This is a genomic window from Nonomuraea sp. LPB2021202275-12-8 (assembly GCF_037044575.1).
Classification (GTDB): domain Bacteria; phylum Actinomycetota; class Actinomycetes; order Streptosporangiales; family Streptosporangiaceae; genus Nonomuraea.
The window spans coordinates 1-54,410 of record NZ_JBAHWD010000033.1; the positions used below are offsets into that span (position 1 = coordinate 1).

At 70.3% G+C, this 54,410-nt stretch carries 61 protein-coding genes (1 of these 61 running past the window's edge); 32 read left to right on the forward strand and 29 right to left on the reverse strand.

The genetic code is table 11. The annotated features are described in order from the left end of the window. Window positions 1-117: 117 nt before the first annotated feature. On the reverse strand, window positions 118-546 hold the full coding sequence (locus V5E28_RS38595) for a hypothetical protein (RefSeq protein WP_336214515.1): 429 nt from the start codon (window positions 544-546) through the stop codon (window positions 118-120). Between the two features lie 241 nt (window positions 547-787). Beyond that, on the reverse strand, window positions 788-2,053 hold the full coding sequence (locus tag V5E28_RS38600; RefSeq protein ID WP_336214517.1) for an IS110 family transposase: 1,266 nt from the start codon (window positions 2,051-2,053) through the stop codon (window positions 788-790). A gap of 567 nt (window positions 2,054-2,620) precedes the next feature. On the opposite strand from V5E28_RS38600, the gene V5E28_RS38605 reads away from it, so the two are divergent. The 6 genes from V5E28_RS38605 to V5E28_RS38630 all read left to right on the forward strand — a co-directional run bounded on the left by V5E28_RS38605 (window position 2,621) and on the right by V5E28_RS38630 (window position 7,388). After that, a complete protein-coding gene (locus V5E28_RS38605; protein WP_336214518.1) occupies window positions 2,621-2,881 on the forward strand; it encodes a type II toxin-antitoxin system Phd/YefM family antitoxin in 261 nt (86 codons plus the stop codon). Then, window positions 2,866-3,273, forward strand: a complete 408-nt coding sequence (locus tag V5E28_RS38610; RefSeq protein WP_336214519.1) for a PIN domain-containing protein — start codon at window positions 2,866-2,868, stop codon at window positions 3,271-3,273. The genes V5E28_RS38605 and V5E28_RS38610 overlap by 16 nt, the downstream gene beginning before the upstream one ends. A 315-nt stretch (window positions 3,274-3,588) precedes the next feature. Continuing rightward, a complete protein-coding gene (locus V5E28_RS38615) occupies window positions 3,589-4,425 on the forward strand; it encodes an alpha/beta fold hydrolase (RefSeq protein WP_336214521.1) in 837 nt (278 codons plus the stop codon). Between the two features lie 126 nt (window positions 4,426-4,551). Then, a complete protein-coding gene (locus V5E28_RS38620) occupies window positions 4,552-5,286 on the forward strand; it encodes a helix-turn-helix domain-containing protein (protein ID WP_336214522.1) in 735 nt (244 codons plus the stop codon). A gap of 390 nt (window positions 5,287-5,676) precedes the next feature. Next, complete coding sequence (locus tag V5E28_RS38625) at window positions 5,677-6,189, forward strand: SigE family RNA polymerase sigma factor (protein ID WP_336214524.1); 513 nt, start codon at window positions 5,677-5,679, stop codon at window positions 6,187-6,189. After that, window positions 6,186-7,388: a hypothetical protein gene (locus V5E28_RS38630; RefSeq protein WP_336214526.1), complete on the forward strand. Its 1,203-nt coding sequence runs from the start codon at window positions 6,186-6,188 to the stop codon at window positions 7,386-7,388. Before V5E28_RS38625 ends, V5E28_RS38630 begins: the two co-directional genes overlap by 4 nt. A gap of 38 nt (window positions 7,389-7,426) precedes the next feature. Here the strand turns inward: V5E28_RS38630 and V5E28_RS38635 are convergent, their stop codons facing one another. Next, the gene (locus V5E28_RS38635; protein ID WP_336214528.1) at window positions 7,427-7,597 is read right to left on the reverse strand and encodes a hypothetical protein; all 171 of its coding nucleotides are present in this window, start codon (window positions 7,595-7,597) and stop codon (window positions 7,427-7,429) included. Window positions 7,598-8,231: 634 nt separating this feature from the next. On the opposite strand from V5E28_RS38635, the gene V5E28_RS38640 reads away from it, so the two are divergent. After that, window positions 8,232-9,338 carry a hypothetical protein gene (locus V5E28_RS38640; protein ID WP_336214529.1) on the forward strand — a complete coding sequence of 369 codons (1,107 nt, stop codon included), beginning with the start codon at window positions 8,232-8,234 and terminating at the stop codon, window positions 9,336-9,338. A 69-nt stretch (window positions 9,339-9,407) separates the two neighbouring features. Here V5E28_RS38640 and V5E28_RS38645 read toward each other — a convergent pair whose 3' ends face one another. After that, window positions 9,408-11,405, reverse strand: a complete 1,998-nt coding sequence (locus V5E28_RS38645) for a serine/threonine-protein kinase (protein WP_336214531.1) — start codon at window positions 11,403-11,405, stop codon at window positions 9,408-9,410. Between the two features lie 449 nt (window positions 11,406-11,854). On the opposite strand from V5E28_RS38645, the gene V5E28_RS38650 reads away from it, so the two are divergent. The 8 genes from V5E28_RS38650 to V5E28_RS38685 all read left to right on the forward strand — a co-directional run bounded on the left by V5E28_RS38650 (window position 11,855) and on the right by V5E28_RS38685 (window position 15,782). Further along, window positions 11,855-12,283 (forward strand): MmcQ/YjbR family DNA-binding protein, encoded by a 429-nt coding sequence (locus tag V5E28_RS38650; protein WP_336214533.1) that lies wholly within the window; start codon window positions 11,855-11,857, stop codon window positions 12,281-12,283. A 19-nt stretch (window positions 12,284-12,302) separates the two neighbouring features. After that, window positions 12,303-12,449, forward strand: a complete 147-nt coding sequence (locus V5E28_RS38655) for a hypothetical protein (RefSeq protein ID WP_336214535.1) — start codon at window positions 12,303-12,305, stop codon at window positions 12,447-12,449. Between the two features lie 2 nt (window positions 12,450-12,451). Next, a complete protein-coding gene (locus V5E28_RS38660; protein ID WP_336214536.1) occupies window positions 12,452-12,643 on the forward strand; it encodes a hypothetical protein in 192 nt (63 codons plus the stop codon). After that, window positions 12,640-13,296 (forward strand): DUF2306 domain-containing protein, encoded by a 657-nt coding sequence (locus tag V5E28_RS38665; RefSeq protein WP_336214537.1) that lies wholly within the window; start codon window positions 12,640-12,642, stop codon window positions 13,294-13,296. Before V5E28_RS38660 ends, V5E28_RS38665 begins: the two co-directional genes overlap by 4 nt. After that, the gene (locus V5E28_RS38670) at window positions 13,296-13,493 is read left to right on the forward strand and encodes a hypothetical protein (RefSeq protein WP_336214538.1); all 198 of its coding nucleotides are present in this window, start codon (window positions 13,296-13,298) and stop codon (window positions 13,491-13,493) included. Before V5E28_RS38665 ends, V5E28_RS38670 begins: the two co-directional genes overlap by 1 nt. Window positions 13,494-13,627: 134 nt before the next feature. Beyond that, entirely contained in the window at window positions 13,628-14,341 is a 714-nt protein-coding gene (locus tag V5E28_RS38675; protein ID WP_336214540.1) for a maleylpyruvate isomerase family mycothiol-dependent enzyme, read from the forward strand. After that, complete coding sequence (locus V5E28_RS38680; protein ID WP_336214541.1) at window positions 14,338-15,003, forward strand: maleylpyruvate isomerase family mycothiol-dependent enzyme; 666 nt, start codon at window positions 14,338-14,340, stop codon at window positions 15,001-15,003. Before V5E28_RS38675 ends, V5E28_RS38680 begins: the two co-directional genes overlap by 4 nt. Next, window positions 15,000-15,782, forward strand: coding sequence for a class I SAM-dependent methyltransferase (locus V5E28_RS38685; protein ID WP_336214543.1), 783 nt, complete (start codon window positions 15,000-15,002; stop codon window positions 15,780-15,782). Before V5E28_RS38680 ends, V5E28_RS38685 begins: the two co-directional genes overlap by 4 nt. Window positions 15,783-15,923: 141 nt before the next feature. Here V5E28_RS38685 and V5E28_RS38690 read toward each other — a convergent pair whose 3' ends face one another. Continuing rightward, entirely contained in the window at window positions 15,924-16,568 is a 645-nt protein-coding gene (locus tag V5E28_RS38690; protein WP_336214545.1) for a TetR/AcrR family transcriptional regulator, read from the reverse strand. Window positions 16,569-16,665: 97 nt separating this feature from the next. On the opposite strand from V5E28_RS38690, the gene V5E28_RS38695 reads away from it, so the two are divergent. Both V5E28_RS38695 and V5E28_RS38700 read left to right on the forward strand, forming a co-directional pair. After that, window positions 16,666-17,442, forward strand: a complete 777-nt coding sequence (locus V5E28_RS38695; RefSeq protein ID WP_336214547.1) for an alpha/beta fold hydrolase — start codon at window positions 16,666-16,668, stop codon at window positions 17,440-17,442. Window positions 17,443-17,502: 60 nt separating this feature from the next. Further along, the gene (locus tag V5E28_RS38700) at window positions 17,503-18,054 is read left to right on the forward strand and encodes a dihydrofolate reductase family protein (RefSeq protein WP_336214548.1); all 552 of its coding nucleotides are present in this window, start codon (window positions 17,503-17,505) and stop codon (window positions 18,052-18,054) included. Window positions 18,055-18,098: 44 nt separating this feature from the next. Here the strand turns inward: V5E28_RS38700 and V5E28_RS38705 are convergent, their stop codons facing one another. The 4 genes from V5E28_RS38705 to V5E28_RS38720 all read right to left on the reverse strand — a co-directional run bounded on the left by V5E28_RS38705 (window position 18,099) and on the right by V5E28_RS38720 (window position 21,016). Continuing rightward, entirely contained in the window at window positions 18,099-18,512 is a 414-nt protein-coding gene (locus V5E28_RS38705) for a YybH family protein (RefSeq protein WP_336214549.1), read from the reverse strand. A gap of 162 nt (window positions 18,513-18,674) precedes the next feature. Continuing rightward, on the reverse strand, window positions 18,675-19,928 hold the full coding sequence (locus tag V5E28_RS38710; RefSeq protein ID WP_336214551.1) for a serine hydrolase domain-containing protein: 1,254 nt from the start codon (window positions 19,926-19,928) through the stop codon (window positions 18,675-18,677). A gap of 135 nt (window positions 19,929-20,063) precedes the next feature. Further along, the gene (locus V5E28_RS38715; RefSeq protein ID WP_336214553.1) at window positions 20,064-20,210 is read right to left on the reverse strand and encodes a hypothetical protein; all 147 of its coding nucleotides are present in this window, start codon (window positions 20,208-20,210) and stop codon (window positions 20,064-20,066) included. Between the two features lie 137 nt (window positions 20,211-20,347). After that, the gene (locus tag V5E28_RS38720) at window positions 20,348-21,016 is read right to left on the reverse strand and encodes an SDR family oxidoreductase (protein ID WP_336214555.1); all 669 of its coding nucleotides are present in this window, start codon (window positions 21,014-21,016) and stop codon (window positions 20,348-20,350) included. 134 nt (window positions 21,017-21,150) lie between these two features. On the opposite strand from V5E28_RS38720, the gene V5E28_RS38725 reads away from it, so the two are divergent. After that, window positions 21,151-23,868, forward strand: coding sequence for an AAA family ATPase (locus tag V5E28_RS38725; RefSeq protein WP_336214556.1), 2,718 nt, complete (start codon window positions 21,151-21,153; stop codon window positions 23,866-23,868). A gap of 83 nt (window positions 23,869-23,951) precedes the next feature. Next, entirely contained in the window at window positions 23,952-25,709 is a 1,758-nt protein-coding gene (locus V5E28_RS38730) for a DJ-1/PfpI family protein (protein ID WP_336214557.1), read from the forward strand. 18 nt (window positions 25,710-25,727) lie between these two features. On the opposite strand, the gene V5E28_RS38735 is transcribed toward V5E28_RS38730, so the two are convergent. The 3 genes from V5E28_RS38735 to V5E28_RS38745 all read right to left on the reverse strand — a co-directional run bounded on the left by V5E28_RS38735 (window position 25,728) and on the right by V5E28_RS38745 (window position 29,043). Further along, complete coding sequence (locus tag V5E28_RS38735) at window positions 25,728-27,767, reverse strand: cellulose binding domain-containing protein (protein ID WP_336214559.1); 2,040 nt, start codon at window positions 27,765-27,767, stop codon at window positions 25,728-25,730. A gap of 63 nt (window positions 27,768-27,830) precedes the next feature. Next, window positions 27,831-28,511, reverse strand: coding sequence for a hypothetical protein (locus V5E28_RS38740; RefSeq protein WP_336214560.1), 681 nt, complete (start codon window positions 28,509-28,511; stop codon window positions 27,831-27,833). A 43-nt stretch (window positions 28,512-28,554) separates the two neighbouring features. Beyond that, window positions 28,555-29,043: a serine hydrolase domain-containing protein gene (locus V5E28_RS38745; RefSeq protein ID WP_336214561.1), complete on the reverse strand. Its 489-nt coding sequence runs from the start codon at window positions 29,041-29,043 to the stop codon at window positions 28,555-28,557. A gap of 113 nt (window positions 29,044-29,156) precedes the next feature. On the opposite strand from V5E28_RS38745, the gene V5E28_RS38750 reads away from it, so the two are divergent. Together V5E28_RS38750 and V5E28_RS38755 are read left to right on the forward strand one after the other, a co-directional pair. After that, on the forward strand, window positions 29,157-29,747 hold the full coding sequence (locus tag V5E28_RS38750; RefSeq protein WP_336214563.1) for a GNAT family N-acetyltransferase: 591 nt from the start codon (window positions 29,157-29,159) through the stop codon (window positions 29,745-29,747). A 9-nt stretch (window positions 29,748-29,756) separates the two neighbouring features. Continuing rightward, window positions 29,757-30,575 carry a nucleotidyltransferase domain-containing protein gene (locus V5E28_RS38755; protein ID WP_336214564.1) on the forward strand — a complete coding sequence of 273 codons (819 nt, stop codon included), beginning with the start codon at window positions 29,757-29,759 and terminating at the stop codon, window positions 30,573-30,575. A gap of 51 nt (window positions 30,576-30,626) precedes the next feature. On the opposite strand, the gene V5E28_RS38760 is transcribed toward V5E28_RS38755, so the two are convergent. Next, on the reverse strand, window positions 30,627-31,595 hold the full coding sequence (locus tag V5E28_RS38760) for a serine hydrolase domain-containing protein (protein WP_336214565.1): 969 nt from the start codon (window positions 31,593-31,595) through the stop codon (window positions 30,627-30,629). An 84-nt stretch (window positions 31,596-31,679) separates the two neighbouring features. Between V5E28_RS38760 and V5E28_RS38765 the strand changes: the two genes are divergently transcribed. Beyond that, window positions 31,680-32,603: a MerR family transcriptional regulator gene (locus V5E28_RS38765; RefSeq protein WP_336214567.1), complete on the forward strand. Its 924-nt coding sequence runs from the start codon at window positions 31,680-31,682 to the stop codon at window positions 32,601-32,603. Here the strand turns inward: V5E28_RS38765 and V5E28_RS38770 are convergent. The 6 genes from V5E28_RS38770 to V5E28_RS38795 form a co-directional block, all read right to left on the reverse strand. Further along, window positions 32,593-32,796 (reverse strand): hypothetical protein, encoded by a 204-nt coding sequence (locus V5E28_RS38770; RefSeq protein WP_336214569.1) that lies wholly within the window; start codon window positions 32,794-32,796, stop codon window positions 32,593-32,595. The genes V5E28_RS38765 and V5E28_RS38770 overlap by 11 nt on opposite strands. Before the next feature lie 9 nt (window positions 32,797-32,805). Further along, a complete protein-coding gene (locus tag V5E28_RS38775; protein ID WP_336214571.1) occupies window positions 32,806-34,263 on the reverse strand; it encodes an MFS transporter in 1,458 nt (485 codons plus the stop codon). Window positions 34,264-34,337: 74 nt separating this feature from the next. Then, window positions 34,338-34,826 carry a MarR family winged helix-turn-helix transcriptional regulator gene (locus V5E28_RS38780; protein WP_336214572.1) on the reverse strand — a complete coding sequence of 163 codons (489 nt, stop codon included), beginning with the start codon at window positions 34,824-34,826 and terminating at the stop codon, window positions 34,338-34,340. 73 nt (window positions 34,827-34,899) lie between these two features. Further along, window positions 34,900-35,397, reverse strand: coding sequence for a hypothetical protein (locus V5E28_RS38785; protein ID WP_336214573.1), 498 nt, complete (start codon window positions 35,395-35,397; stop codon window positions 34,900-34,902). A gap of 148 nt (window positions 35,398-35,545) precedes the next feature. Then, window positions 35,546-36,700: a CU044_5270 family protein gene (locus V5E28_RS38790; protein ID WP_336214574.1), complete on the reverse strand. Its 1,155-nt coding sequence runs from the start codon at window positions 36,698-36,700 to the stop codon at window positions 35,546-35,548. Then, window positions 36,697-37,218 (reverse strand): RNA polymerase sigma factor, encoded by a 522-nt coding sequence (locus V5E28_RS38795; protein ID WP_336214575.1) that lies wholly within the window; start codon window positions 37,216-37,218, stop codon window positions 36,697-36,699. Before V5E28_RS38795 ends, V5E28_RS38790 begins: the two co-directional genes overlap by 4 nt. Window positions 37,219-37,377: 159 nt before the next feature. Here V5E28_RS38795 and V5E28_RS38800 point away from each other — a divergent pair, with 159 nt between their 5' ends. After that, entirely contained in the window at window positions 37,378-37,677 is a 300-nt protein-coding gene (locus tag V5E28_RS38800; RefSeq protein WP_336214576.1) for a hypothetical protein, read from the forward strand. 44 nt (window positions 37,678-37,721) lie between these two features. Here the strand turns inward: V5E28_RS38800 and V5E28_RS38805 are convergent, their stop codons facing one another. Then, a complete protein-coding gene (locus V5E28_RS38805; protein ID WP_336214578.1) occupies window positions 37,722-37,937 on the reverse strand; it encodes a hypothetical protein in 216 nt (71 codons plus the stop codon). Window positions 37,938-38,008: 71 nt separating this feature from the next. Beyond that, window positions 38,009-39,274: an acyltransferase family protein gene (locus tag V5E28_RS38810; RefSeq protein ID WP_336214579.1), complete on the reverse strand. Its 1,266-nt coding sequence runs from the start codon at window positions 39,272-39,274 to the stop codon at window positions 38,009-38,011. 103 nt (window positions 39,275-39,377) lie between these two features. Here V5E28_RS38810 and V5E28_RS38815 point away from each other — a divergent pair, with 103 nt between their 5' ends. The 3 genes from V5E28_RS38815 to V5E28_RS38825 are packed head-to-tail and all read left to right on the forward strand — an operon-like array spanning window position 39,378 to window position 41,354. Further along, window positions 39,378-39,977: a PadR family transcriptional regulator gene (locus tag V5E28_RS38815; protein WP_336214580.1), complete on the forward strand. Its 600-nt coding sequence runs from the start codon at window positions 39,378-39,380 to the stop codon at window positions 39,975-39,977. Beyond that, on the forward strand, window positions 39,974-40,834 hold the full coding sequence (locus V5E28_RS38820; RefSeq protein ID WP_336214582.1) for an alpha/beta fold hydrolase: 861 nt from the start codon (window positions 39,974-39,976) through the stop codon (window positions 40,832-40,834). Before V5E28_RS38815 ends, V5E28_RS38820 begins: the two co-directional genes overlap by 4 nt. Window positions 40,835-40,886: 52 nt before the next feature. Continuing rightward, window positions 40,887-41,354 (forward strand): anthrone oxygenase family protein, encoded by a 468-nt coding sequence (locus tag V5E28_RS38825; protein ID WP_336214583.1) that lies wholly within the window; start codon window positions 40,887-40,889, stop codon window positions 41,352-41,354. Between the two features lie 29 nt (window positions 41,355-41,383). Here V5E28_RS38825 and lpdA read toward each other — a convergent pair whose 3' ends face one another. After that, entirely contained in the window at window positions 41,384-42,763 is a 1,380-nt protein-coding gene (gene lpdA, locus V5E28_RS38830; RefSeq protein WP_336214585.1) for a dihydrolipoyl dehydrogenase, read from the reverse strand. Window positions 42,764-42,815: 52 nt separating this feature from the next. Further along, on the reverse strand, window positions 42,816-43,190 hold the full coding sequence (locus V5E28_RS38835) for a tautomerase family protein (RefSeq protein ID WP_336214587.1): 375 nt from the start codon (window positions 43,188-43,190) through the stop codon (window positions 42,816-42,818). An 18-nt stretch (window positions 43,191-43,208) separates the two neighbouring features. Between V5E28_RS38835 and V5E28_RS38840 the strand changes: the two genes are divergently transcribed. From V5E28_RS38840 to recD2, 5 genes are all read left to right on the forward strand, one after another. Beyond that, the gene (locus V5E28_RS38840; protein WP_336214588.1) at window positions 43,209-43,859 is read left to right on the forward strand and encodes a response regulator transcription factor; all 651 of its coding nucleotides are present in this window, start codon (window positions 43,209-43,211) and stop codon (window positions 43,857-43,859) included. A 6-nt stretch (window positions 43,860-43,865) separates the two neighbouring features. Next, entirely contained in the window at window positions 43,866-44,918 is a 1,053-nt protein-coding gene (locus tag V5E28_RS38845) for a quinone-dependent dihydroorotate dehydrogenase (RefSeq protein ID WP_336214590.1), read from the forward strand. A 12-nt stretch (window positions 44,919-44,930) separates the two neighbouring features. Further along, a complete protein-coding gene (locus V5E28_RS38850; protein WP_336214592.1) occupies window positions 44,931-45,725 on the forward strand; it encodes a nucleotidyltransferase domain-containing protein in 795 nt (264 codons plus the stop codon). 2 nt (window positions 45,726-45,727) lie between these two features. Continuing rightward, window positions 45,728-46,279, forward strand: coding sequence for a GNAT family N-acetyltransferase (locus tag V5E28_RS38855; protein WP_336214593.1), 552 nt, complete (start codon window positions 45,728-45,730; stop codon window positions 46,277-46,279). 69 nt (window positions 46,280-46,348) lie between these two features. Continuing rightward, window positions 46,349-48,511 (forward strand): SF1B family DNA helicase RecD2, encoded by a 2,163-nt coding sequence (gene recD2 / locus V5E28_RS38860; RefSeq protein WP_336214594.1) that lies wholly within the window; start codon window positions 46,349-46,351, stop codon window positions 48,509-48,511. 106 nt (window positions 48,512-48,617) lie between these two features. On the opposite strand, the gene V5E28_RS38865 is transcribed toward recD2, so the two are convergent. The 4 genes from V5E28_RS38865 to V5E28_RS38880 all read right to left on the reverse strand — a co-directional run bounded on the left by V5E28_RS38865 (window position 48,618) and on the right by V5E28_RS38880 (window position 52,491). Continuing rightward, complete coding sequence (locus V5E28_RS38865; protein WP_336214596.1) at window positions 48,618-50,210, reverse strand: beta-N-acetylhexosaminidase; 1,593 nt, start codon at window positions 50,208-50,210, stop codon at window positions 48,618-48,620. Continuing rightward, window positions 50,207-51,046: an N-acetylmuramoyl-L-alanine amidase gene (locus V5E28_RS38870; RefSeq protein WP_336214597.1), complete on the reverse strand. Its 840-nt coding sequence runs from the start codon at window positions 51,044-51,046 to the stop codon at window positions 50,207-50,209. Before V5E28_RS38870 ends, V5E28_RS38865 begins: the two co-directional genes overlap by 4 nt. Before the next feature lie 65 nt (window positions 51,047-51,111). Further along, the gene (locus V5E28_RS38875) at window positions 51,112-51,360 is read right to left on the reverse strand and encodes a hypothetical protein (protein WP_049572779.1); all 249 of its coding nucleotides are present in this window, start codon (window positions 51,358-51,360) and stop codon (window positions 51,112-51,114) included. A gap of 120 nt (window positions 51,361-51,480) precedes the next feature. After that, window positions 51,481-52,491, reverse strand: coding sequence for a LacI family DNA-binding transcriptional regulator (locus V5E28_RS38880; protein WP_336214601.1), 1,011 nt, complete (start codon window positions 52,489-52,491; stop codon window positions 51,481-51,483). A gap of 185 nt (window positions 52,492-52,676) precedes the next feature. Here V5E28_RS38880 and V5E28_RS38885 point away from each other — a divergent pair, with 185 nt between their 5' ends. After that, a complete protein-coding gene (locus V5E28_RS38885; protein WP_336214602.1) occupies window positions 52,677-53,342 on the forward strand; it encodes a TetR/AcrR family transcriptional regulator in 666 nt (221 codons plus the stop codon). Between the two features lie 130 nt (window positions 53,343-53,472). On the opposite strand, the gene bldC is transcribed toward V5E28_RS38885, so the two are convergent. Beyond that, a complete protein-coding gene (gene bldC, locus V5E28_RS38890; RefSeq protein ID WP_013133571.1) occupies window positions 53,473-53,676 on the reverse strand; it encodes a developmental transcriptional regulator BldC in 204 nt (67 codons plus the stop codon). Between the two features lie 322 nt (window positions 53,677-53,998). Further along, a protein-coding gene (locus V5E28_RS38895) for a hypothetical protein (protein ID WP_336214634.1) crosses the window boundary here: on the reverse strand, window positions 53,999-54,410 show its 3' portion. The gene runs 452 nt beyond the window's last position; 412 of the gene's 864 nt are visible here — the last part of the coding sequence; its start codon lies off the right edge, out of view — the gene reads right to left on this strand; the stop codon is at window positions 53,999-54,001.

Genomic DNA, 54,410 nt, shown 5'->3' on the forward strand with positions numbered 1-54,410 from the left:
TGGGTGGCCGCCGACCAGGGCCGGAAGTTCCTGGTAGATGATCCTGGACAATCTTGGTCTCACTCGTAACGAAGGGGGCCGAGATCCGAACAGGTAGGCCGTGATGGCTTCCCCGCTCTACTTCCCATGCACGATCACCGCTGCTCGCGGCGCGTGAAAGATCAAGCGCAGTATGAAGGTGTCCAGGGTGAACATGTCGGTGCCGTCCCAGTCGAACTGCCCGACCTGCCCCGGTGGGGCATCAGGGTCAGCGGCAACGCAGTCATGACCCTCTTGGTCCTCGTGCCATTCGACGAGGCGGACATCTTCGAACCGGAAGAGCACGACAGGCGTCTTCGACAGTTCGGGTGGAGTCCACTGTGGGTCGTAGACGAACTCCAGCTCCAACGTCGGCGGCCTGCCGGGCTCGTAGGTCAGGCGCCTGAAGTCGGTGTCGTGAAGGTAGACGTGGGCACCCTCTTCAGTCCAGAACTCGTACAGCCCTCCCTTGGACGTGATGCCACGATCCTTGTCCTTCGTCACGCCGGCAAACTCGGTCACTGACATGAGGACATGGTCCTACAGACCAAACGATTGGCAGGTCCCGGCGGAGCGGTGACAGCAGCGCTGACAGCAACGTCCCCACACATGGACTCACTTCGGCGACCGTCCCCCACCCTCTGACCACGATCTCCGCTACCCGACCAAGGTGATTGGTCCGCCTGGCTCGAAAATCGGTGAGTTCGCGGGCAGGCGGCAGCGAACCTCGGCCCGTGATCTGGGGTGAGGCTTGTACGGCGAAGTTTGGTCAGGCGGTTGGTTGCAGGGTGACGGTCTTGCCGGTGAGGCGTTCGAGCTGGCGGATGAGGTCGCGTTCGCGGCGCTGGGTAGCGATGCGGGACTGGTAGAAGTCGGAGCCGAGGTCGTGGTAGCGGGCGTCGGGGTCGGACAGCAGGTGCCAGACGATCGTCAGGACGGAGTTGCCGAGGGCGACGATGGCGCGTTTTCGGCCGCGGCGTTTGGACAGTCGCCGATAACGCTCGCCGAGAAAGGTGTTGGAGCGAGAGGCGACCGCGACGATCTCGGCGAGGGTGGCCGCGAGCCAAGGGTTGCCCTTACCGGTGGAGCCGCCCTTCTTCTTGCCCGCGGAGTTGTTGTCGATCGGGGCGAACTTGGCCCAGGAGACCAGATGGCCGGCGGTGGGGAAGCGACTCATGTCGATGCCGATCTCGGCGATGAGTTCTTGGGCGGCGATGGCGCCGACGCCGATGATCTCATCGAGCTGAGCCACCGCGGCGGCGTAGGGAGCGATCTTGCCCTCGATCCGGCGGGCGACGCTTTCAATCCGAGAGGTGAGGTCGTCGACGCGGTCGGTCATCATCTGGCATAAGAAGCCGTGCTCGTCGGTGAAGTGACCGGTGAGCGCTTCCTGCAGTACGGGAATCTTGGAGCGCATAGGGCCTCGCGCCATCGCTGCCAGCGTCTTGGGATCGCGCTGGCCGTCGATCAGACCTTGGAGCATCTGGCGGCCGGAGACGCCGAACACGTCGCTGATCACGCTGGACAGCTTGATCTGCGCGTCTTCCAACAGCTTCTCCACGCGCTGCTTCTCGCGGGTGCGTTCGCGGACCAGGCTGCGCCGGTAACGGGTCAGATCGCGCAGCTGTCGGATCGGCTTGGGATGCACCAGGCTGGGCCGGCACATACCGCGCTCGACGACCTTGGCCAGCCAGACCGCGTCGAGCTTGTCGGTCTTGGGGCGGCCGGGCACGTTCTTGACGTGCTTGGCGTTCAGCAGCCAGCAGGTGAAGCCCTCGGCCTCGAGCAGGTAGTACACCGGCTTCCAGTAGTCCGAGGTGGCCTCCATCGCCACCAGGGTGACGCTCTGGCAGCGCAGCCAATCGGCCAGCGCAAGCAGGGACGCGGTCAGCGTGGTGTACTCGCGCACCTCTTGACGACGTCGGCCGGGCTTGTCCTCGCTGGGCACGCGTACGCACACCACCAGGCCGCTCTTGCCGATATCGATCGCGGCGACCCGCTCCACGAACTCCACCGGCTCGGTGGTCTCCTGCACCTGTCTCCCTCGTCTCCTCCGTGGCGAGCATGGGTGGTTGCCCGGGGAGCCGGTAGGGGAGATCAAGAGCCGGGCTCTCGTGCTCGAAGCGACAATTCAGGGCCCCTAAGGGTGGCTCCCGGCGTCAGACTGAAAACCGGCCTCGACCAGGCACCAGGCGGACTCGACGTCGGCGGGCAACCACCCCCGATTTTCCCGCCCGCAGGGCGTGCGCGCAGCCACATCAAAGACTGAAAAGCGGAAGGTCGGCGGTTCGACCCCGCCCCTGACCACAGCAACTGACCAGCCAAGATGCCCCGTAGCGATCATCGCTCCGGGGCGTTTTTGCGTCTGCTGCATCGCCAGACGGATGGTCGCCCACAGGGAGCGACAAGCATGAACCAGGAAGCATCAGGCCCCAGGATGCACCTGAGAGCGTGTCAAGTAGACCGGAACCCCTCTCTCAGGGCGCCCATGCTGGCGGCCATGCGAAAGATCGGCTCTAGGAAGGAGGGCCCCAGGTGCCCTTGAGGCAAGGGGGCCTCGGTTCCTCCGGTCCGACCCTCGGGGATCAGATAATCTGATTCTATGAAGGTGATGACTGCCACTGAAGCGTCCCGAAGCTTTGCGACGGTTCTCGATGCGGCCGAGCATGGGGAAACGATCGTAGTGACTCGCGGTGGGAAGCAGATCGCTGTGATCGGCCCCGCGCCGACAGCGCCGGGACGTATGGTCAAGGCGTTTCTGGCAAGCAGAGCGGGGACGTTGGACGCCGATTTCGAAGCTGACGTGGCGGCGGCCCGCGAGGCGATCGACAACGAGATGAGGGGCACGTGGCCCGACGCCTGATCCTTGACACCGGTGTGCTCATTGCCGCCGAGCGAGGCAAGGCATCCGTGGACGCGGTGATAGGAGACGCCGATGATGTGGCGATCTCGGCGATCACTGTGGCCGAGTTGCTCGTCGGCGTGGAACTGGCCGATGCGGCACGACGGCCCGATCGGCAGGCCTTTGTGGACCAAGTCCTCGCGTTGATCCCTGTCGAGGAGTACACGACGGACGTCGCCAGAGTCCACGCTCGTCTTATGGCGCATGTCCGACGAGAGGGCAAGTCGCGAGGCGCGTACGACCTGCTGATTGCGGCTACGGCTGCGGCAACCGCGAGAACGGTGCTGACGATGGATGCGTCTGCTGCGTTCGACGATCTCCCTGGCGTGCGCGCTCAGGTAGTTCCTCGCTGAATGCCGACGGCAACCCTGACGGCAACGTTCATCGCTTCGCGTAGTAGTTGCCTGCAGGTGTACCGCAGCGCGAGGTCGATCACTCCGTCGCGGAGTCGTCGAGTGCTCTGTCTTCCAGGACAAAACGGGAACGGTCCGGACAAGACCCTGTTTGCGAAGATACTCGTTTCGGCCGGCGAGCCTGCGGGACTCATTGTCGACGCCCTTGATCAGGCCGAAGCGGCGTAGTGCGACGTGTGCTTCGTGCACGTCGCGTGTGAGCCCGACGACATTTGTCCAAGACTGATAGCCGGTAGCCCATGCATCGTCTTCTGCATGAGTGAGTACAACCTTGAGCAGTCGCATGGGATGCACGTGGTCCACGACGGCCCGCGGGAGGCGCCGCCGCTGTTGCTCATACACGGATCGGGGTTCTCGGGCGCTTCCTGGAGCCCGGTGGTCCCGGCACTCGCCGGTCACCATCACGTCATCCGGGTCGACCTCCCGGGCTGCGGCCAGTCCCCGCCCGCGCTGTCATACGACGTGCCCGTGCAGGCGGGCCGGGTGGCGGCGGTGCTCGACGACCTCGGCCTTCGTCGCGTCACCACGGTCGGGCACTCCAGCGGCGGCTACATCGCCACCGCGCTTGCCGAACAGCGCCCCGACCTGGTGAGGTCGCTCGCGCTGATCAGCACCGGCCCGAGTCCCGATGCGCTCCTTCCGCAGCCGTTGCTTCTTCGGGTCCTGTTGGCCCCGCCTCTTGGCCCGCTCCTGTGGTCGAGGCGTTCGGACGCGATGATCCGCAAGGGGATAAGCGCGACGTGCGCTCGCCCCGTGGATATCCCAGACGACTTGGTCGCCGATGTACGGGGCACCACGTACCGGACGTTCAGGACGGTGCTGCGCCGCAACACCGCGTACATCGCCCAGCGGAGCGTGTCCGAACGTCTCGCCGTCCTCGAAGTCCCAATGCTGGTGATCTTCGGCGCTGCCGACCGCCGCTGGGAGCCGTCGTCGGCGCACCAGTACGACGCGGTGCCGAACGCGCGGGTCGAGCTGCTGCCCGGCGTCGGGCACATACCCATGTTCGAAGCGCCCGAGACGACCAGCGAACTGCTGCTGGGCTTCACGGCAACGGTTGCTGACAGCACGCCGGTGATCCCTGAGGCCTAGAATGGTCAAGTGCTGTCGACCGGGACGCCACCCGACTGGGCGTGGGTGGACATCGCAGTCCCGCGCCGGTCAGGTCGGCTGCCGGGGGTCAGCATGGCCGGGTTCCGCCAACGTGCCCCCGCACTCGTGGACATCGCCATGGTCGCGTACCCATCCGTCACCCTGATCATCGACCTGAGCGAGGGAGATGGCCTCGTCTACGACACCCATGGCCGGCACGAACGCGGCAGTGTCGTCATCGGGCTCCTCCCCGGCGATCTTCGAGCAACTGGCCGGGGGGTCGGCGAGTGCCTCCAGATCCGGCTGGAGCCGGCCGCGGCAGCTGCGGTGTTCGGCGCAGCGACCGAGCTCAGCGGGTCGGTGGTATCCCTCGAGGATGTCTGGGGCCGCGACGCCGGGCGAGCCGAGGACAGACTGCGCGCCGCCGCGTCGTGGGACGAACGGTTCACGATCGCGATGGAAATCCTCGGCCGACGGCTGGGCGCCCGCCCACCCGTCGATCCGGAAGTCGTCTACACCTGGCGGCGGACGCTCACCAGCCGGGGGCGGGTGCGGGTCGACGGCCTGGCGGACGAGGTCGGCTGGAGCCGCAAGCGCCTGTGGTCCCGCTTCCGGTCCCAGCTGGGCATCACACCCAAACGCGCCGCCCGACTGGTGCGGTTCGACCACGCCGCCCACCTTCTCGCGGCGGGTCACGCCGCCGCCAGCGTTGCCGCCGAGAGCGGCTACGTCGACCAGCCCCACCTCCACCGCGAAGTCAAGGCGTTCGCCGGGCTTACGCCCACGGCCGTAGCCGTCGCGCCGTGGCTCGCGATTGACGACGTTGCGTGGCCGGTCAGGGCAGTTTCGTCCGCGGAATGATGTCGACCGTGGAGGGCCGACTTGAACGTCACGAATTAGTCCGGCATCTCGCGCCACGGTAACGACCGGGGGCCTGTTCCCGCAGGTCACGGTGCTCGACCAAGGAAACGGCGAAGCGTTGGGTTGGTTATGGCGCCAGGAGCCGAAGATGTCAGCCCGGACCGCAGTGCGCTGTCTCATGACCCGAGCATTCATCGAGATACGTGCCACTACGCACATCGTCGAAGCACGCTGCCGCGATCGTGCGGGTGATCGTCAGGATGGCAAGGGGGACGAGCGCTTACCCGCCGAGTCGGCAAGACCTCATGGCCCTCGTCCGCCGCAACCGTGCAACAGTTACCCGGTCGAACCCTTCTTCAAGGTGATGAAGACGATGAAGGGCGAACGTACGTGGAACCAGACCCCCGTTTTGCCGAGTTCGTCGCCGAACGCGGCGACGCGCTGATGCGCTACGGATACGCGCTCGCCGGAAACCGGCACGACGCGGCGGACCTGGTGCAGGAGGCACTCATCAGGTTGCGTGGCGCGTGGTCGCGGGTGCGGCTGAAAGACAACCCGGAGTGGTATGTCCGCACCAGCATGGCCAGGCTGCACATCGCCACCTGGCGGCGGCGGAGCCGTGAGGCCCTCACCTGGGAGCTGCCCGAGCGCGAACACCATGACACGCTGCCGACCGGCGACGAGCAGGAGCTCTGGCAGGCGTTGGCCGGCTTGCCGCGCAGGCAGCGGGCGGTGCTGGTGTTGCGTTACTACGAGCAGCTGACCGACGCCGAGATCGCCGACGTCCTGGGCATCTCCCGGGGCACCGTCCGCAGCCAGGCCTCGCGGGCACTCGACAAGCTCCGTTCCGCCGTACCGCACCCGACCCTGTACGCCCAGAGCGCCCACAAGGAGAAGCCATGACCGACGTCGAGGAGACGCTGACCAGGACGCTCGCCAGTGCCGCCGGGCGGGCGCCGCACGCGCCGGGCACACTGGCCCACCGGGTGGAGAGCCGATATCGCAGGCGTGCTCAGCGCAGGCGGGCGGTCCTCGCGGCGGCGGCTGTCGTGGTCCTGACCGGGAGCGCATCGTACGCGCTGCGCGATGACAACACTTCCGTGGTGCCCGCCGCGAGCGCGACGCAGCCGTCGGTCCCGGTGCGGCCGACGGCGCTGCCCGACCCGGCCGGGACGGTGTGGCCGGAGGCGGTGCGGAAACTGCCGGCCAAGCTGCCGGACGGGCGGCCCTTCGGCGTGATCGGATTTCTCGACGATGGCACGCTGCTGGTGACGACGGCGGCGAGCTTCGATAAGGCCGACGCGATCTACGCCTATGATCTCGACGCCGGCGAGCCCCGCAAGATCGTGGACGTGCCGACGCCGGAGGGCACGGTGATGTTCGCCTCCGGCTTCACGGTCGGCGGGGACCGGGTCGTCTGGTGGACCAAGCTCGACGACGGCAAGGGCCAGATCTGGTCGGCGTCGATCGCCGGCGGCGAGGCTGAGCTCGTGGCGACCCAGCAAGTGGACGGCGGCGGCCACGAGGGCGGCTTCGACGGTCTGGCCGTGGCCGGGGGCAAGATCGTCTTCTCCTTGCTCGTGGGCGGGGTCTTCACCGTTCCCCTCGAGGGCGGACCGGTGGAGCCCGTCCAGGGGGGCGCGGGCATGCACCTGCTGTCGTGGCCGTGGATCGGCGCGGCGGGACCGTACGGCCCGACGGAGCAGCCGAGGTTCGGCACGATCCGCAACGTGGAGACGGGTGAGACCGACACCGCTGTCACCCGTACAGGCGAGAAGCAGATCGCCTGTGGTCTGACCATCTGCACAGGCCAGGCTCTGGGAGGCGAATCCTTCCAGCGGCTGCGCGACGGATCCCAGCAGAAGCCGTATCCCTGCTCGCTCGGACCGGCGGGTGCCGGCCGGTTCTGCACCACCGCTGTGAGTGTCAAGGACAAGGGCATTCTCGGCGTCGTCCTCCACGACCTGACGACCGGGAGGTCCGCGGATCTCGGCATCCAGGCCGACGGCAACCGCATTTCCCTGCCCCAACCCGAACGCGAGATGCTCACGTACACCGTGGGCGACGAGCGCTACCTCATCGACTTCACGAAGATCCGGTAGCGGCCGACAGGCCCTGACCCGCATCCCGTCACCGGCGTTCATCGCAGGGTGAGCGGGGTCTCGGATTCGACGCGGGTCAGCTTCGCCGGGTCGCGGACGTAGTACAGGCCGGCGACGCGGGCGTCCTCGAGGCGGATCGCGAGGACGCCGTCGATCTCGCCGTCGAGGCGTACGACGAGTGCCGGGTCAGGTGAGTCTTTCCAGGTCATGGTGCGCTCGAAGGTGATGCCCGACGGACGTCGCCAGAGTCCACGCCCGTCTTATGGCGCATGTCCGACGAGAGGGCAAGTCGCTGATTGCGGCTACGGCTGCGGCAACCGCGAGAAGGGTGCTGACGATGGATGGGTCTGCTGCGTTCGGCGATCTCCCTGGCGTACGCGCTCAGGTAGTCACTCGGCGATATCCCGATGTGCCTGAGGAGGTGGCGGCGGAGGTTGTTGGCCGTGCCCAGCCCGCTGCGCTCCCCGATCTTCTCGACCGGGAGGTCGGTCGGTTCCAGCAGGATCCGGGACATCACCCGCGCCCTCGGCCCTTCTTGGGCCATGCCCGATAACCTCAGCAGCGCAGTCCTCGCCCGCCTCTTCCCCGACGCCCCGTCGGGGTACGGCCCGTCCGAACACCCTGCTGTGGTGCACGGGCCGTATCGGGCTGCCCGGACGGGCCCGGCGCGGGGAATGGAGGACCGCCGCTTCAGTTTCTTGTCGAGGGTCAGGAACGCAACTATCGTCGAGATCCCGAAAGTGAGGGCTGATGCCTGCTGAGACACCGCCCCAAGAGCCCTGGTTACCCCCTTCTCCTCCTCCGCAGCAGGGCACCAGGGGCCTTCTCATCGCCGCCATAGCCGTGGGCGGCCTGCTCGCGCTCGTGGGAATCGGGCTCATCGTGGTGCTCGTGTTCCGTCCGGTAGTGGGCGCGCCCTCCGCATCGAAGGGGCCCGAATACAGCACCAAGCCTGCCGATGTTCTGCGCGCGGCGGCCCAACGCCTGGAAGGTGCCAAGGCCGTGCGCGAGGACTTTCTTCCGGGGACGGAGAACGCCAAGGAGAAAGGCACTCTTGAGTGGGTCATGCCCGGCCTCGCCATCGGCAGCGTCACCAAGAACGGTGGCACGGCTGACATATTGCAATACGGCACCGGCGCCTTCTACAAAGGTGATGAGGAATACTGGCGGCAGTCCCTTGATGAGGACGACATCCCCGCCTGGGCCGAGCTGAAAGCCGGTCGCTGGCTTTCGGCGAGTTCCGACATGACAGCCCTGCCCGGCTTCTCGCCTGCCGACATCGCACTCATACTGCGCAGCGCGGCGGACCGCCAGGACACGGCCTTCGAGGAGCGCTGGCTCGACGGCGCCCCCGCGATCTTCCTGAAGGCGACAAGCAGGGAGGACGGAGAAGAGATCGGCGACCAGTACTGGGTGTACCGCGACCAGACCGGGCCAATCGTCCGGGTCGACTCCAACCGGCTCGGGGGCGGCGAATACCGCCGTACCTATCAGCATATTTATCGCGCACTCCCGCAGGACGCGCTCTCAACCGTCCACAACCGGGCGAAAGGGGTTGTCGAGGAGCTGCGGGAGGCCATCGATACCGATTCCACCCAGTTCGCGGCGGGTTCGTTCTCCTGGGGGCGCTGCGACGCCTCCTCCTGCCACATGAAAGTGTCCTTGCCGTCGTACCCGGACCGCGAGGGCCGGCACGTCATCGCCGGGGTGCTCGCCGTCGCGGGGAGATCCGAGATCGTGGACGAATGCGAGGCCATCAAGACCGTCACCCTCGGCAAGCACGCCGCGAAATTCACCATCGGCTGCACCGTGCGCTCGGCGGCCTGGCGGTCTCGGTGGGCGAGTGGGAACCGCTATTACGGTTTGTGGCAGGCGGGGGCCAGGCCGTTCACCGACGCTCAGCTCGACGTGCTCGGACGCCAACTCGCCGAGCGGTTCAAGGGCCGCTGATCGGGGCGGCTCTGCTCCGACCGGTATCGATCCTCCAACACGGAGAGCTGGATCCGTCCGAGAGATCGGTCAGGGCAGCTTCAGCGTGTATACGCGCAGATCCCCCGCGCCGCGGAAGGTGACCGCGACGGGCTTGCCGTCCACCGAGGTAGCTGACAGAGACTGCGCGCCGTCAGGCAGCGGATCTCCGATCGGCTCGCGCGTGTCCAGGTCCCAGGCCCGCATCTCCGACGTCGTCACCGACATCGCCACCGTCCTGCTCCCGAGCTTGACGAACGCCACGTCGTTGATCTCGTCTCCGTGCTTCCGGTACGGCTCGCCGATCGGCCGCCCTGTCGCCAGGTCCCACACCCGTACCGTGGCGTCCGCGCTGCCCGACACGATCACCGGCTGCTGCTTCAGCGTGGTGACGGCGACCGCGGTCACCGGCTTGGTGTGGCCGATCAGGGGTAGGCCCAGCGGCTTGCCCGTCGTCATGTCGAAGCGCTGCACGGTGGCGTCGGCGGAGCCCGTGACGAGGATCTGCTTGCCGCCCTGCATGCCGGTCGTGACGGCTTGGATGACGTCGGTGTGATCGGTCACGATCTCGCCGATCTGCCGGCCGCGCTTCAGGTCCCACAGCCAGGCCGCCACGTCGCTGCCCACCGATACGACCACCGGCTTACCCTTCCAGACAGCTTGAGTGAGCGCGGTGAAGGGCGTGCGCTCGTCGTTCTTCTCAGGTCTCAGTACGTTCGGGCGCGGGTTTCCGAACGGGTTCCAGACATTGAGGGTCTCTTGGTTGGCGATCACCACGGCGGGTTTCCCGTCACGCTCGGCCTGGGTGACGGATACGTTGTGGTCCGCTCTGGCGGTGACCACGCGGCGGAGCGCTCTGCCGGTGGCCAGTTCCCACACTTCCATGGATTTCTCGCCCACGGTCACCGCGTGCGGCTTTCCCCCGAACTCGACCACCACCATGTCGTTGTGTTCGCAGCAATGACTGACCCAGGCCAGCTGGCTCAGCGAGGCCAACGTCGGCCCGGCGGGCGCGGTCAGGGAGGCGCTGACGGTCGGCGAGGCCCCCGAGCCGGGCTCCTGCGCGCGGCTCCGGCTGATCGCGATCGCCACGGCGGAGGAGGCCAGGAACACCACGACCACGATGGCGGCCCGCATCAGCTTGTGCCGCCGCTGTACCGGCTCGGTGGGCGGCCCAACCGCTGGAGCGGGCCGGGTCTGCTCGGCGCGGACCTTCAGGCGCGGGCCTTGTGCCGGTGCGCCTTCCACGGCGGGGCCGGTGGTCAGGGCCCGCGTCAGCTGATCGGCGGTCGGCCGGGCGTGCGGCTCCTTGGCCAGGCTCGCACCCACCAAGGCCCGCAACGTCTCCGGCACGGCGGATAGATCCGGCTCCCGATACAGGATCCCGCTCATCACCTCGGGAATCGAGCCGCCCCCGAACGCCGGACGCCCCGAGGCGGCGAACACCATCGTGCAGCCCCAGCTGAACACGTCCGACGACGTTCCCACCGGCCGTCCCGCCACCTGCTCCGGCGACATGTACGCAGGGGTCCCCACCACCCCTGAACGCGTCGCGGTGGCCTCGAGCACCCGCGCGATCCCAAAATCGATCACTACCGGACCTTCCGGGCCGAGCAGCACGTTGCTCGGCTTGAAGTCCCGATGCACGATTCCGGCCCGGTGAATGGCGCCCAGCGCGGTGGCCGTGGCTACCGCCAGGCGCTGCAACGACCCGCCGCCGCGCGGCCCCTCCAGCCGTACCCTCTCGGCCAGGGACACGCCCTCGACGTACTCGCTGACGATGTAGGGCGGATCGTGGGACAGATCCACCTCGAGCACCATGGCTGTGCAGAACGATGCCACCCGACGCGCCGCGTCGGCCTCGCGCCGCAACTGACGCCGTACGTCCGGAGCAGCGGCCAGCCCGCCGTGCAGCACCTTGACGGCGACGCGCCGGCCGGACTCACTCTCGGCCAGGTAGACCACTCCCTGACCGCCCTCGCCCAGCAGCCCGGTCAACCGGTAGCCGCCCACGCTCTTGGGGGCGTCAACGGGCAGGGGTGCTGACATGGGAGCCTCCGCACGACCGACGTGCCAGCGACATTAGAGGTTGGTCATCGCGGTTGACCAGGGGCGGACGCCGTGACGCTGGATGAGGTCATCCGCGGATATCGACGTGGATGCCGTCGACCCGCAGGTAGACGTGCTCCACCCCGGACAGGTCACGGGCGGCGATGTAGGCGTCCATCTCGGCCCGCAGAACGTGGTGGCCCGCATCATGCGGGCGCCCTCACGTCGATCAACGAGGTAGAGGGGGACGGGGGGCTGTCGGACGACACCGTGGTCTCCTCGTGAAGGGATGACGGGGATGCGTGCTCCTGATGGTCCCATGATGATCCACGACAGCACAGATGTCCTGATCCGAACCCTTGCGAGCGGTGATCTCCTCGCGTACGGACCATGAGGGTCGAGGGGGATTCTCACCGGACGTTCCACCGGGAGGCGTTTACGCTGGAGCTGTGTCCGACGATGACGGAAGCCGGCCCGCCCGCGTCGAGGACGTGCACGAGCTGGCTCTGGCCCTGCCGCACGTCACCGTGGTGTACGGGACCGGCGGCAATCCGGTCTACCAAGTGGGCGGGAAGTCGTTCGTCTTCTTCCGCACCCCACGGCCGGACGCGGTCGACCCGGACACCGGGGAGCGCCATGCGGATGTGATCGTCTTCTGGGTCGAGTCCGAGGCGGACAAGCAGGCGCTGGTTCAGGACGAGGCGTCGCGGTTCTTCACCACCGCGCACTTCGATGGCCACCCGTCGGTGCTGCTGCGGGGCAGTCGGATCGGTGAGCTCACCCGGAACGAGTTGGCCGAGGTGGTCCAGGACGCGTGGCTGTCCCGCGCATCAGCGCGCAGAGCGGCAGCCTGGCTCCGCGCACATCCCCCGCCGTGATCACAGTTCGCTGACGCTGGTGTCCGCCCCGGCCGGGTTCGGCCACATGGACGTCATCCCCGTCACCTCGACCGAATGGATGGCCCGCAATACCCTGAAGATGTTCATGGCCGCCCTGGCCCTCATCGGTATCACCGGTAGTTACCTGTTTCAGGTGAAGGGATAGGAATGCTCGGTCTGCTCGGGTACGTCCTGTTCGGGGCCGGCTATCTCGTCATGCTGGGCATCGAGTTCGACGCCGCGTACGTCCTCCCATCCCTCGCTGACAGCGCGCCCGCCTACGTCGACGACATCACCCCGGCCGCTCAACCCGTGCCCGGCCCTACCAGCTCGCAGCCCGACCCGGTCGGCGCAAGGTGACCGACCACGCGGCAGCCCGCCCCACCCGGTCGCCCGGGTGGGTGCCGTTCGCGCTGGTCGCCGTCGTCCTGGTCCCCCTGATAACCGGCTCTCTGCGCCTGGTCGAGCTGGCTGGTGGTCCACACGTGATGCCCGCCAACCCGCGCATCACCGCTTCGCCTGTGCCTGTGGTCGTGCACATCGTCTGCGCCGTCGTGTACGTCATCCTCGGCGCCTTCCAGTTCTCGGCCGCGCTGCGGCGCCGACGGACCGGTTGGCACCGGGGGGCCGGACGGGTCCTGGTGGTGCTGGGCTTGGCCGTTGCGTTCTCGGCGCTGTGGATGACGCTGTTCTACCCCCGCCAGCCCGGCGGGGAGCTGGCCTACATGTTCCGGCTCGCGTTCGGGGCGGGCATGGCCGCCGGCATCATCCTCGGGTTCTCCGCGATCCGCCGCGGCGACGTCGCCCACCACCGGGCATGGATGACGCGCGCCTACGCACTGGCCCTCGGCGCCGGCACCCAGGCGTTCACCCAAGGCATCGGGGAGGCGGTCTTCGGCGCCGGCGAGCTCAACACCGCACTCATGCTGGGGGCGGGCTGGGGCATCAACCTCGCGGTCGCTGAGTACATCATCCGCCGAACCCGCAGGGCGAGGACGAAGGAGGCGGCCTGATGACCGGGTCGCCCAGACGGCAGGCGCCCGCTTGCTACAGGCTTCGGGTCGACGGGCACCTTGACGACCACTGGTCTGCCTGGTTCGGTGACCTCACCCTGGCGCAGGAAAGCGACGGCACGACCAGCTCGGACCGCGTCGGCCACGAGCCCGACTCCGGGGATGACCGTAAGGTCTTCGGAGAGCACCGCAGCTGAAACGTCCGCTCATGCCGTACCCGTCATGAGGGGGTTTCCGGTGGCGTGCAGGGCGGACGAGTCACCGGGCGATGAGTTCCCGCCGTGCCGCGAGTCTCACTCGGCAGACACTGTGGTCGAGCGAAGGAGAAGCCGTGAAGGATGATGTCTGGTCGATGGTGCATGCGGAGCGTGCGGCGCTGATCGATGACCTCGCCCGCCTCGATGACGAGCAGTGGGGGGAGCCGTCACTTTGTGAAGGGTGGACCGTGCACGACGTGGCCGCCCATCTGGTCGACACAGCTCGTACGACGCGCCTCGGGTTCGTGCTCGGCCTCGTCCGGGCGCGGTTCGACTTCGACCGTCAGAACGCGGTCGGTGTGGAGCGCGAGCGCGGCGCCTCGCCGCAGGAGACGTTGGAGCGGCTTCGTCAGGTGGCACCGCGGAGGTCGACCCCTCCGGCACCCCTCGACAGCCGGCTGGTCGAGGAGGTCCTCCACGGTGAGGACATCCGTCGCCCCCTGGGTCTCACCCGCTCCTACCCGCAGGCGGCCGTTGTCAGATCGCTCCGCCTTCAGGCACGTACCCCGGCGTCTTTCGGTGGAGCCAAGGAGCTGACGGCCCGTGTCCAGCTGACGGCGGCGGACGCCGACCTGTCGATCGGAGACGGTCCGGAAGTGAGGGAACCGCGCTTTCCCTGCTCCTGGCCATCTCCGGCCGACGAGTGGCGCTGGACGAGCTCGACGGGCCGGGAGCCGCCACGCTGGCGACGACTGCCTGACCAAGGCCTCGATCACCCGAGCAGGGGATCGCTCCGCCTGAGATGCGAGGGTCGGCGGATCCGCGTGTGCCGAGCATGGCACCAATGATCACAGAGCGTGAATCACCGGAGGTGGACATGGACCGCTGCGAGATCCTTGCGCTGGTGGAGGCCGAACGGCTCAGCCTCGCTGATTTCCTGGACGACCTCAGTGAGCGGGAGTGGCAGACCGACTCGCTGTGTCCCGGCTGGACCGTGCACGACGTCGCGGCCCACCTGACCCTGTCGACCCGCTCGACGTTCCTCGGCATGCTCGGTGGCGTGATCCGGGCGGGTGGCGACTTCAACAAGATGGTCGCCACCCACGCCCGGGCGCGGGCGGCCAGGTTCTCCCCGGCGCAGCTGATCGCGCAGATGCGCCAGACCGCCGGATCGCCCCGCCGCGCCCCGGGCACCGGCCCGCTCGACCCGCTCGTCGACGCCCTCGTGCACGGGCAGGACATCGCCCGTCCGCTGGGCCGCGTGCGACAGATGCCGGCCGTCTCGGCCACGGTCGCCCTCGACTACGTCCGCGAAAGCTCGTTCTACGGCTGCCGCGAGCGCTTCCGCGGTATGCGGCTCATCGCCACTGATTTGGACTGGTCGGCGGGTCAGGGGCCCGACGAGATACGCGGCCCGGTCGGCGATCTGCTCCTGGTGGCCACCGGCCGGCCGGCGGGCCGCACCGCCCTGTCAGGCGCGGGAGCCGAGCGAATTCGGGCCGCACTGTGACCGATCCGAAAACGCCGGCGCAGGGCTGGGACGATGCCGCCGACGGCTATGACGCCTACTTCGTCCCCCGCTTCGCCCCCTGGGTGACCGCCGTGGTGCGGGCGGTCACGGCCGCCCCGGTCCCCGATGGGCCGATCCTGGTGCCATGCTGCGGCACCTTCCCCGAGTTGGACCTGCTGGCCGAGCACTTTCCCGGGCGTGAGATCGTCGGCATCGACCTTTCCGCGGGCATGGTCCGCCGGGCCCGGCGGCGGGCCGGCCGGTGGCCGAACGCGCGCGTCGTCGAAGGCGACGCCGCCACCCTGGATGCCAGCTGGTCGGGCAGGTGCGCTGCGGTGGTGTCCGCGTTCGGGCTGCAGCAGCTTCCCCGGCCCGACCTCGCACTCCGGTCATGGGTGGCGGCGCTTCGCCCCGGCGGACGGCTGTCAGTCGTCTTCTGGCCCGATCGCACCGAACGCGACGGGCCGTTCACGCTCATCGACGAGCTGGTGCGCGCTCACGTGCCCGCAGGAGACAACTCGTGGGAAGACCGGCTGGTGGCCGCTTTGGCGACACAGGGCGCGACGGTCGAACGAGACGAGCAGCCGTCCCACCCGATCACCCATCCGGACGCGCCGACCTTCTTCGACGCCTACACCCGCTCAGGTCCCCTGCGAGGGCTCGCCAACGCCCGCGGAGACACCTTCGTCAGCCGGCTACGCGCGGAGTTCCTCCGCCGCGCGCCGACCGGCGAGCTGAACCACCGCCCGAGCGCTCGTATGATCGTCGCGCGCCGCTGATCAACGAGCCATCGATCCAGATGACGCCATCGCCCTCATACGCCGCGCCGGTGTCGATCGGAGTGCCCGGCGACATTCTGACGGCGTGACGAACCAAGCGGCCCGACCGGTGTGGATGGGCGGGCCGGCGCTCTGCCTGGCTCAGGTCCGGTAGGCGGCGAGGAACACGCGGACTCCTTCGTCCGCGAAGCGTCGCAGGTCTGCTGGGGTGTACTGCTGTTCGTCCCCGAAGAACATGGCCTTGTCCATCGGCTGGGACAAGATCAACCAGGCGAAGTGGCTGGCGGCCCGGGACGGGTCGTCGATCCGCAGCAGGCCTCGGCCGGCCAGCTTCTGGAAGGTCTCGGTGAGCGCGTCGATCGTACGACCCGGTGCCCGCTGGTAGTAGTCGCGCGCAACCGCGGGGAAGCGGCCTGCCTCGGCGATGAGGAGTCTGCGTAGCCGCAGCGTTCGCGGCTGGATGACCGCGGTGATGTAGCGGCGGGCGAGCTCGCCCAGATCCTTCTCCAGATTCTCGGTGCCGGCGAACTCGGTCACGATGTCGGTGAAGTCGCCGACCCGCTCGGTGGCGCCGATGATGATCGCGCTGAACAGCTGTTCCTTGTCGGTGAAGTGCTTGTAGACGGTCTGCTTGGACACCGCGGCCAAGGTGGCGACCTCGTCCATGCTGGTGCCCTGATAGCCGTTGCGCAGGAACAGCTCGGTGGCCGCCTCCATGATCGCTCTGCGCTTGCGGGCCGAGCGGCCCTCCTCTTGGGGTGGGTTCGCCTGTGCCAGATCTGTCATGTCCGCTCCTCTTCTTGCTCTCAGTCTAGTACTGGACGGGTCAGTACTCAATCGAGTACTGTACGGTCCAGTACCGAAACGGCGAAAGGAAAACCCCATGAACAAGGTCATCTCTACCGACGGCACCCCCATCGCCTACGACTGGACCGGGGAGGGGCCGGCAGTCATCCTGATCGGCGGCGGCCCCACCGACCGATCGACGAACGCGCCGGTGGCCGACCTGCTGGCCGGTGGCTTCACCGTGTACAACTACGACCGGCGCGGCCGGGGCGAGAGCGGCGACACGGAGCCGTACACGGTGGAGCGTGAGCTGGAGGACCTGCAGGCTCTGATCACCGAGGCCGGCGGGTCGGCGATGGTGTACGGCACGTCCGGCGGGGGGCTCCTCGCCGTCCGCGCCGCCGCTCACGGCCTGGCCATCACCAAGCTGGCGCTGTGGGAAGTCCCCTACATCATCCCCGGCACCCGCCCGGCCGTTCCCGCCGACTATCGCGACCAGCAGTTCGCGCTGCGCGAGCAGGGCCGTTATGGCGACATGCTGGAGCTGTTCTTCCTGAAGGCGGTGCTCATGCCGGAGGAATTCGTCACCGGGATGAAGGCCAGCCCGTTCTGGGAGGGCATGGGCGCCACCGCGCCCGCCCTGGCCTACGACGCCGAGCTCGCCGGTGACTTCGCCCTGCCCGCCGAACAGCTGGCGGCTCTCACCATCCCGACGATCGTGATCGACGGTGCGACCATTCCGTGGATCAGCGCTGCCGCCGAGGCGATCGCCACCGCCCTGCCCAGCCCCCGGCGCCGCACCCTGACGGGTCAGCCCCACAACGTCGACCCGGAGGTCATCGCCCCCGTCCTGGCCGAGTTCTTCGCCGCCTGAAACCGCTTCGTGCCGGTGATCCCGGCGCGAAGCGGCTCACCACCCCTCATAGGAGAGGTCATGAGGAAGATCATCGCGCAGCTGTTCGTGTCCGTGGACGGCGTCATGGAGGCTCCCGAGGACTGGCACTTCCCCTACTACGACGAGCAGATGGGCGAGGTGGTCGCCGAGCAGTTCCACCAGGCCGACGCGCTGCTGCTCGGGCGGGCCACCTACGAGGTGTTCGCCGCCTCCTGGCCGCAGCGCGGCAGCGAGGTGCCGCTGGCGGAGCGGATCAACGCCATGCCCAAACTGGTCGCCTCCACGACCTTGCGCACGGTGCGGTGGCGCAACTCCACTCTCATCGGCGGCGATGTCGCCACCGAGCTCACCAAGCTCAAGAACGAACCCGGAAACAACATCACCATCAGCGGCAGTCCCACCCTGGTCCGGTCACTGCTGCGGGAGAACGTCCTGGACGAACTCCAACTGCTCGTCCATCCCGTCGTCCTGGGCCACGGCCGGCGCCTCTTCGAAAACGACAGCCGGCGGACGCCGTTGCGGCTGATCGACTCCGCGACCTTCAGCACCGGCGTCCTTCATCTGACCTATCAGCCCGCGCCTGATGCGTAGATGACGTCGTGCCGGGACGGGCGCATCCGCTGACGGGCAGGGCCTCATGTCGTCCGCGGCCTGACGAAGTCCGGCTCATCGATGATCATCCGCCAGGTCCCGTCGGCCTGGCGGCGCGCGACCTCGGCCGTCTGCCCGGTCGCATGGAGGGGCCGACCGTCAGGTCCGGGGATCTCCATGGTCCACACACCCGAGGTCAGTGCCAGGTCACCCGCGAGGACCACGCTGACAGGGTCAGCGGTCATGAGGGGCTCCGCAGCCAGGAAGTCCCGCAACACCAGCCGAATCTCCTCGATCCCCTGCGCGATGTGTCCGGCTGGATAGTGCAGCGCCGCGTCGGGCTCGTAAAGCTCTTCGAGACCTTCCAGATCACGGGCGTTGACCAGCTCGACGAAGAGCGGCTGGAGATCCTGCGGCTGCAGGGCCTGGCGCCGCGCCGGTGGAGTGACCTCGGTCAAGGATTGAGCGTGCTCAGCCATCAGCCCACGCTAGTTCCTGCACCCGTTCCGCGACAGGCTGGGAGCGTCAGCGGGCTGCTCACCCAGGAAAAGCGTGAACGGCGCTCGGGTGCGACGACGAGGCGAACGTCCCTTCATTGAGCTGGTCGTCCACTGCCGTCGTCAGCTGTCGATCGTCTGATAGGCGGTGGTCCAGAAGTCGCGGTGGAGACGAGGGGTGTCAGCGGAGTCCATCGCGGTCTGCGTGAGCAGGATCCCGATGAGTCCTTCGGCCGGGTCTGCGTAGGCGGTGGTGCCCAGGCCGCCGTCCCAGCCGAACTGGCCGACCGAGGCCAGGTCGCGGCGGTGGGTGCGCACCGCCACGCCGAATCCGTAGCCGCCGTGGTGGCCGAAGTGGTCGCCGAAGGCGTCCTTCTCGACCTTCTGTGAGGGGGTGAGGCGGTCGGTGGTCATCAGCGCCACCGAGGCGCGGGACAGGATGCGCCGCCCGTCGTGGCCGCCCTCGTTCAGCAGCATCCGGTAGAAGGCGTGGTAGTCGTCCACGGTGGAGACCAGCCCGTCGCCCCCGGCCTGGAACACCGGTGGCCGGCTGTATTTGCCGCCTTCGGCCTCGTCCCACACCGCCAGGCCGCCGGTCAGCGGGTCGTGGGCGTAACTGGTGGGAAGCCGGCTGATCTTTTCGGCGGGGACGCTGAAGCCGGTGTCGGCCATGCCGAGCGGGTCCAGGAGGCGTTCGCGCAGGAACGCCTCCAGCGACCGGCCGGTGACTCGGGAGATGAGCACGCTGAGGACGTCGGAACCCACGTGGTACTGCCACAGTTCGCCGGGCTGGTGCATCAGCGGCAGCCGCCCCAGGCGCGCTATCCACTCATCCGGTCCGAACGCCGGTGAGGTGGTGTCCAGGCCCAGCTCGGCGATGGCGGCCTGGATCGGGTAGGTGCCGGGTGGCGCCAGAACCACCCCGAAGCCGTAGGTGAAGGTCAGCAGGTCTCGTACGGTGATCGGCCGTACCGCCGGCACCGTTTCCTCCAGCGGGGCGTCGATACGTGCCAGCACCCGCCGGTCGGCCAGCTCGGGCAGCCACTCGTCCACCGGCTCGTCCAGCCGCAACCGGCACTCCTCGACCAGGATCATCGTCGCGGCGGCGGTGAGCGGTTTGCTCAGTGACGCCATCCGGAAGATGGTGTCCCGGCGCATCGGCCGCACGCCTCCGGCGTCCATCGTGCCCATGACCTCCACGTGCGTGTCGTCCCCTCGGCTCACGAGGGCGACCAGGCCGGGGATCGCTCCGGAGTCCACGTGGGCGCCCAGCGCCCGCCGCATCCGAGCCAGGCCCTCCCGCGACAGGCCGCGATCCCGTCCCTCCCGGTCCACGCCCCACGCGCCCTTCCGGTCCCAGCTGCCGATCTCCGTCATGGTTCCTCCATCACTTGTGCACACGCTGTACGCTTGTTGCGAACACCGTACGCAACGGGATCGGTGAGCGCAACTTGTCGCGACGGCAGGATGCGCAGGGCGCCGGGCAGGGCCGAGGCCGGCTTCACGCCCGTCTCAGACGAGCTCGGCCTTGTAGAAGATGCTGGCCTTGCGCGCTCCCGAGAGGCCCGAGGCCAGGCCGAGGCACAGGCGTGGGGCGCCGGAGACGATCTGGATGGCCATGCCCTCCGGCTCGCGGTGGTCCAGGGACTTGCCGGCCACGCTCCTCGCGCGCTGGACCTGCTGCCCGGTGCGCAGGTCCAGGCTGGTGATGTAGGTGTTGCCCGGGGCGGGGTTCGAGGTGGTGTTGTTCGCGCCGGGGATCAGCGCGTACTTGGTGAGCGCCGACGACGTCGCCGTCAGCGTCTGGCCGTTTTCACATCCGGCCCGCCAAATGACGGTTTGCGATCATCACTCCAGGCAGAGTCCGACAAGCGATCACGGTTGTGCCGAAGCGGATGGGGCAAGTCCGTGGTGCGGAGGCAGAGGATCTCGCCGGTGGCGAGCGACGCGCCGTCGGAGCACAACCACACGACGGCGCCCGCGACATCCTGAGCGCTGTCATGCGGCCCGGCGGCCACGGCGTTGACCCGGACACCGGAGTCGGCGAAGTCCAGGGCCGCCGCGCGGGTCAGCTCCGTCACGGCGGCCCGCGTACCGGCGGCCCGTGCCAGGTTGACGACGCGGCCGCCCCCGTGGCGCCGCATCGCCGGGATCTCGTACTTCATCGCCAGGGACACACCGAGCACCTGGGCGTGGTTGAACGCGGCGTCGAGCCGGCCGAACGCGCCGAGTGTCTGCTCGACCAGCCGTCGCACCGACACCGGGTTGGTGATGTCCGTGGGGACCGCGACCGCATGGCCCCCGGCCGAGCCGATGTCCGCGGCCAACGACCGGAGTGCACGACCGTCGCGGGCGGCGAGGACCACGCTCGCGCCGGCGTCGCTCAGCGCGCAGGACGTGGCGGCCCCGATGGCGTAACCGGCACCGGTGACGATGGCGGTGCGACCGCTCAACGGTCCGCGCATGGTGGCCTCCCCCTCGGTTTCGCCGACTTGCGGTAGTGCGGTCGACGCTAGGAGCACCGCCGCCGGAGCCGCATCAGCGAAGTCGCCGGTCGTCGGGGATTCCGCAGGGGGCCGGTGCTTTCTATGCTCGGCGTGTGCTGGGAAGGGCCGGCGAGACCGAGCTGCTCGAATCGTTACTGCGACGCGCCGCCGAGGGACACGGTGGCGGGGTCGTGCTGCACGGCGAGCCCGGAATCGGCAAGACCGCACTGCTGTCGTACGCCGAGGAGCGGGCCACCGGCTTCCAGGTGCTCCGCGCGGTCGGCGTCGCGCCTGAGGCCGATCTCGCCTACGCGACCTTGCACCAGCTCGTGCTCCCCGTGCTCGGGCTGGCCGACGAGCTGCCCGGACCCCAGGCGCAGGCCCTGCACGTCCTGTTCGGGCGGGCGCACGGCGCACCTCCCGATCCGTTCCTCGTGGCGCTGTCGACCCTGTCCCTGCTGTCTCTGCTGGCCGGCGAGAAGCCGGTGCTGTGCGTCGTCGACGACGCGCACTGGGCGGATCAGCCGACGCTGAAGACCCTGGCGTTCGTCGCTCGCCGGCTGGACAACGAGCCCATCGCGCTGGCGCTGGCCGCACGGGCCGACGAGGGCCACGACACCGACCTGCCTCACCTGCGCCACGTCCCGCTCATGGGCCTCAGCCCGGAGGCGGCCAAGGCGCTGCTCGCCGAGCGCGCGGGCGCGCGGCGGCTGACCGACAGCGAGCGGAACCACCTGCTGGCCGCCACCGGCGGAAACCCGCTGGCCCTGATCGAGCTCGCCGGAAGGGAGCTGCCGACGGAGGGGACGCAGGAGCCGCCGGCCCTGACCGACGAGCTGCAGCGGTCGTTCCTGAGCAGGATCCGGGCGCGGCACGCGGAATCGCTGCCGCTGCTCCAGCTGATCGCCGCCGACGGCTCGGGCAGCGTCGAGAGCATCGACCGGGCGGCCGCGTCACTGCGGATCGCGACCGACCCGCTGCACCGCGCCGAGCTCGACGAACTGCTGACCCACGACGGGACCCGGCTGGTCTTCCGGCATCCGCTGATCCGGTCCGCGATCTGGCACGGCGCCTCGGCCGACCGGCGCGCCGCGATCCATCGCTCGCTCGCCTCGGCCTTCGACACCCCCGCCGATCAGCACCGCCGTGCCTGGCACCTCGGGCAGGCCGCCGTCGGCCACGACGAGCAGGCCGCCGAGCAGTTGGAGCGCTCGGCCGAACAGGCGGCGCTGCGCGGTGGCCCCGCCGCGGCCATGGCCGCGCTGTCCCGGGCGGCCGAGCTCACCCCCGACGGGCCGCACCGGGGACGGCGGCTGTGGGCCGCCGCCCTCGCCGCCCTTCAAGGCGGCTTCACCGCCGCCGCCGTGGAGCTGCTCGGCCGGGCCGAGCGCGAGCCGCACCTGGACGAGGCGGACCGGATCGCCCTGGCCGCGGTCCGAGCCGTCGTGGCCGAGTTCGCCGGCTCGCCAGAGGACGCGATGGACCTCATCAAGCCATGGATCCCGCGCGCGCTGCGCATCGACCGGCGCCTGTTCACCCCGACCGTCGTGATGTACGGCGACCTCGGTATCCGCGCCAACCGGCCGCAGGCATGGGCCGACCTCGCCGGCTGGCTCGACGAGATCACGCTGGCGCCGGACAACCCGGAGGACGCGGTGCTGCGGTTGCTGCACAGTGTCTCCCGAGTCCGAGCCGGTCACGGTCCGAGGCCCGCGGCGTGCGACGGCGCCGCCGTCGAGTCGCTCACCGAACCGGTCACGATGACCCTGGCCGGGGGGATCGCCCGCGGGCTCGGCGACTACGAGCTGAGCAGGCGCCTCTATCGCAGCGCCGGGCAGCTGGCGCGCAACAGCGGATCGCTCGGCGCGCTCGCCTGGAACCTCGAGTACCAGGCGGCTGACGAGATCGCTCGCGGCAGGTTCGGGCTCGCCGAGTCCTACGCCGAGGAGGGCTGCCAGTTCGCCGCCGAGGCCGGCCAGCCGAACACCGCCTGCCGCAACCGGGGGCTGCTGGCCCTGTGCGCGGCCATCCGGGGCCGGCCGGAAGCCGGCGAACTGGCCACCGACGTGCTGGCCGAGGCGAGCGGCCGCAAGCTGGCCGACGCGATGGCGTACGCCCGGCGGGCACTCGGGCTCGTCGAGCTCGTCGCCGGCCGGCACCACGAAGCCGCCCGGCATTTCGAGGCGGTCGGCGGCTGGGACGCCGACGCGCCGGCGGACCTGGCCATGGGCATCGTCCCGGACCTCGTCGAGGCCCTGGTCCGCGCCGGTGAGCACGACCGGGCCGCCGCGGCCACGGCCCGCTACGCGCGCTGGACCGAACACACCGCCGCGCCGGAGCTCGGCGCCCTCACGGCTCGCTGCCGGGCGCTGGTCGGCACCGACGCCGGCGTCCACTACGCCGAGAGCCTGCGCCTGCACGCCATGTCCGACTCCCCGCTGGAGCACGCCCGTACCGAGCTGCTGCTCGGCGAGCAACTGCGGCGTGACCGGCGGCGCTCCGAGGCCCAGCGGCACCTGCGCGGCGCGGCGGAGACCTTCCGCCGCATCGGCGCGCTGACCTGGGCCGATCGCGCGCTGGGCGAGCTGCGCGCCACCGGGGAGTCGGCGCGGACCGGCAGCCCGGAGGCGGGCGCGCTGAGCACGCTCACCCCGCAGGAACTGCGCATCACGCTGTTCGTCGGCGAGGGGCTGACCAACCGGGAGATCGCCGCGCAGCTGTTCCTCAGCCCGCGCACGGTGGACTACCACCTGCGCAAGGTCTTCCAGAAGGCCGGCATCACCTCCCGGGCCGAACTCATGCGGCTGGTCCTCGCCGAGCGCCCCGCCTGAGGACCGGCGAGTTCACTGATTCGGCTGCCGCCCCGCCCTTCCTAGCGTGAGCGACGTAACGTCCTTCACGCTGGGAGCTGAGAATGAAGATGCGCATGGTCGGCCGGTTCCTCTGGCACTACGTCGAGATGGTCATCGCGATGATGCTGGGGATGCTGTTGCTCGATCCGCTGTGGGGCGCGGTCCTGCCGGAGGTCACCCGGATCGACGTCGACACCCTGATCATGGCCGGGGACATGACCATCGGCATGGCCGTCTGGATGCGGGTACGCCGCCACGCCTGGGCCCGCATCGCCGAGATGAGCCTGGCGATGTTCGTGCCGTTCCTCATCCTGCTCGTCCCGTACTGGTTCGGCGTGTTACCCGGCCACCTGGTGATGTCGGTCGGGCACGCGCTCATGTTCGTCTGCATGGCGCTGGCCATGCTGTGGCGGCGCGAGGAGTACACGCAACACCACCACCGGCTCGGCATCCGGCGGAAGTGGGTTTGGCGGGCGTCCGTCGTGCTGGTCGCGCTGCTGATCCCGGGCGCGGTCTCCGCGGTGAACACCATCGGCAAGTTCGGCGACCTGTACGAGGCGCGCCCGGACGCGGTGGCGGCCGAGCCGGTCCGGAAGAGCCATGACCCGGCCAAGCCCACAGTGGCCTTCGTGCTCAGCGGCAACGGCACCAACGTGGCCGACCTGCTCGGGCCGTACGAGGTGCTGACGGGCACCGGCCGGATGAACACCTACGTCGTCTCGGCGGGCTCCCGGCTGGTGCCCCTGACCGGTGGCCTGGACCTGGTGCCGGACCTGACCTTCGACGAGCTGGCGCGGCTGCTGGAGGAGCAGGACGACACCCTCGACGCGGTGGTGATCCCGGCCCTGAACAAGCCGCTTCCGGCGGAGTCCGCCTCGATCAACGCCTGGTTGCGGCAGCAGTCGGCCGGTGGCGCGCTGACCGTCAGCGTCTGCCACGGGGCGCGCACGCTCGCGGCGAGCGGGCTGCTGAACGGCAGGCCCGCGACCTCGCACTGGTGGCGGATGTCCGCGCTGCGCGCCGACTTCGGCGACGTCGACTGGGTGAGCGGCCGGCGATACGTGGACGACGGGAATGTGATCACCACCGGCGGTGTGCTGTCGGGAATCGACGGCGCCCTCCGGATCATCGAACGGCTGCTCGACGTGGACACCGCGCGGGAGGCGGCGCGGAAGGTCAACTGGCGCTACTACTCTCCCGGCGTCGCCGCGCGGCTCACCGAGTCGGCTCTGGAACCACGGGACGCGGTCGTCGCCCTCAACGCCTCCTACCAGCCGGGGCCGTCGACCATCGGCGTGCGGGTCATCGACGGCGCCGGAGAGCTGGAGCTCGCCTCCACGTTCGTCTCGTACACCGAGGAGGCCATGGTCGGGCGGACCGTCGCGGTCGGCGACGGCACGGTCCGCTCCAGGTACGGCCTGACGTTCGTGCCCCGCTCGACGGTCGCGGCGGCCGCGGACGACCTCGACCGCCTCCTCGTGCCCGGGCTGGACGCCGCACGCCGCCAGGTGGCGGGCAGCGTGCCGACAGCGGCCACCGGAGGTCTCCAGCCCGAGTATCTGCACACCGAGGGGGAGTTCGCGTTCGATCCGGTGCTGCGCGACATCGCCCGCACCTACGACGTGCAAACCGCCCGGTGGACGGCGAAGACACTGGAGTATCCGGTGATCGACGTCAAGCTGACCGGCAGCGCCTGGCCGTGGCCGGCGACCGTCATCCCCGTCGCGCTCGCGCTGCTGGGCGCCGCCGCGGCCGTCGTCGCCGGCATGGTGTTCCGCCGGTTCCGAGCCTCTGCCCGACCGGCGCAGAGCCGGTCATGACGGCGGCGCGCCGTGACGCTACCGGGTCGTGCAGACGGTGCCGTTGAGGGCGAAGACCGAGGGCAGCACGTTCGGGCCGCTGTAGTTGCCGACGAAGCCGATCGTGGTCGACGCGCCGGTGGCGAGCGAGCCGTTGCCGGGCTCGTTGACGGCCTTGACGTGCTGTTCTTCCTCCGTCCACACGGCGCTCCAGCCGCTGCCGAGGCTCTGCCAGGTCCTGGGCCAGGTGAAGTTCAGGGTCCAGCCGCTGACCGGAGCGCCGTTGTTGGTGATCTCCAGGGCGCCGACATAGCCGCTCGACCAGTCGGACTGGACCGTCGACCGCACCGTGCAGGAGCTGGAGGCGGGCGTCCCCGTCGTGAACGTCACCGGCGGGGAGGCCCAGGAGAGGCCGCCGCCGCTGTCCCGGGCGATCACGTTGAGCGTGTAGCGGGTGCCCGGCCTGAGGTTGTCCACGGTGAACGACGTGCCGCCGGTCTCGCCGAGCTGCTCGGTGACATCGCCGTGCTGGCGATGGAGCTCGTACTTGGCGATCGGCCGCGCGCCGGCGGTGGCGCGTGGCCAGGAGATCGTGGCGGCGGTGGCGGTCACGTTCGAGGCGGCAGGCTGGCCCGGTGCGCCGGGAAGCCCGGTCTGGGATCCGGCGGGGTGGAGGATGATCGTGGTGAGCGAGAGCGGCGGCAGGACCTGGCTGGTGGCGGTGCCCGCGGTCGTGGCCGTGATGGTCGTGGCGCCGTTGGTGTGGGTCAGCACGGTGGGCGCTCCGGCGGCCGGGGTGTAGCCGGTGTAGTCGATCGTGACGGGGCGGGACGTGCCGGGCGAGGTGTTGATCAGCAGGACCGCCAGGTCGCCGTTGGGGCGGCGGGCGGCGTGTGCGGACACCTCGGGCTCCCCGGTCGCCGCACGGACGAACCGGTCGCCGGGGCGGGCGAACTCGCTGATCATCCGAAGCGCGTAGTACGGCGCGAAGGGGGTGTTCAGCGGCGGCTCGCAGACGGCGCCGTCGGAGGTGCACGTCGCGCTCGACAGCAGGCCGAAGTCGCCGTAGTCGGTGTGCCCCGCGACCTCGGTGACGGCGCCGATGCCGTTGCGCACGTTCCACCAGTCGACCGTGAACACCCCGTTGGCCAGCAGCGTCGCGTAGGAGTCGGCGGCGGCCAGCGCGCCCGGCTGGGTGTTGGTGCCGTTGCTGCTCGACCCGGTGTTGAACTCGGTCATCGCGATGCCGATCCGGTCGGAGCCCGGCCCCACGTGGCGCGCGATCCGCTCGCGGGTGAGCCGGATCATGTCGGGCACGTGGGCGGTCCTGTCGAGAGCGCCGGGATACCAGTGCAGGACGACGAAGTCGATCTTCGTCCCGGCGGTCGACAGGACGACCTCGTTCCAGCTGCCGGCGTCCCCCTCGGCCACGATCGCGTCCGGCCAGTTGGCGGGCGTGGTCAGCACCGCGCCGATCTTGATGGTCGGATCGACCGCCTTCATCGCGTCGGCGTAGGCCACGACGTGGCGGGCGTACTCCGCGGGGCTCTTGTCGGCGTGGTCGTCGGCCTCCCAGGCGGCGCCGTAGTGGCCGTTGCCGTAGTTCTCGTTGCCGATCTCCCAGTGGGTGACGCCGTAACCCTTGGTGACGTTGGCGTGCCGCACCCAGGCCGCGGCCTCCTGTGCCGTGCCGGTGCCGTAGTTGGCGGTCACCATCACCTGGGCGCCGGTGCGCCGCGCGCCGGCCATGAAGGTGTCGAAGTCGGTGCCAGGGGCGACGTAGCCGCCCGGAGCGGTGTGGTCGGCCCAGTGGTAGATGTCGGAGTAGGAGCCGCCGGGGTAGCGCAGCAACTGCATGCCCGCGTCCTTGAGCTTGTCGGCGGTCTCGTCGGAGCCCAGATGGGTGTCCCAGATGGCATGGTTGGTACCGATGCCGGTTTCGGGGACGGCGCTGAGCGCGGCGCGCGCGTTGACGGTCACCGGGACCGGCGCGACGTCGGCGGCGTGCGCCGTGGGGATGTTCAGGGCGGCCAGCGTCAGCAGGATCGCGGACGCGGCGCGTAGCAGGGTTCTGGGCATCGGTGCACCTCGCCATGGAGCGGACATCACTCGACGCCTCCTCCTGACCAGAAGGCAGCTTGATCATGAGCGGAGGGCGCCGGGCACGTCAACCGGCGGTGAAACTTTCACACCGGAGTTCGGGCGGCGGGCGCGGATGGTGTGGATGGCGCGGGAGACGATGACGACGGCGGCGGCCAGCGCCGCCGTGGCGGCCCAGACGTACAGCGCGAGCCAGACGTAGGTGATCTGGTCCAGCGTGGCCGCCCTGCGCATCAGGAGGCCGATCAGGTCGGCGAGGCCCACGAAGAGCGCGATCGGGAGCGTGTACGGGATCAGCCGTACGACCACGCGCCACGTGGCGCGGCCCGCGCGGCGGTGGGCCCAGCGGCGGGCCCAGCGGCGGGCCCAGCGGCGGGCGCGGTAGATCCCCAGGCAGCCGAGCCCGAGGTTGATCACGGTCAGGCCGGCCAGCCAGGGGTCCGCGGCCGTGGTGAAGGGATCGGCCGCGGCGTCGGGGCGGCCCTCGATGATGTCGATCAGGCCGTCCGTGATGATGAGGGCGTCGTCGCCGGAGATCATCCCGGTGTTGGTGACGACCGCGATGCCGTATCCGGACGCCCGCAGGAGGGTCTGCGCGGAGTTGTGGGTCAGCAGCCAGCCGGTGTGCCGGAGCCGGGGCGCGCCGCCGGGGGTCCTCCCCGTCTCCCAGCCCATGCCGTAGTCGCTCCCGCCCACGCCGGACGGGGTCTGGGCGGTCTTCACGGCCTGGCCGCCGCCGTTCTGCTTGATCAGCCATCTGGCCAGGTCATTCGCTGTCCTTGAGGGTGTCCGGCGCGGGGAGCGTCAGCTCGGGGAAGGTCTGGTCGCTCATGCCCGAGGTCTGCTGGAGCAGCTGCCGTACGGTGATCTTCGCGGCGCGCGGATCGGCCATGGCGAACTCGGGCAGGTACGTTCGGACGGGGGCGTCCAGGCCGATCTCGCCCTGTTCGGCGAGGTGCAGAACCGCCAGGGCGGTGAACGACTTCGACAGCGAGGCGAGCGGCATTGGGGTGTCTTCGGTGATCGCCTCGCCGTCCGCCGTGTGGCCGTAACCCGCGACGTGCACGATCCGGTCGCCTCGGGTGACCGCGACCAGGGCGCCCGGTAGCCGGGTCCGTTCGGCATAGTCGCGCATGTAGCCGTCGATCGTGGCCGTGCTCAGGGGTTCGGGCGCTTTCGCCGAGGCGCTCGCCGCCGTCGTCGTCCCCAGCGCGAGCAGCACACCGGCGATCGCCGCGGCTTTCCTCATCAACATCGACTTTCCTTCCGTTCGCTGCTCACGCACGTTAGAAGCCGGGGGAGCGCCGCACAGCGCACGATCGACGGGACCGCACCCTGACTTTCGTCAGGTGTCCTACAGTCGGCCACGTGCCGACTCTCGCAACCCCCGCTGTACCGCCCGGCTCCATGGCGGCGCTGACGCAGCCCGAGATCCACGCGAACGGCGTGGTGCTCAGGCCCTGGCAGGCGTCGGATCGTCCGGCCGTCGTGGCGGCGTACGCCGATCCGGCCATCCAGCGCTGGCACTGCCGATCGATGACGGACGACGAGGCCCGCGAGTGGATAGCCGCCTGGCCGGGGCGGTGGCGTGGTGAGACCGGCGCCGGGTGGGCGGTGCTCGACGACGCCGGCGAGGTCGCCGGGCAGATCAGCCTGCGCCGGGTCGTCCTGGCCGAGGGGCTGGCCGAGGTGTCGTACTGGGTGCTGCCCGGCGCGCGCGGGCGGCGCGTCGCCCCGCGAGCGCTGTCCGCGGTGACCTCCTGGTCCTTCGAAACGCTCCGGATGCACCGCGTCGAGCTGTGTCACTCGACGGCGAACGCCGCCTCCTGCCGGGTGGCGCAGCACGCCGGTTTCGCCGCGGAGGGGACGAAACGGAGCGAGGCCCGGCACGCCGACGGCTGGCATGACATGCACCTGCACGCCCGCCTCGCCGGCGACGCGAGGGCCGAGGTGGTCTAGTCTCCGGTCGTGGATGATCAGAAGCTGCACGCGGTCGCCGCGCGGCTCGTCGAGGTCCCCGGCGTGGTCGCCGTGGTGCTCGGCGGTAGCCGGGCTCGCGGCACCCACCGGCCCGACTCGGACTACGACCTGGGGCTCTACTATCGGGGCGCTCTCGCCGTCGACGACCTGCGCTCGCTGGCCGGGGAATTCACGGGGACACCCACCGAGGTGACCGATCCGGGCGGGTGGGGGCCGTGGGTGGACGGCGGCGGCTGGCTCACCGTGGACGGGCATCGGGTCGACTGGATCTACCGGGACCTCGACCGCGTGCGCCGGGTCTGGCTGGAATGCCAGGCCGGCCGGTACGAGGTCGGCGTCCAGGCGGGGCATCCGCTGGGCTTCTATTCCCACGCCTACGCGGGCGAGGTCGCGCTGTGCCGGATCCTGGCCGACCCCACCGGCGAGGTCACCGCCCTGCGGCGGGAGGTCTCGGCGTATCCGGGGGCGCTGCGCGAGGCGCTGGTCCGCGGCCTGTGGGAGACCGGGTTCGCGTCGATGATCGCCCGCTACGGCGCGGCCGGCCGTGATCCGGCGTACGTGGCGGGCTGCCTGTTCCGCGCGGTCGGGGTCGCCTGCCAGGCGCTGCACGCCGTCGCCGGCGCGTGGCTGCTCAACGAGAAGGGCATGGTCGCCTCCGCTGGCCGGTTGCCGTCGGCGCCGAGCGGGTTCGCCGATCGCGCCCAGGCGTTGCTGGCCGCGGTGGGGGAGACGACGGAGGGGATGGAACGGACCATCGCCGACGCCGAGCGGCTGTTCGCCGAGGTGCGAGCCTCCTGCGGAGCCTGATCCGCTCCCGCCGGGCAGCGAGGTCTTCGGACGATCCCCTGACGAGGGCGCTCAGGAGCACATGAGGCGCGCCGCCGCGGCGATCGCGTCGCCCGCCATGCCCGCGTTGACCTGCACCACGGCGACGCGGCGGCCGTCCTCGGTGCTCATGGCGGCGCCGCCGTACCCGCGGATCAGGCCGGAGTGGGTGAGCACGTGCACGCCGCAGTCGAGCCGTTCGGCGAAGACGCCGTACCTGCCGTCGCGCATGTCGCGGCCTTCCGGCCGCGCGCCGCTGAAGAGCGCCCGGTAGAAGGCGGCCACGTCGGCGGCCGTGGAGACGAGCCCGCCGGCGGTCCAGAAGATCGACGCGTCCACGACGGTGGCGCCGTCCTGACCGTGTGCGAGGTTCGCGGGCGACGGTGACGCCGGCAGCTCGGTCGCGCGCAGGGCGATCCGGTCGCGCAGCAGTTCGCGGTACGGCTTGCCGCCACGTTTCTCCAGGATCATGCCGAGGAGGATGTAGTTGGTGTTGGAGTAGGCGATCGGACCGGGTCTGCCCGCCGGGCCCGCGTGGGCGAGGAGCTCGCGCGGCTGCCACGTCTTCAGGTGCCCGCCGTCTTCGAGCGCCCTGGTGAAGCCGGGACTGGTCAGATAGTCGGGAATGCCGCTGGTGTGCCTGAGCAGGTCGGCCACGGTGGCCCGGGTGCTGATCGCGCCGGGCAGGAGGGTCTCGACCTTGTCGGTGACCGCCAGTCGCCCCTCCCGGACGAGCTGGAGCACGAGCGAGGCGGTGAAGGTCTTGGTGATGCTGGCGATCCTGAACCGGTGATCGGTCCGCATCGGCACGCCTTCGCGGGCCGTGCCCGCCGCCGCCTGCCATACGTCCTCGCCGTCCCGCACGTACGCGACCGCCCCCGGCGCCCCTGCCCGCACCAGCCGCCCGGCCTCCGCCCGCACATCCGGGGCGACCGGGGTCTCGGCGGGGGCGCAGGCCGAGAGGGCCAGCAGCAGTGCGACGATGGCGGCACGTAAGCCCATCCGGCGACGATACGCCAGAAGATCGCTCCCGGAACATGTCCGCGGGCTTGAGTCTCCAGTAGGAGGAGACACGAGGGTGGAGGTATGGACGGCGAGACGCTCTACTCGATCGGTGACCTGGCACGGCGGACCGGGCTGACGGTCAAGGCCATCAGGTTCTACGCCGATTGCGGGATCGTGCCGCCGGCCACCCGTAGCCCGGCCGGCTACCGCCTCTACGGCATCGACGCCGTGGCACGCCTGGACCTCGTGCGTACGCTGCGCGAGCTGGGGCTGGACCTCGCCACGATCCGGAAGGTCGTGGACCGGGAGGTCTCGCTGCCCGAGGTCGCCGAGGCGCACGCCGAGGCGCTGGCGGTGCAGATCCGCACGCTGCGCCTGCGGCGGGCGGTGCTGACGGCGGTGGCCAGGCGCGGGTCCAGCCCTGAGGAGATGGATCTCATGCACAAACTGGCCAAGCTCTCCGAGGACGAACGCCGGCGCCTGATCGGCGACTTCCTCGACTCCGCCTTCGGCGGCCTGGACAACCCCGCGTTCGAGGGGGTCAGGCGCTCGATGACCCCTGAGCTGCCCGACAACCCCGAGCCCGAGCAGGTCGAGGCATGGGTGGAGCTGGCGGAGCTGTCCCGGGACCCGGACTTTCGCGCCGTCATGCGGCGGGTGGCCGAGCAGCACACGGAGGACGGCCCGGGTCTGCGACGCAACTTCGCCGCGGTGGTGCGTGACCGGGTCGGGCCCGCCCTGGCCGCCGGCGTCGACCCGGCCTCGCCTCAGGCCGGAGCGGTCGTCGCGGCGGTCTTGGCCGATTACGCGCGCCTTTCCGGCCGCCCCGACGACGCCGGTCTCCGGCGCAGGCTGCTGGCCCGCTTGGAGGCGGCCGACGATCCTCGCAGGGAGCTCTATCTGCGGCTGCTCGCGGTGATCAACGGCTGGCAGGCGCCGGAGAGCCTGGCGCCGGTCTTCGGCTGGTTCGCCGAGGCGTCTGGAAACGTGCCGCCTAGAACGTGACGCCTGGAACGTGACGCCGTCCAGCTCCACGATCGCCGCTCCGGCGGCCGAGAGCTCGCTCTCCACGCTCCCGGAGATCTGCTGCGCGGGCCCGATCGAGAAGGGTGGCCAGCGCCGCCGAGACGATCTCCGCGTCGGGCACCGGGGTGGGCGGCTCGAGCATGTTGCGTTGCACGTCGACGAGGAGCAGCATGCGAACACGTTATCGGATTGCGGCGTCGGCGGTGTCCGGCCTGGGCTGCCGCAGCACGGCGACGGCGACGGCGAAGGCGGCCACGAGCAGGGCGGCGGCGATGCCGAAGGCGAGGCGGTAGCCGCTGGTCAGCGCGGCCGCCTCGTCGCCGCCCCTGGCGAGCAGCTCCTGGGTGCGCGAGGCGGCGAGCGTGGAGAGCACCGCGACGCCGATCGCCATGCCGATCTGCTGGGTGGTGTTGAACAGTCCTGACGCCAGGCCCGCGTCGTCGGCCCTGGCGCCGGACATGCCGAGCGAGGTCAGCGCCGGGAGCACCAGCCCGCCCCCCGCGATGAGCACCATCACCGGCAGCAGGTCGGTGACGTAGTCGGCGTTCACCGGGATGCGGAGGAGCCAGACCATCGCTCCGAGCAGGAGCAGCAGACCGGCCATCAGTACGGCCCGCTCGCCGAAGCGGGTGTTGAGCCGGGCGGAGACGAACAGGGACACGCCGCCGATGGCCACCGCCGCGGGCAGCATCGCCAGGCCGGTTTCCAACGCGCCGTAGCCGAGGACCTTCTGCATGTAGAGGGCGACGATGATCTGGAAGGCGAACATGGCCGAAAGCGTCAGCATCTGGACCACGTTGGCGCCCGAGACGTTGCGCGAGCGCAGGATCCGCAGCGGCATCAGCGGGGTCCTGGCGGTCGCCTGGCGGCCGAAGAACGCGGCCAGCAGGAGCAGCGACACGGCGCCGAGGCCGAGGGTGTGCGCGGCGAGCCAGCCGTACTCCTCGATCTTGACCACGGTGTAGATGCCCAGCATCAGTCCGCTGGTGACCAGCAGCGCGCCGACGGCGTCGGCCCCCGCGGAGAGACCGGCGCCGCGCTCGCCCGGCACCACCCGGATCGCCAGCGCGATGGTGGCCAGCCCGATCGGCAGGTTGATGAAGAAGATCCAGTGCCAGCTGAAGGCGTCGGTGAGCACCCCGCCCAGGACCTGGCCGATCGAGGCTCCGGCGGCTCCGGTGAAGCTGAAGACGCCGATCGCCTTCGCCCGCTCCCTGGGCTCGGTGAACAGCGTCACCAGGATGCCCAGCACGACGGCGGAGGCCATGGCGCTGCCGACACCCTGCAGGAACCTGGCGGCGATCAGCATGCCGGGCCCGGTGGCCGCTCCGGCCAGGAGCGACGCGGCGGTGAAGACCGCGTTCCCGGCCAGGAACATGGTCTTGCGGCCGATCAGATCGCCCAGCCGGCCGGCCAGGAGGAGCAGCCCGCCGAAGGCGATCAGGTAGGCGTTGACGGTCCAGCTGAGGCCGGCGGGGGAGAAGCCCAGGTCCTGCTGGATGGCCGGCATCGCCACGGTCACGATGCTGCCGTCGAGGACCGTCATCAGCATCGCGGCGGACAGCACGGCCAGCGCCATCCAGCGGGACCTGATCGTGCCGGCACGGCTGGGGGATGGGGATGGTGCGGTGGGCGACATGGCCGACTCCTGTTTCGAAGGGGAACAGGAGAGACCGTAGCAGATAGTTTTGTTATAGACGATCCCTTGCGGACCTATTTCGTACGCTGCCGTGCCCGCCGGGCTGACTGCGGGGCCTCCGCCGGGACGGCCAGATGCCCGGTCACCAGGCGGTTCATCGCCCGGACGAGCACCTCGGCCTCTTCGTCGGGCAGCGCGGCCAGCGCCGCCCGGTGCACGCCGTCCACGATCTCCTGGCTGCGCCTCGCGGCCTCGGCGCCCTTCTCGGTGACCGCGATGATGCGGGCCCGCCGGTCGGTGCTGGACGGGCGGCGCTCGGCGAGCCCCGCCTCCTCCAGCGCGTCGACCGTGACCACCATCGTGGTCTTGTCCATGTCGCCGATCTCGGCGAGCTGGATCTGCGTGCGCTCCTCCTGCAGGGCGTGGACCAGCACGCAGTGCATGCGTGCCGTCAGGCCGATCTCGGCGAGCGCCGCCGCCATCCGGCTGCGCAGCACGTGGCCGGCGTGGTCCAGCAGGAATGACAGGTCGGGCTCGGTGCGGGCCGGTGCCATGGCGGTCATGCGTCCAGCCTAGCAACCCGATCCGTTCTGGATTATCTGCAAGGATCCGTCAATCGTGCGGCTCCCGCAGGGTCTACTTCGACAGGTAGAGCGTCTTCCAGGTGCCCGCGTACAGGCAGTTGATCGACGGCTTGCTCGCCTTGCCCTCGGCGCAGACCTTGAGCTCGACCTGGTAGACGTCGTGGTGCTTGAAGGAGAACGACTTGGCGGTCCGGTAGGAGCAGTCGCGGACGCTGTGGTGCTTGAACGGCAGGTTGTTGCCGCCGGCCTTGTAGGTGATGCGGAAGACCGCCCAGCCACAGGTCGAGGTCCTGCGGGTGTAGTCGCGGAGCTTGCCGGAGATGTGCACGGTGTCGGCGGTCGGGATGTCCGCGTGGTCCTCGCCCGAGGCGGTCAGGGAGCCCGAGGCCTTGGCCCGCTTGCCGGTGGCGTAGTAGGGGCCCCAGTGGCCCGCTGTCTCACTGGCGGTGACCGCGTCCGAGGTCACCGTCGCGGCCTGGGCCGCGGCGGGAGCGAGCGAGACGAGAGCGGCGGCGATGGCCAGGCCGGCCAGGGGGCGGATGATCGTCATCGGAGCGGTCCTTCCGTAGTGGTGATGACCGCACTGTCGGATGGACCGCTTTCAGCCGCCTTTCCAACCGGTGTCATACCGGGGCGACTTCAGCGCATGAGGCAGATCCGGTGAGAGCCGCTGTCGGCTTCCACCGGATCTGTCGGCGTCAGGGCTTGCTGTCCGTCCACCCCGCTTCGAGGACGACCGTCGAGTGCCACACGGTGCCGGGCTCGAAGCCGGCCTGGAGGCCGCCTGGCTTGACCACGACGCTGTCGTTGGCCAGCGCCCGGCCGGTCGACTCGTCGAAGATCAGCCGGTTCCGCACGACGCCGGCGTGCTCCTCGTCCGTCACCTTGGCCCTGACCTCCTGCTCGATCGCGACCGCCGTGCCCTGACGCCCCTCGGCGTCGGTGACGTTCTCGACGAGCTCGACCGTGTCGAGCTCGGCGAGCATCCGGAAGGCGGCGCCGCGCACCTGCGGCGTGACCGGCATGTCGGTGATCAGCCCCGCGCTCACCGTGAACAGCCAGAGGTCGGCCGACATCCGCTCGCCGTCGGACTCGGTGCCGTGCCCGCCGTAGGAGCGCAGCAGCCAGGCCTTGAGCCTGCCCGGGTCGGACGGCAGGGCGCGCAGGTCCTTCATGGTCACGTTGCGGCCGAGCCAGAACACCTTGTCCCCGTCGACCAGCGGCGTGTGGCTGGTCTTCGCGGCGCCGGGGGAGGTGGACAGGGCCGGCCCGATCCGCTTGGCCGACATCTCGACCCGGATCTCGGCCGGGGAGCCGGCCTGCCGCCACGCCGCCTCGTCCGCCTCGGTGACCGGGCGGGCGCCGAGCGACCGGCTGCGGGCCCACTGGTCGCCGCCGGTCGCCCTGGGCGTCCAGCCCTCGCTGCGCGAGCGGTCCTCGACCAGGTAACCGCCCTCTTCGGCCCGGTAGAGGTTGCGGCTCACGGACACGGTGTGCCAGAAGGCGCCGGTCCCGTCGGGCTGGCGGTCCGCGTTCTCGGCGGCGGCAAGCAGCACCTCCCGCGCCGACAGCTCGATCTTCGGGGCGTCCGTGGACGCGGTGACGGCGGGCAGGGCCACGTCGGGGGCGCGTGGCGCCGTGCCGCCGGTGCCGGTCACGACGACGGCCGCCGCCGCGACGGCCGCGGCGCCGGCCAGGCTGATGCCCCACGCCGGCCTGGTCCTGCGCCTGCTGCGCGCCCGCCGGGGCTGCGACATGGCGTAAGAGAGCTCCGCCGCCCTGGTGCGCTCGTCCACCGGCGCGTCGCCGAGGTGAGCGGGGCGGGCCGCCCGCAGTTCGTCGATGGGGTTCATGACCACTCCTCGCTGAGATTCCGCACCTGGGGACGGGACGGCCGGGGGGACTCCATCGCCTGTCCGAGCCGCTTGCGGGCGCGATGCAGCCGGACCCGGAAGGCGGCCGACGAGCAGCCGACGACCCGGGCGGCGTCGCGCGGGGACAGCCCCTGCCACGCGACCAGGATGAGGATCTCCCGGTCGTCCTCCGGCAGCTCGGCCAGTGCCCGGAGCACGCCGAACCGTTCGGTGACCTGGTCGGCCACGTCGCCCTCGGTCCAGCCGCGCAGCTCCGCGCTCAGCGCCTCCCGTCGCGCCTCCGCCCGGATGTTGTCGCGCAGCACGTTGCGCGCCACCCCGAGGAGCCACGGCAGAGCCGGCTCCGGCACGTCGCCCAGCCGCCGCCAGGCGATCGCGAACGTCTCGCTCACCACCTCGTCCGCCACCTGCCGGCCCGCGCGACTGACCACGTACGCCCATACGCGCTGCCGGCATTCGTCGTACATGCCGGTGAATCGGTGCTCATCATCCGTCACCGCGCCGCCCCTCCGTTCCGGATGCGCTTCTTCTGACACCAGGTAGTGGTCCGAGGCGTCCGGTTGTTACCGGAAAGGTGATTATGCAGGTAGCGGGAGTGCGGGGATCGCACCCGGGCCGGCGCATTCGCCAGTGCTACGCGCACGTACCTTTCCCGGATGCTGCCCACGACCCCGCCCCCCGGCGGCGGGAACTGCACGGCCACGATCTCGCAGGGCCAGCAGTGGAACGACAGGTTCAACCTGTCGGTCGCGATCTCGGGCGCGAGCAACTGGATCGCCACGGTGACCCTACGGAGCCCGCAGAAGATCATCGCTACCTGGAACGGGAGCCCGACCTGGGATTCCACCGGTAACGTCATGACGATGCGGCCGAACGGCAGCGGCAACACCTTCGGATTCACCGTCCAGCACGGCGGCAACTGGAACTGGCCGTCGGTCTCCTGCCGGACAGGCTGACCCGGCACCGGGTGTGACGATCCGCCCGGATCGTCACATCCGTGTCAGCCGGCGACGCCGACGAAGAAGGCGGTGGGGATCAGGGCGACGGTGAGGGCGAACAGCAGCATCTGGCCGGGCCGCGCGGCGTAGGCGGCGAGCTGGCCGGGGAAGAAGTCGGATTCGCCCGTCCGGGCCAGCACGCCGGCCAGGAGCAGCGGCGGGCCGAGAACAAGCCCGGCGCCCTCGACCCACCGGTATCGGCTCTGCGTGATCGTCATGGCCATCATCCAACCGGCGGGAGCGCGCGGGCACACGGGCGCCCGGGCGAGACCTGGCGGTATACCCAGCACTACCCCGGGACGCGGCCGCCGTCCTTGAGCGGGCGGCCCGGACCGGCCCCGCCGCTCCGCGCGGCTGCGGCCAGCCGACGTCCCGCTCGCTGCGCCGGAGCCTCCACCAGCCGGTACGTCAGTGCCGAGCAGCCCAGCAGCACCGCCAGGACCACCACCCCCAACCCCAGCCGGTACGGCCACGCGATCGACGCCGGATCCGGGAGGAGCCCGTCGACGATCTCCAGCAGGATCGGGTGGAGCAGGTAGACCGAGTAGCTGACCATCCCCAGCCACGCCCACACGGCCGGCATCCGCCGCTCGGCCAGCAGCATCCCGGCGGCGAACGTCGCCCAGGCGGCGACGACCGCGATCGCCCACGACCAGGGGAAGCCGGGGCTGTGCCAGCCGCCCGCGGCCACGGCCGCCACCGGCACGCTCCCCGCCAGGGCCAGCGCCCTCGGCCAGCCGATCTGCCCTGCCTTGGCCCGGTAGAGCGCCGTACCGGCGAACATGGTGGCCAGGATGGTCAGGCTCTGCCAGGCCGGGATCCGCCCGTTGACCGCGATCAGGCCGAGCGTGACCAGGGCCAGCGCCACCGCACCGGCCCGCCGCAGGGCCGCGCGGGAGCTCAGCGCCCCGGCCAGCCCGCAGCCCGCCAGCGCGATCACCGCCAGCGTGGTGGCGAGCGTGGCGCCCGCGCCGCGCGACAGCAGTACCGAGGGCAGGATCCCGCCCGCCGCCACGGCCAGCACCCCGAACCCGCAGGCGATCTCCGCGCTGCGCAGGTGCACCCTGGCCAGGTAGAGGGCCGTGACCAGCAGGTAGAAGGCCATCTCGTACGACAGCGTCCACAGCACGTTGATCACGTTGGGTACGTTCAGGAGATCCTGGAGCATCGTCAGGTGCCCGAGGATCGCCGAGGCGGGCCGGTCCGTCAGCCAGATGTGCGGTGCGTCGATGCCGGTGACCGCCAGCAGCAGGGCCGCGGCGACGACCACGGCCCACAGCGGGTAGAGCCGGAACAGCCTGCCGATCCAGAACTCCGGCACGCTGCCGCGACGCTCCAGCGAGGCCGGGATGACGTAGCCGCTGACCAGGAAGAACACCATCACGCCGTACATCCCGGCGTCGAACCACGGGCCGGTGACCTCGCGCAGCTCCGGGTAGAGCGGGTTGAGCGCGTGCTCGTAGACCACCACGAGCGCAGCCACCCCGCGTAAGGCGTCGAGCCATCCCAGCCGGGCTCCTCGGGCTCGCGGTGGCGCGTCGGAGGTGTCGCGCATGCCGGTATGAGTCATCGCCGCCCGACCCTACCGCCCGAATCCTATAGTTGACACTGACTATTCCGGTATGGATAGTTGAGACTGACTAAGGAGGGTTCGCTCGGTGAAAAGGCGGAAGGTGGCCAACCCGCTGGCCCTGGCGGTGCTCGCCTGGCTGATGAGGGAGCCGACGCACCCGTACGAGCTGGGGCGGCGGCTGCAGGAGAGCGGCCAGGACCGCAACATCAAGTACAACCGGGGCTCGCTGTACATGGTGGTCGAGCAGCTGCGCAAGGCCGGGTTCATCGCCGAGGAGGCCACCGTCCGCGACACCCAGCGGCCCGAGCGCACCCTCTACGCGCTCACCGACGAGGGGCGCGCCGAGTTCTACGACTGGATGCGGGAGCTGGTCAGCGAGCCGCAGCACGAATACCCCCGGTTCGGGGTGGCCCTGTCGCTGCTGAGCGTGCTCTCGCCGGAGGAGTCCGCCGAGCTGCTGCGGCACCGGTCGCGGGCGCTGGACGGCGAGATCGGCGGGATCCGCGACCTCGTGCGCGGCGCGACCGAGCGGGGGGTTGCCTGGGTGTTCCTGATCGAGGAGGAGTACCGGCTGGCCCTCCTGGAGGCCGAGCGCCGCTTCGTCGCCGGACTGATCGAGTCGCTGGAGCAGCCCGACTACGTCCGGACCTGGCAGGAGTTCTTCGATCGCGAGGAGAGATCATGAAGAGTGCGACGGCAACCGGTCACGTGACCTCCGCCGACGGCACCACCATCGGCTACCACCGGCTCGGCGACGGCCCCGCCCTGGTGGTGCTGCACGGCCAGATGGAGTCCGCGCAGAGCCACCGGCAGATCGCCGAGGCGCTTGCCGGCGCCCACACCGTCTACCTGCCCGACCGCCGCGGCCGCGGGCTGAGCGGCCCCTACGGCGCGGAGCACACCGTCGAGCGGGAGGTCGAAGACCTGGACGCGGTGCTCGCGGCGACCGGCGCCCAGCACGTCTTCGGGGTCAGCGTCGGCGCGCTCGTCCTGCTCAGGGCGGCGACCAGCCTGCCCGCCATCCGCAAGGCCGCTGTTTACGAGCCGCCCCTGTTCGCCGACGGCCCCGCGCCCACCGCCTGGCTGACCCGCTACGAGCGGGAGATGGCCGAAGGCAGGGTGCCGGCGGCGCTCATCACCGCCATGCAGGCGGCACAGCTCGGGCCGTCGTTCCTCAGGTTCATGCCGCGCCGGCTGCTGGAGTTCCTGTCGGCCCGGATGACGGCCGGCCAGGACAGGAAGGCGCGGCCGGGCGACGTCACCATGCGGATGCTCGCCCCGACCCTGCGCCACGAGGCGCGTGTCGTGGCCGAGCTGGCCCAGACGCAGCGGGACTTCGGCGCGGTGCGCGCGGATACGCTCCTGCTCGGCGGCGCCAAGAGCCCCGCTTACCTGAAGGCCGCGCTCGACGCTCTGGAGCGGGTGCTGCCCCACACCCGGCGGGTCGAGTTCGCGGGGCTCGACCACAGCGGATCCGGCAACACCGACCTGGGCGGCAGGCCGGACGTGGTGGCGGACGAGCTCCGCCGCTTCTTCGCCTGATCCGTTCCGTCCAGCAGGTGCGCATGTCCGCCCGAAGCAGGATCATGTGGGCATGCTGTCCGCCCTGGCGACCATCGTGGCCGCCCTCGCACTCGTGCTGAACGGCCTCATGGCCGGCATCTTCTTCGCGTTCTCCAACTCGATCACACCCGGCCTCGGCGCGATCGACCCGGCGCAGGCCGTGACCGCCATGCGCAGCATCAACCAGAAGATCCTGAACCCGGCGTTCCTCGCCGTGTTCGTGCTGTCGCCGTTCGCCTCGGCGGCTGCCGGCGTGCTCCTGCTGCTGCTCGGTGAGACCGCGGCCGCGATCTGGTTCTTCGCGGCCGGCGCGGTCTACGCCCTGGGCGCGTTCCTGCCCACGGCCGCGCTCAACGTGCCGATGAACAACGCCCTCGAAGCCGGCGAGCTGGACTGGCAGGGATACGGGCACCGCTGGACGCGCTGGAACACCGTGCGCGCCGCCGCGAACGTCATCGCCCTGCTCCTGATCGGCGCCGGGCTGTGGGTGTGGCAGTGATCGGCGCGGGATTCCGCACCGATCGCTGATCACATGTTGATCATGTGGCCGGCCAGGCCGTGGATCGCCTCCTTGACCGCTTCGCCGAGGGTCGGGTGGGCGTGCACGTTGCGGGCCACCTCGTGGACGGTGAGGTCCCACTGCTGGGCCAGCGTCAGCTCCGGCAGCAGCTCGGTGACCTCGGGGCCGATCAGGTGGGCGCCGAGCAGCTCGCCGTACTTCTCGTCACTGATGATCTTGACGAAGCCGGCCGCGTCACCCAGGCCGTGCGCCTTGCCGTTGGCGGTGAACGGGAACTTCGCCACCTTGACGTCGTAGCCGAGGTCGCGCGCCTGAGTCTCGGTGTAGCCGAAGCTGGCCACCTGCGGCTGGCAGTAGGTGGCGCGCGGGATCATCACGTAGTCGAGCTCCATGGTCTCGGCCCCCGCGATGGTCTCCGCGGCGATGATGCCCATCGACTCCGCCGCGTGGGCCAGCATGAGCTTGGCGGTGACGTCGCCGATCGCGAAGATGTGCGGCACGTTGGTGCGCAGCCGGCCGTCGACCGCGACCGCACCCCGGTCGGTGAGGGCGACGCCGGTCTTCTCCAGCCCGTAGCCGTCGACCCGCGGCTGGAAGCCGATCGCCTGCAGCACCTTGTCCGCCTCCAGCACCTGCTGCTGGCCGTCGCGGGAGACGGTCACCTTGACGGAGGAACCGGTGTCCTCGATGTTCTCCACGCGGGTGGAGGTGAGCACCTGGATGCCGAGCCGCTTGTAGCGCTTGGCCAGCTCGGCCGAGACCTCTTCGTCCTCCAGCGGCACGACGCGGTCGAGGAACTCCACGATCGTCACCTTGACGCCGTAGTTGTGCATCACGTACGCGAACTCCACGCCGATCGCACCCGCGCCCGCGATGATGACGCTCTCCGGCAGCTCCTCGGAGAGGATCTGCTCCTCGTACGTCACCACGCGCTCCGAGAGCGACGTGCCGGGGATCAGCCGGGTGGAGGCGCCGGTGGCGATGATGCAGTTGTCGAAGGTGATCGTCTCGTCGTTCACCTGCAGCGTGTTGGCGTCAAGGAAGGTGCCGCGGCCGTCGTACTCCGTGATGGAGTTCTTCTTCATCAGGTAGTGCACGCCCTTGACCCGGCCGTCCGCCACCTTGCGGCTGCGCGTGAACGCCGCGCCGTAGTCGAAGCTGACCTCGCCGGTGATGCCGAAGGTCTTGGCCTCGTTGTTGAAGATGTGGGCCAGCTCGGCGTTGCGCAGCAGCGCCTTGGACGGGATGCAGCCCACGTTCAGGCAGACGCCACCCCAGTACTTCTCCTCGATGACCGCTGCGCGCAGGCCGAGCTGGGCGGCGCGGACCGCTGCCGTGTATCCCCCCGGACCCGCGCCGAGAACGACGACGTCATAGTGAGTGCTCATGCGTCGGACGATACCGCTCGCCCAGGTGCACCCCGGACCGTCACCCCTGCCGCTAGACCTCCACCTTGTACGTCAAGGTCAGCTCGTCGGCTGGAACGCCGCGAATACCCCAGTTCACTTGCGGCATCTCGATGATCGTGATCTCCACGTCGGCCGCGGGGAAGGGAAGCGTCTGGTAGATCGTACGGATCAGCGAGCGTTTGGCGTAGTCGCTGCGGCCGGTGAAGCAGACCACCTCGATGATCAGATAGCCGTCGCCGCGCTGCGGGCAGATGAAGTCCTCGGCGTCCAGCAGGACGAACCGGTGGAACCGCTTTTCCTCGGGCAGCCCCCACGCGCTGACGAGGCAGGACTGCAGGAGATCCGACACCTCCCGCTGCCGCCCGGCCCACACGTCCCGACGCCCGTAAACCTTCACCTGTGCCATGTCGGCCACTATAGGTGGGTGATTCGCATACTGCTCGCCGACGACGAAGCCATGATCCGCGCCGGGATCAGGGCCATCCTCGGGTCGGACCCGGAGCTCGACGTGGTCGCCGAGGCCGCCGACGGGCGGGAGGCGGTCGACCTGGCCATCAGCCACTACCCGGACGTGGCGCTGCTCGACATCCGGATGCCCCGGCTCGACGGGCTGGCGGCGGCGGCCGAGATCCGCCGGACGGCGCCGGGCACCGCCGTGGTGATGCTGACCACATTCGGCGAGGACGACTACATCGCCAAGGCGCTCGACGTCGGGGTGAGTGGATTCCTGCTCAAGTCGGGCGACCCGCGCGAGCTCATCGCCGGCATCCACGCCGTCGCGGACGGCGCCGCCTACCTGTCGCCCAAGGTCGCCCAGCGCGTCATCACCCAGCTCGCCGGGGGACGCATGGCACGCGGCGCGGCCGCCCGCGACCGCATCCAGGGCCTCACCGAACGCGAGCGCGAGGTGCTCGCCCTGGTCGGAGCCGGGCTGTCGAACGCCGAGATCGCCGGGCGGCTGCACATCGTGGAGGGCACCGTGAAGGCGTACGTGAGCGCCATCCTCACCCGGCTCGACGTCCGCAACCGTGTCCAGGCCGCGATCATCGCCCACGAGGCCGGGTTGGTAGCCTGACGCGTGATGTATCGCCTCGTGTTCACGCAGGTCTTGCGGCGTCTCGACGCCGAGGCCGTGCACCACCGCACCGTCAGGGCCCTCGCGCTCCTCGCCAGGCTGCCCCTGCTCAAGCGACTGCTCCACCGGGCGCTCGCACCGCACGACCCCGCCCTGCGCGTGAGCGCCTTCGGCGTGCACTTCCCCGGCCCGCTCGGGCTGGCCGCCGGATTCGACAAGGACGCCGCCTGCGCCGAGGGGATCGCCGCGCTCGGCTTCTCCCACGTCGAGGTCGGCACCATCACCGCGCACGCCCAGCCGGGCAACCCCCGCCCCCGCCTGTTCCGGCTGGTGCCGCAGCGGGCGGTCATCAACCGGATGGGGTTCAACAACGCCGGCGCCGCGGCCGCCGCCCGCCGGCTGCGCCGCACCCGCGGGGTGCCGGTCGTGGTGGGCGTCAACATCGGCAAGACCAAGGTGGTGCCCGAAGCCGAGGCGGCCGACGACTATGTCGCCAGCGCCAAGGAGCTCGCGCCGCTGGCCGACTATCTGGTCGTCAACGTCAGCTCACCCAACACGCCCGGCCTGCGCGACCTGCAGGCCGTCACGCTGCTGCGCCCCCTGCTGTCGGCGGTCAAGGAGGTCGCCGACGGGACGCCCCGCCGCACCCCGCTGCTCGTCAAGATCGCCCCGGACCTCGCGGACGAGGACGTCGACGCCGTCGCGGACCTGGCCGTGGAGCTCGGCCTCGACGGCATCATCGCCACCAACACCACGATCAGGCACGGCGGCGAGACGGGCGGCCTGTCAGGCCGCCCGCTCAAGGCCCGCTCGCTCGAAGTGCTGCGCCGCCTGCGGGCCAAGGTCGGCGACCGGCTCGTGCTGGTCTCGGTCGGCGGGGTGGAGGACGTCGACGATGTCTGGGAACGCCTGCTCGCCGGCGCCACCCTGGTGCAGGGTTACACCGGCTGGATCTACGGCGGGCCGCTGTGGGCCTCCCGCATCCACCGCCAGCTCTCCCGCCGCGTCCGCCGCCACCGGCTCTCCTCGATCACCGAGATCATCGGCCGCACGGCTTAGGGGGCCGGGGTGGTGACGCGACTCGGTGAGATCCCGGCACGGTCGTGCGCGAGTTATCTCGAGCTGGCCGACCGCCACGCGCCCGGGCTGGTGGAAGGGCTCTACCTGCAGGGGTCCGTCGCGCTCGGCGACTTCACGCCGGGCGCCAGCGACATCGACTTCGTCGCGGTGGTCGCCGAGCCGTTCGATCCCGCCCCGCTGCGCGCCGTTCACGCCGAGCTGAAGGCGCGCCACCCGAAGCCCCACTTCGACGGGCTCTACGTCACCTGGGACGACCTGCGCGAGGATCCCGAGCGGAGCCCGGCGGGCGTGTCCGTGCACGAATGGCGGGTGCGGGAGAGCAGCAGGTTCGAGCGGCACCTGGTGACCTGGCACGTGCTGGCCCAGGGCGGTGTCGCGGTGCGCGGGCCGGAGGTGGAGACCCTCGGCGTCCACACGGACTGGGCCGCGCTGGCCGAGGGGACCAGGGCCAACCTGGCCACCTACTGGACCCGGTGGCTGGAGCGCAGCTCACGGCCCGCGACGTGGATGGGGATGGCCGCGCTGAGCGACTATCAGACGACCTGGGGCGTGCTCGGCGTCACCCGGCTGCACCACACGCTGGCCTCGGGGCGGGTGACCTCCAAGACGGCGGCGGGCGCCTACGCGCTGGCCGCGTTCGGCGAGCGCTGGCACCGGATCGTGCGGGAGGCGGTGCGCATCCGCACAGGCGGCCCGGCGCTCTATCGCAGCCCGTTTCGCCGTCGCGCCGACATGCTCGCCTACATGTCCATGGTGCTGAACACCCGGCCTATGGTGAGGGAGTGATCGTGGACGAGGTCGAGCTCGGCGGCGGGGTCGCTCTGCGCCCGTTGAAATCGAACGACGCGGCCGAGGTCGCGCGGGCGTACGCGCGCAACCGCGAGCACCTGAGCCCATGGGAGCCGCGCCGCGCCGCCGACTTCTACACCCTGGCAGGGCAGGTGACCCGGGTGCGGGACCAGCTCGAACAGCGCGCGGCAGGCCGGTTGATGCCGTGGCTGCTCGTCGACGGCCGGCGGGTCGTCGGCGCCGTCAACCTGTCCGGCATCACGCTCGGCGCGTTCCGCAGCGCCAGTCTCGGCTACTGGATGGACTCCGGCTACACCGGCCGGGGTCTGGCCACCAGCGCGGTCGAGGTGGTCTGCCGGGTGGCCGGCGAGCGGCTCGGACTCCACAGGATCGAGGCGGGAACCCTGCTGCACAACGCCGGCTCCCAGCGCGTCCTGCGTAAGGCGGGCTTCGAGCTCATCGGGACCGCGCCCCGCTATCTGCACATCGACGGCGAGTGGCGTGACCACCTGCTGTTCCAGCGCATCCTCCACGACCGGCCGCCCGGGTGAGCCGCGGGACTGTCGTAGCGGGGCGTTAGTGTCCGTGCGTCGGATGCCGGTGACGGCGAGGAGTTCAGGGTGACCACGCTCGCGAGATCGGAGCCGGCGGAGGTGGAGGCCTCCGTCGAGCAGCTCGTGCACATCGGCGAGGACGACTACACCGTCGCACGCATGAGCTCCGACGACGCGGGCGCCTTCGTCGCCTCGGGGCGGGCGCTGGCCGGGGTGCAGCCGGGGGAGCGGCTCCTGCTGGCCGGCGAGTGGGGAGAGCACCCGCGCTTCGGCGGCCGGCTGCTGGTCAAGCGGTGCGAGCGGGTGGCGCCGTCCACCGTCCGCGCCATCACCCTCTATCTGGGGTCGGGGCTGATCCGGGGAGTGGGGCCCCGGCTGGCCCACGCCATCGTCAGCCACTTCGGCGAGCAGACGCTGAAGGTCATCGACGCCGAGCCGGAGCGGCTGCGCGAGGTCGTCAACATCGGCGCCGTCAGGCAGGCGCAGATCGTCGAGGCGTGGGCCGAGCAGAAGGCGGTGGCCGAGCTCATGGTCGCCCTGCAGGGGTTCGGGGTCAGCCCCCTGCTCGCGGCCAAGATCTACCAGTCCTACGGCAACGACGCGCTGCGTGTCCTGACCAGCGACCCCTACCAGCTGGTGGGTAGGGTGCGGGGAATCGCCTTCCACACCGCCGACCGGATCGCGCTGCGCTCCGGAGTGCCGGCGAGCAGCCCGCAGCGGATCAAGGCGGCGGTGGTGGACCGCCTGGAGACGGCGGCGGCCGGCGGCGGGCACTGCTTCCTGGCGCTGCGCGCTCTGCTCGCCCAGGTGTCCGCCCTGGTCGAGCAGGACGAGGAGCCGATCCGGCGGGCGGTCGACGCGCTTCACGCCGAGCGCAGGGTGGTCGTCGAGGCGTCGATGACCGACGCGAGCCAGGTGGTCGTCTACGGCAAGCAGGAGCACAGCCGCGAGCTGGCGCTGGCCGCACACCTGGCCAGGCTCTGCCAGGCGCGCTCGACGATGCGGCTGCGCCCCTTCAAGGAGGACCAGCGGCTGCACGAGGACCAGCGGGCCGCCGTCAACCTGGTGCTGACCAGCACCGTGTCCGTCCTGACCGGCGGCCCGGGCTGCGGCAAGAGCCACACCGTCGCGGCGATCGCGGCCACCGTGCGGGCGATGGGCTGCAGGGTGACGCTGACCGCGCCGACGGGCAAGGCCGCCAAACGCCTCTCGGAGCTCACCGGCCTGCCCGCGATGACCGTCCACCGGATGCTCGCCCACCAGGCGGAGCCTGAAGACGGCATGCTGTTCCAGGAGCACCCCGCCGAGGCGGACCTCATCGTGGTGGACGAGGCGTCCATGCTGGACCTGCAACTGGCCACCCGGCTGACGGCCGCCATCCCCTCTGGCAGCCACCTGCTGCTGGTCGGCGACAGCGACCAGCTCCCCAGCATCGGGCCCGGCAGGGTGCTGGCCGACGTGCTGAACGTGGCGGAGATCCCCCGCGTCCGGCTGACCCACATCTTCCGCCAGGCGCAGGACAGCGGCATCGTCCAGGCCGCCCACCACATCCGCACCGGCGAGCTGCCACCCCTGCCGGGCGGCGGCGGCTTCTGGTTCGAAGAGCTGGACGAGGCGTCCCTCGTGGCCGAGCGGGTGATCCACCTGGCGACGGAGGCCATCCCCAGAAAACAGGGCATCCGCCCCGACCAGGTCCAGGTCCTCTGCCCGATGCGCAAGGGCGCGACGGGCACCGTCGAGCTCGGCCGCCGGCTCCAGGAGCGCCTCAACCCACCCAGGGACGACGTGGACGAGCACTGGTACGGCTCCACGGTCTTCAGAGTGGGCGACAGGGTCATGTCCATCCGCAACAACTACGAAAAAGGCATCTTCAACGGAGAGATAGCCACCGTCACCGCGATCAACCCGAGAGACAGACAGATAGACATCACAACGGACGACATCCAGACAGTCGAGTACGCCTTCGACGAGCTGGACGAACTCACTCACGCCTACGCGATAAGCGTCCACCGCTCCCAGGGCAGCGAATACCCCTTCGTCGTCGCTCCCATAGTCGCCGAATCCGGCGGCATCATGCTCCGCCGCCGCCTCCTCTACACCCTCATCACCAGAGCGAAATCCTGGGTGGTCCTCGTAGGCCAGAGAGACGCCCTTGAGCTGGCCGTACACCGCCTGGGCGACAGAAGGAACACCGCCCTCGCCCAACGCCTCTCACTATTGACCCCATGAGCGTCAAAGGCGGGCGCGGTTACGACGGCCTACCCCATGCGGTGTCGGCCGTGCCGCAAACCAGAAGGCAGAAACCCCGCCGGCGGAAAGGCGCGCCGCGCGGAAGTCAGGTGCTCGGGCGAGTCGATTCGGCGTCGTGGGTCATGGCGTCGATGCGGGACATCACCGCGGTCACCTCGACCACGCCCGGCCGGTGGGGCCGGCGGCGCTGCCAGGGACGAGGGCCGGCCAGGGGCCTGTATTCGACGCCGAGCGCGTCCAGCCGCCCCAGGTGCGACTCGAGCCGCCCGGCGAAGTCCGCGTTCGGTCCCCAGCCGATCTCGGCGACCGCGCAGGCGCGCGGCCACAGCCGGTAGTCCACGGTACGGGCGTCGGGCACGCGTTCGGTCCAGAGCTGGGCCTGCGCGCCCAGGACGCGGGCCCGCTCGTCGGCGGTCCAGTCAGCGGGGGCGGGATCGAAGGCGGCCACGTCCGCGACGGTGACGCTCTCACCGATCGCCAGCGGCTCGTCGGCGGAGGCGGCCTCGGCGTAGTCGAAGTAGAGGGGGAAGACGGGGGTGGCGACCACGTCGTGGCCTGCGGCGGCGGCGCGGCGCCCGACGTTCATGCCGCGCCACGGCATGACGACGGTGTCATGCCGCAGGCCGCCGCTGACGAACGCCTCGTCCCAGACCACCGCGCGCGAGCCCCGCTCCGCCAGCGCGTCGGCGAGCTGCCGCAGGAACCACGCCTGCAGGTCGTTGGACGTGGCCAGGCCGAGGGACTCGCGGTAGGCGACGATCTCGGGGGAGGCCGTCCAGTGGTCCAGGACGACCTCGTCGCCGCCGATGTGGACGTAGGGGGTGTCGCCGAGGGCGGACAGGAGCTCGTCGAAGATCGTGGTGAGGAACTCGATCGTGGGCGGCAGCGGCGACAGGATGGCGGGGGAGATGCCCCAGCGGTCCATGACGTCGTGCTCCTCGCCCGTGGCCCCGAACGAGGGGTAGGCGGCCAGGATCGCCGAGGCGTGGCCGGGCACGTCGATCTCGGGGACGATCGTGACGGCGCGGGCACGGGCGTAGGCGGCGAGTTCGGCCAGGTCGGCGAGGGTGTAGTAGCCGCCGTGCGGGATGCCGTCGTAGGCCTCCGGCTCGCGGTAGTAGTGGGTGGCGGTGCGCGGCCGGTGCGAGGAGATCTCGTGCAGCAGCGGATAGGCCTCGCTCTCCACCCGCCAGCCCTGGTCGTCGGCCAGGTGCAGGTGGAGATGGTTGAGCTTGTGCACGGCCATCAGGTCGACCAGCCGCATGATCTCCCGCTTGGGGAAGAAGTGCCTGGCCACGTCGAGGTGCAGGCCGCGCCACGGGAATCGAGGTGAGTCCTCGATCCGGACGCCGGGCACGGTCCACGAGCCCTGCGCGGTGACGCGGTAGGAGGCGTCGGGCAGGAGCTGGTGCACCGACTGGGCGGCGTAGAAGGCGCCCGCCGGGCCGCCCGCGGTGATCTCGATCCCTCGCGAGCCCGCGGTCAGCCGGTAGCCCTCGGCGCCGAGCGCCGCCTCGTGCCGGACGTCGATCGCGCCGTCGTCGCCGGGCCGCAGGTCGAGCAGGGGCAGCGCGGTGCGGATCGGGTCGATCAGATCGGCCGGCCCGGAGATGGCGGCGCCTGCGGACAGGTCATAGGAACCGGAGAGGGGATTGAGCAGCTTCGGGCGAGGAATCATGGTTCGAGATAGTGCTGCAATCCGTTCGCCAAGGCCAGTGCGATCTTCTGGCGGAACCGCGGATCCTGGAACTTGGCCGCTTCGGCCGGGTTCTTCATGTTGCCGGTCTCGACGAAGATCTTCGGCACGGTCGAGAGGTTCAGGCCGCCGAGGTCATTGCGGTAGTCGAGGGCCTTCGAGCCGATGTAGGTGGAGTAGGGCAGGCCGGTGCCCTTGCGGAAGGCGTCGCGCACGGCCACCCCGAGCCTGGACGAGGCGCCCACGACCGGGTCCACCGGGCCGTTGATCTTCTTCGGCATGATGACGTGGAAGCCGCGGTTGCGGGTCGCGGAGCCGTCGGCGTGGACCGAGATCGCGGCGTCGGCCTTGCTGCGGTTGCCGATGGCGGCCCGCTCGGTGATGCACGGCCCCACGCCGGTGTTGTTCTGCCTGGTCAGCTTGACCTGGGCGCCCCGGCTCCTGAGGATCTTGACGAGCCGGGTGGAGACGTCCCAGGTGAAGGCCGCCTCGGAGTAGCCGCCGGCGGTCGCGGTGCCGGTGGTGTCGCAGGCCTTCCACTGCGTCAGCACGTTCACCTTGCGGTTGATGGCCTTCGGGGCGCGGAAGTTGCCGCCGTTGTGGCCGGGATCGACGACCACCAGCTTGCCGCTGAGCGGCTTGGCCGCGGGCGCCCTGCCGGCCGGCGCGGGCGCCGACGGCGCGCCGGTGCCGTCGGCCTGGGGCCTCGCGGCCTGCTCGGCGGCCTGACCTGCAGCGGGCCCGCCGGAGACGGCGCCGCCGCACGCGGAGGTGATCAGGCCGCATACGGCGAGGACGGAGGCTGCTAGAGCACGCATGGGCTCCAACTTACGTCAAGCCCGGCGCCCGGGTTGCCGGACTCCGTCAAACGCGCCGACCGGACTCACCAGACGTGTTCGCCGACCTCCTGCCGCTGCAGCAGGGCGGCCAGCTCCCGCGCGTCCTCGGCGTCAAGGCCGAGGACGACGCGCGGGCGGCCCCACGGGTGGTCGAGGGAGTGGGCGACGTAGCTGGCGACGGACTCCGCCCCGACATCGGTTCCCCTCCCTCGCCCGGCCCTCCACTGCGCCCAGGCGCGTTCGAGCTCGGCCGCGGCGCGCTGGGCGCAGGACACCAGTTCTGGATCACGCATGACTGTCCCCCCGGATCAGATCGTGACCGGACCGAATCCGGCCACAATTAGCATGACCCTGGCGAGTTAACCGCCGTGCGTCGGTGTCGCGAAGCATGTTGACCCAGCCTTGGCCCGCTCTTAGGCGGATCCCGTGCTGCGGCGCACGATCAGCTCGGGGGTTATCTCGCGCAGCCGGGCGGAGGTGGCCGGGTTGGTGATCCGGTCGCTCAGCAGCGCGGCCGCCGCCCTGCCCATGGCCCGGCGCGGCTGGTCGACGGAGGTCAGGGAGATGCGGCCGGCGGCCGACAGGTGCGTGTTGTCGTAGCCGACCACCGAAAGGTCTTCAGGCACTCGCAGGCCCAGCTCGTCGGCGGCGGAGAGCACGCCGAGCGCTACCACGTCATTGGCGGCGAAGATCGCCGTGGGCCTGGGGTCGCGGGTCAGCAGGGCGAGTGCCGCACTCCTGCCGCCGTCCTCGGTCGAGTCCGCGGCCTCGACCATGATGTAGGGCGCGAGCGAATGCCTGCGCATGGCCACGAGATAGCCCTCGCAGCGGGAGGGGCGCGGGCCCTCGATGTGCGCGATGCGCTTGTGGCCGGACTCGACCAGGTGGTCGATGGCCAGGCGGGCGCCGAGCCGGTCGTCGTCGACGACGATGTCCACGCTGTCCAGCTCGATGTCACGTTCCCCGACGACGACCGTCGGGGTGTATGCGGTGGCCTCGATGAGGGTCTCGCTGGTCGGCGCGATGCCTAACAGGACCAGCCCGTCGACCCTGAGTTCGAGGAAGGCCTCCACGGCCTCGTCCTCGAAGGCGGGGTCCCACTGGCTGTTCCCGATCAGCATGCGCAGGCCGTCGCCGTGCAGGCTCTCCTGCAGCCCGTCGAGGAACTCCGCGTAGAAGGGGTTGTGCAGGTCGGCGACGAGCGCGCCGACGAGGTGGGTGCGGCCTTCGACCAGGCTGCGCGCCACCGCGTTCGGCCGGTAACCGAGTTCGCGGGCCGCCTGCAGCACGGCTTGGCGCCGATGCTCGCTCACGTGCGGGGATCCGCGCAGCACGAGTGAGACCAGCGATTTGGAGACGCCGGCTCGTTCGGCGACGTTGCGGATGGTGGGCCTTGGCCGAGGCAGCGTATCTACCTCTCTCAACTTGGTGATGGTTGAAGTCTTGACGGGCGGTCCTGACATGTGTCTCCCCCGCGATGCGAAGTTGGGCACCTGTCTCACCAAACGATCGAGTTCGCCGCAGGGTACGGCTTCAGGTAAGGGAAGCCTGGTATGCACCTGATCGCCACAGGCCGGTTATTGGGCACGGCGTCGGATACTGTGCAGGTGTGACCACCGGTAAGCCGGCCGGGACAGCGCGGCCGGCACGTCGCAGGCTCAGCGTGGACCGCAGGCGTGAGGAGCTGATGGCGGCGGCACTGGAGTTGTTCAGCACGCGCGACGCCGAGGACGTCTCGATCGACGACGTGGCTTCGGCTGCGGGGGCCTCGCGGGCTCTCGTCTATCACTACTTCGGTGGCAAGCAGGAGCTCTACGTGGCCGCGCTGAGGAGTGCGGCGGAGCAGCTGGAAGCGCGGCTGCGCCCGCATGACGGCGGCAGGCCGCTGGACGAGCTCGCCTCCGGGCTCAAGCGCTACTTCGACTTCGTGGAAGAGCACGCGGCGGGCTTCGCGGCGCTGCTGCGCGGCGGTCCGGCCAACCGGGCGGGCGAGATCGGCGAGATCGTCGACGGCGTGCGCCAGCGGCTGTTCAGGCTCATCCAGAGGCAGATGCGCGTCGAGGATCCGAGCCCGGTGCTGCGCACGACGCTGAGGTCGTGGATCGCCTCGGTGGAGACGGCCGGGCTGGACTGGCTGGAGCATCGCGACGTCGAGCGGGCGACGCTAGAGAAGATGCTGGTCGACCAGATGGTCGCACTGCTGGGTGTGGCGGCGGGCTACGACGCCGACGTCAACCGGCTGCTCGGGCTGCTGACCCGCGAGCAGCTGTCGTAGCTCCCAGGAGAATGGCGCCGGGCGGGCGGCGCCAACTCCCCTTGCGACGTTGAGTCGTCACAGGGGTGGACCGGGTCACGCCGACCTGGCCCACCGTTCAACCCCCCTGAGGTTCGTGACGACCCTGGCACTACTCCGAGCGCTGCTGCGGAATCCCCGCGAGCAGTGCGCGGACCTCGGTCTCCCGGTAACGCCGGTGACCGCCGAGGGTACGAATCGACGTCAACTTGCCCGCCTTGGCCCACCGGGTAACGGTCTTGGGGTCGACCCTGAACATGGTCGCGACCTCAGCGGGCGTGAGCAGTGGCTCGGCCTCGGGTGTACGAGCTGACATTTGTGCGGCCTCTCCTCCGTGTGGACCGGCTTCGCGATCCTGTGACTGCCTTTGCGCGTGTCACGGATGTCCCCCTATGGCCCAGAGCGTGCGGCTTTTCTGAGCCATATGCGGCATCACCCGATGTGACCATACAGCCACGCAGAGCGATTGGCGAGCCCTTCTTTGACCCAACTGCCCGCCCCCATGGCGATGTCACGCTCGGTGATTCTAGCGACACGTTTCGTGGTATCGCAGTGAAAACGGCAAACTACTCAGTTCGCAGAAGACAGCAGCCGCGAGTCGTGACCTACTCATGCAGGTCAGACGGTCGTATTGGGGTTCAGTTGGCAGATTCCAGGAGTTGCATTGACTTCCAGCGAAGGATGACCCTCTGATACATGGCGTAGGCAAGTTCTTCTTGACCCGTGTCCAGTCCCGTCAGGGCCGCGGAAAGCTCCGCCACGGACTGGTCGGCCTGCAAGGCGTCGTCGTCCATGAGGTGCACCAGGCCGCCGTAGTCGAGCTCGACCAGCGAGTGCGGGTGAAACTCCTCCAGCCAGCGCGCCACGTCCTCCACGTCGAAGTTGGCCGAGACGTCCCCCAGGTGCCGGCGCAGCACCTGTAGTGCCCGCGCCGCCCGCCGCCTGGCCTGCGCCATGGAGGTGACGTAGATGAGATTGCGTCCGGTAGCGGTGGTCACGTCCTGCCCGGGTGTGGAAGAGCCGAGCACCAGCCAGCGCTCGTTCCCATCA

Bases quoted from the DNA above. Each gene is read 5' to 3' on its own strand.
- V5E28_RS38615 (WP_336214521.1), top strand. From the start codon at position 3,589: ATGAGTGAGTACAACCTTGAGCAGTCGCATGGGATGCACGTGGTCCAC.
- V5E28_RS38700 (WP_336214548.1), top strand. From the start codon at position 17,503: ATGAGGAAGATCATCGCGCAGCTGTTCGTGTCCGTGGACGGCGTCATG.
- V5E28_RS38745 (WP_336214561.1), bottom strand. From the start codon at position 29,043: ATGTTGATGAGGAAAGCCGCGGCGATCGCCGGTGTGCTGCTCGCGCTG.
- V5E28_RS38595 (WP_336214515.1), bottom strand. From the start codon at position 546: ATGTCAGTGACCGAGTTTGCCGGCGTGACGAAGGACAAGGATCGTGGC.
- V5E28_RS38785 (WP_336214573.1), bottom strand. From the start codon at position 35,397: ATGACGATCATCCGCCCCCTGGCCGGCCTGGCCATCGCCGCCGCTCTC.
- V5E28_RS38695 (WP_336214547.1), top strand. From the start codon at position 16,666: ATGAACAAGGTCATCTCTACCGACGGCACCCCCATCGCCTACGACTGG.
- V5E28_RS38660 (WP_336214536.1), top strand. From the start codon at position 12,452: ATGCTCGGTCTGCTCGGGTACGTCCTGTTCGGGGCCGGCTATCTCGTC.
- V5E28_RS38810 (WP_336214579.1), bottom strand. From the start codon at position 39,274: ATGCGCGACACCTCCGACGCGCCACCGCGAGCCCGAGGAGCCCGGCTG.
- V5E28_RS38870 (WP_336214597.1), bottom strand. From the start codon at position 51,046: ATGCGTGCTCTAGCAGCCTCCGTCCTCGCCGTATGCGGCCTGATCACC.
- V5E28_RS38820 (WP_336214582.1), top strand. From the start codon at position 39,974: ATGAAGAGTGCGACGGCAACCGGTCACGTGACCTCCGCCGACGGCACC.
- V5E28_RS38805 (WP_336214578.1), bottom strand. From the start codon at position 37,937: ATGACGATCACGCAGAGCCGATACCGGTGGGTCGAGGGCGCCGGGCTT.
- V5E28_RS38680 (WP_336214541.1), top strand. From the start codon at position 14,338: ATGATCACAGAGCGTGAATCACCGGAGGTGGACATGGACCGCTGCGAG.
- V5E28_RS38710 (WP_336214551.1), bottom strand. From the start codon at position 19,928: ATGACGGAGATCGGCAGCTGGGACCGGAAGGGCGCGTGGGGCGTGGAC.
- V5E28_RS38735 (WP_336214559.1), bottom strand. From the start codon at position 27,767: ATGCCCAGAACCCTGCTACGCGCCGCGTCCGCGATCCTGCTGACGCTG.
- lpdA (WP_336214585.1), bottom strand. From the start codon at position 42,763: ATGAGCACTCACTATGACGTCGTCGTTCTCGGCGCGGGTCCGGGGGGA.
- V5E28_RS38770 (WP_336214569.1), bottom strand. From the start codon at position 32,796: ATGCTGCTCCTCGTCGACGTGCAACGCAACATGCTCGAGCCGCCCACC.
- V5E28_RS38825 (WP_336214583.1), top strand. From the start codon at position 40,887: ATGCTGTCCGCCCTGGCGACCATCGTGGCCGCCCTCGCACTCGTGCTG.
- V5E28_RS38835 (WP_336214587.1), bottom strand. From the start codon at position 43,190: ATGGCACAGGTGAAGGTTTACGGGCGTCGGGACGTGTGGGCCGGGCGG.
- V5E28_RS38865 (WP_336214596.1), bottom strand. From the start codon at position 50,210: ATGATTCCTCGCCCGAAGCTGCTCAATCCCCTCTCCGGTTCCTATGAC.
- V5E28_RS38720 (WP_336214555.1), bottom strand. From the start codon at position 21,016: ATGCGCGGACCGTTGAGCGGTCGCACCGCCATCGTCACCGGTGCCGGT.
- V5E28_RS38730 (WP_336214557.1), top strand. From the start codon at position 23,952: ATGAAGATGCGCATGGTCGGCCGGTTCCTCTGGCACTACGTCGAGATG.
- V5E28_RS38765 (WP_336214567.1), top strand. From the start codon at position 31,680: ATGGACGGCGAGACGCTCTACTCGATCGGTGACCTGGCACGGCGGACC.
- V5E28_RS38670 (WP_336214538.1), top strand. From the start codon at position 13,296: ATGACCGGGTCGCCCAGACGGCAGGCGCCCGCTTGCTACAGGCTTCGG.
- V5E28_RS38780 (WP_336214572.1), bottom strand. From the start codon at position 34,826: ATGACCGCCATGGCACCGGCCCGCACCGAGCCCGACCTGTCATTCCTG.
- V5E28_RS38645 (WP_336214531.1), bottom strand. From the start codon at position 11,405: ATGTCAGCACCCCTGCCCGTTGACGCCCCCAAGAGCGTGGGCGGCTAC.
- V5E28_RS38760 (WP_336214565.1), bottom strand. From the start codon at position 31,595: ATGGGCTTACGTGCCGCCATCGTCGCACTGCTGCTGGCCCTCTCGGCC.
- V5E28_RS38775 (WP_336214571.1), bottom strand. From the start codon at position 34,263: ATGTCGCCCACCGCACCATCCCCATCCCCCAGCCGTGCCGGCACGATC.
- bldC (WP_013133571.1), bottom strand. From the start codon at position 53,676: ATGTCAGCTCGTACACCCGAGGCCGAGCCACTGCTCACGCCCGCTGAG.
- V5E28_RS38875 (WP_049572779.1), bottom strand. From the start codon at position 51,360: ATGCGTGATCCAGAACTGGTGTCCTGCGCCCAGCGCGCCGCGGCCGAG.
- V5E28_RS38605 (WP_336214518.1), top strand. From the start codon at position 2,621: ATGAAGGTGATGACTGCCACTGAAGCGTCCCGAAGCTTTGCGACGGTT.
- V5E28_RS38690 (WP_336214545.1), bottom strand. From the start codon at position 16,568: ATGACAGATCTGGCACAGGCGAACCCACCCCAAGAGGAGGGCCGCTCG.
- V5E28_RS38790 (WP_336214574.1), bottom strand. From the start codon at position 36,700: ATGAACCCCATCGACGAACTGCGGGCGGCCCGCCCCGCTCACCTCGGC.
- V5E28_RS38845 (WP_336214590.1), top strand. From the start codon at position 43,866: ATGTATCGCCTCGTGTTCACGCAGGTCTTGCGGCGTCTCGACGCCGAG.
- V5E28_RS38635 (WP_336214528.1), bottom strand. From the start codon at position 7,597: ATGACCTGGAAAGACTCACCTGACCCGGCACTCGTCGTACGCCTCGAC.
- V5E28_RS38800 (WP_336214576.1), top strand. From the start codon at position 37,378: ATGCTGCCCACGACCCCGCCCCCCGGCGGCGGGAACTGCACGGCCACG.
- V5E28_RS38630 (WP_336214526.1), top strand. From the start codon at position 6,186: ATGACCGACGTCGAGGAGACGCTGACCAGGACGCTCGCCAGTGCCGCC.